We start from the raw sequence: 56,559 nt of genomic DNA, 5'->3' as shown, positions 1-56,559 counted from the left end.
CGGCTGCGCGCCCACCTCGCAGAGGTCGTCAGCCGAAGGACCGTGTAGGTCCGCGGCCGGTCGCCGTCCCCGGGAGAGGGGAGCGCCTCGTTGCCGGGGCAACAAAATCCCGACAAACAGGGCCAATGTGGATGTATTGGGTCGGAACCTGAAGATCACCTGTGAGGAGCGGAACATCTTAGACGGGCTAGGGCTCCATCCGGTTCCTGTGATCTAAGTCACATTCGACTGACTACACTACGTGTCGGGACACTAACGGAACTTTTGTTCCGCAAGGACCATGCCCCTCATACCCTGCAAAAACGTAACGCCTCGGTCACCATACGCGAAGATCTCTGACTGATAACAGCACGGTAACGGCGGTAGGGGGGCCTTCCGGATCTTCCGAACCGGGTTTCACCTGCGGAGATCACCACGCTATGTTCCTTGCTATCCCTTTACTGACGCATGGGACGCAAGTTGCGACCCACGACAGAGCAAGGAGCAGTTCCCTTGAAGCGCATTCTCATCCCCGCCGGTGGTGCCGTCCTCGCCACCGGTCTTCTCGCCGCCGGCCTCGCCGGTACGGCTCAGGCCGACAGCACGATCTCCAAGGACAACCTGGCGGCCAGCGCGGCCAACGCGAACGCCATCGCGAGCTTCTGGGCGGAGAACAACGGTGCCGCCCTCAAGGCCGCCAAGGAGTCCAACGTCTGGGCCAAGTCCGACGTGACCAAGCTGAAGAGCAAGGGTGGCTACAGCTCGGACACCAAGCCGGGTTCGACCGCCCCGATCGGCGAGGAGAAGAAGTCCTCCTCGAAGACGCAGAACGTCAACATGCCGAAGACCATCGGCAAGGTGTTCTTCGTCAACAGCAAGGGCGAGAAGAAGTGGTGCTCCGCCACCTCGATCCAGTCGAAGTACCGCAACCTGGTCGCCACGGCCGGTCACTGCGTGTACGACACTGCGAAGAACGAAGCCACCATGGACAAGTGGGTCTTCGTTCCGGGGTACTACCAGGGCAAGGCTCCCTGGGGCATCTACGTCGGTAAGACGGCCTTCACCCACTACGACTTCGACGTGTACGAGGACTACGACCGCGACTACGCCTTCGTCACCGTGTACAACGGTGTGAAGCTGGACGCGACCAAGTCCAAGAACGTGTCCAAGGAAGAGTGGGACAAGTACGAGGGCCTGAAGGACGCCAAGGACGTCGAGGTCAGCAGGGAAGAGTTCCGCAAGGGCAAGCTCGACCCGAAGACCGCCGACTACTACTGGCGTCAGAAGGGCAGCGAGGCTGAGCTGGCCGGCCCCGACTACCCGGGCGCCGAGGTGGCCAAGCTCGAGGTTTCCGAGAGCCGCTACAAGGCCGCCCGCGTCGGCAAGGGCAACGGTCGCAAGTTCGGCGAGCCCATCGTCGAGAACGTGACCTACAACCAGGCCGCGACCTACCTGAAGAACCAGAAGACGAACCCGAGCAAGTACCCGGGCACCGTCAAGCTGGACAGGCGGGGCAACTCCACGATCACGCACTACTACGTGCAGGCGTGGTACAAGCCCGGCAAGGCCGCGAAGTACTTCAAGACCGTCTTCTACATCATCGACCACAAGTCCCTGGACGCGGGTCGACTCGGTGACAACGTCGGCGGTCAGGGCTTCGCCTGGAACCAGCCCACCGGCAAGGCTGTCCGCGTGTTCGGCTACCCGGCCGCTCCGCACCCCGACGGCAACAAGAACTACACCGGCATTACTCCGAAGTGGTGCTACGGCAAGACCACGAAGAAGCTGGTCGGTTCGGCTGCCAAGAAGATCGAGGAGCACGTCGCCCTCAAGTGCGCCATGACCGAGGGCGCCGACGGTGGCCCGTGGCTGTACAAGTACAGCAACGCCAAGCGTCTCGGCTACGTGAACGGTGTCGTGAGCACCTTCAACGACCAGGACGGCAACGGCCGCGTCGACTACATCTCGTCGCCGTACTTCGACGGCGAGACCAACACCGTCTACAAGGCCGCTGCGGCCTCGTGGTCCGGGAAGGTCGTCTAAGTAACACATAGCGACCGGCCTCGAACCGTTCGTTAGGCGTTACAAGCGAGGGGCTCGGCAGCTGCCGAGCCCCTCTGCTTTTCCGGCTCGGAAGTGAAGGCGTTTGGACGCACGGGACCGCCAGTTGGTGCCATGCACCCGTTGTGATGTGTGTCACATCGTCCCGTCGACCCCGTTCGGCGTGACCCCGGTGTCCCGTCGAGCACCCTGAGAACGCACTCATGTTGATCAGGGCAAACAACAACAAAGCGAGCTTCGCTCAACTCCTGGGGCTCAGCCAGCTAAACATCACGAAACGATCACGCCCGACTTGTCGCACCTTTTCCTAGCAAAGCGGCTACCGGTTCCCAAGATCGACACTGTATGTTCCTGGCTATCCCTTTACTGACGCATGGGACGCAAGAGGCGTTCCACGACAGCGCAAGGAGTCACAGTGAAGCGCATCCTCATCCCGGCTGGTGGCGTGGTTCTGGCCACCGGCATGCTGGCTGCTGGTCTGGCCGGCACCGCTCAGGCCACCGACAAGACCGTCGCCAGCGACGCCCTGGCGGCGAACGCCAAGAAGGCGGCGGAGACGCTCGAGTTCTGGACCAAGTCCAACAACGCTGCCCTCAAGGGCGCCGTGGCTTACAGCCCGGACTCCCTCGAGGTCAAGAAGATCTCGAGCAGCGGCGGCTACACCGCGGACACCAAGCCCGGTTCCACCGCGCCGATCGGCGAGGAGAAGAAGTCCTCCTCCAAGACCCAGAACGTCAACTTCCCGAAGTCCATCGGTAAGGTGTTCTTCGAGGGTCGCGACGGCAAGCTGTACTGGTGCTCGGGCACCTCGATCCAGTCGAAGTACCGCAACCTGGTCGCCACGGCCGGTCACTGCGTGTACGACATCAAGGCCAACCAGGAGACCGTGTCTCGCTGGGTCTTCGTCCCCGGTTACTACCAGGGCAAGGCTCCTTGGGGCGTCTACGTGGGTAAGCAGGCCTTCACCCACTACGACTTCGACGTGTACGAGGACTTCGACCGCGACTACGCGTTCGTCACCGTCTACGACGGCATCGGCGGTTCGCTGAACAAGCCGAAGCAGGTCACCAAGGCCGAGTTCGACGCCTACAAGGGCGAGAAGGAGGCCAAGGACGTCGAGGTCAGCAGGGACGAGTACCGCAAGGGCGTTCTCGACCCCAAGACCGCCGACTACTACTCGGTGCAGCGGGGCAGCAAGGCCGAGCTTGCCGGCCCTGACTTCCCGGGCGCCGAGGTGGCCAAGGTCGAAGTTTCCGAGGGCCGGTACAAGGCCGCGGGCGTCGGCAAGGGCAACGGCAAGAAGTTCGGCGAGCCCATCGTCGAGAACGTGACCTACAACGACGCCTGGAAGTACCTCCAGAACCAGCGCCGGGACCGGGACAAGTTCCCCGGCACCGTCAAGCTGGACAGGCGCGGCAACTCCACGATCACGCACTACTACGTGCAGGCGTGGTACAAGCCGGGTTCGGAGCGGAAGTACCTCCGCACCGACTTCTTCATCATCGTTCACGAGGTGAAGAGCGTCGGCAAGCTGGGCGACAACGTTGGTGGCCAGGGCTTCGCGTGGAACCAGCCGACCGGCAAGGCTGTCCGGACGTTCGGTTACCCGCAGGGCGCGCACCCCGACGGCAACAAGGCCTACACGGGCGTTACGCCGAAGTGGTGCTACGGCAAGACCAGCAAGAACACCTACAAGATCCCCGAGTACAGGGTCGAGGAGCAGGTGGCGCTGAAGTGCGCCGTCACCGGTGGCTACGCCGGTGGCCCGTGGCTGTACAAGTACAGCAACGCGAAGCGTCTCGGCTACGTGAACGGTGTCACCAGCCTGATCGTCGACAGCGACGACAACAAGCGCTACGACACCATCACCTCGGCGTACTTCGACGGTGAGGCCAACACGGTCTACAAGGCCGCTGCGGCCGCGTGGTCCGGCAAGCTCATCCCGTAGTTTCCGCTACGGACCTGAACGAGGACTCGTCTTCGTTCACCAGCTCAACCCGAAGGGCTCGGCATCCAGCCGGGCCCTTTGGCCGTTAATAGCGTGAAATCTGTGAACCCCCTTACAAGAGTGACTCAAGGGTCGATAGGGTTCTTACGCCCGTTTTGACAACTGTGGAGCCTCCCGTGAAGCGCCTGCTCATCCCCCTAGCCGCCGCCGGCCTGAGCGCCGTTACCCTTGCAGCACCCGCCACCGCCAAACCGAACTGGGCGTCCGACCCCCTCCAGCCCAAGCCCGCCGACGCCTACGGCGCCGCCTTCTTCTGGCTCGACTCCAACGGAGCCGCGCTGAAGAAGGCCACCCAGTACACCCTGGACACCAAGGCCGTGCCGAAGATGGTGACGTCCGGCGGCAACGGCAGCACGGACAACGGCAAGCCCGGGAGCACCGCCCCGACCGGCACGACGAAGAGCTCCGCCAAGGTCTCGAACGTCAACCTGCCCAAGACCGTCGGCAAGGTCTTCTTCCTCGACAAGGCCGGTCGCTACCGCTGGTGCACGGCCACGTCCATCCAGTCCAGGAACCGCAACCTGGTCGCCACCGCCGGACACTGCGTGTTCGAGAACGGCAAGGACGACGTCTACGACAAGTGGATCTTCGTCCCCGGTTACTACCAGGGCAAGGCCCCCTGGGGCGTCTACGTCGGCGCGTACGCCTACACCGCGTACGACCTGGACACCTACGACGACTACGACGGCGACTACGCCTTCGTCGCCGTGCACAACGGCTTCTCCCTGGGCCCGGAGAAGGCCGTCTCCTTCAAGCAGTTCAAGGCCTGGGCCGGCGACAAGTGGGTGAAGCCGCGCGAGATCAGCCGCGAGGAGTACCTCAAGTGCGTGCTGAACCTCGGCGAGTGCTACTCCGAGGGCAAGAGCACGCCCGCCGACCTGGTCGGCCCCGACCACCCCGACGCCGTCCTCGAGAAGGTCGAGGTCAGTGCGGCCAAGTACAAGGCCGCCAGGGTCGGCAAGGGTCAGGGCTTCAAGTTCGGTGAGCCCGTCGTCGAGCACGTCACCAAGCGCAAGTGGGCCGCCTACCGGGGCCCCGGCGACAAGGGCAGGGGCCCCGACGCCCTCGGCAACTACAAGATCACCCACTACTACGTGCAGAAGTGGGTCAAGCCCGGCACGTCCCGTAAGTACTACGAGGCGCAGTTCATCATCGGCATCGCCAAGGACATGGGCCGGCTCGGCGACACCGTCGGCGGTCAGGGCTTCTCCTGGAACCAGCCGCTGAACCAGAAGGTCATGGCCTTCGGCTACCCGTCGGCCCCGCACCCCGACGGCGACAAGCCCTACACCGGTGTGACGCCGAAGCACTGCTACGGCAAGACCGGTACCAAGACGACGCAGGTCAACATGTTCAGGGTCGACACGCACCAGACGCTCAAGTGCTCGATGACCCCCGGCGCCGACGGCGGCCCGTGGCTCATGAAGTACAGCAACGCCAAGCGCGTGGGCTACGTCAACGGCGTGACGAGCATGTTCCACGACACCGACAAGAACGGCCGGATCGACACCATCAGCTCGGCCATCTTCGACAGCGAGACGGCCGACGTGTACAACAAGGCCAACTACGCGACCACCAAGAAGATCGTCGGCCCGCACGGCGAGCTTCTCAAGTAAAAGGCACGGTGTGACGGCCCGGATCACCCGCAGGGGTGGTCCGGGCCGTTCCGTGGGGAGAACGCCGCTTCAGACGGCGATGGACAACTGCCGTTCGCGCAGCGCCCGCACGGGCCGCTCGTTGCGGTAGGGCTTCAGGCGCCGCCGCAGGTCGTCGGCGTAGGAGCGGGACCGGGACGACTGCAGCTCGCCCGAGAGCTCCAGCGCGCCGGCGGCGACCTTGCAGGCCTCCTCCAGCTCACCCGACTGCAGCAGACCCGCGGCCAGCAGCGACAGGTTGAACATGCGCCCGCGCACGTAGCGGCCGTCCATGTCGAGCGAGCGGTGCGCGTGGCGGACGACCTGCTCGCCCGCCCCGAGATCACGAAAGCAGTGGGCGAACTTGGCCGACAGGTAGGCCTCGTCGAAGTAGCTCAGCCACGGCGGCTCGTCGGCGGGCCTGCGGGCGTCGAAGGCGCGCTCGGCCTCGTGGATCGAGGCGGAGCAGGAGCGGGTGTCGCCCATGGCGGCGTGGGCGTGGGCCTCCAGGACCTTCGAGGAGGCCAGCAGGGTCTTGACGCCGGCCCCGCGGGCCGCCATCTGGGAGGCCCTGGCCAGGTCGAGGGCGTGCGCCGGCTGACCCATGTAGATGGCCTGGTGGGCCATGCCGGCCAGGATCTCGCCCCCCAGGGTCTGGTCGTCGGCGCCCCTCGCCAGGCGCAGGGCCTGGATGAGATAGCGCTGGGCGAGGCCGTGCTGCTCCATGTCGTAGGCCATCCAGCCGGCCAGCCGGGTCAGCTCGGCGGCCGCGGACGCCAGTTGCTTGCCAGTGGCGTCGTCGTAGGAGCCGTCCTTGAGCAGCGGGGAGACGGCGTTGTCGAGATATCTCACCACGGACGAGCGGACCCGGCCGCTGCCGAAGCGGTTGTCGAGCTCACCGAACGATCGGGTGACCTCACGGATGGCGGCGATGTCCGCGCGGCCCACCCGCCGCGCGCCCATCCCGCTCGGACGTCCCTCGGTGGGGAACGTCAGCCAGCGTATGGCTCCTACGGAGCCGGCTCCGATCGCGAATGTCGAGTCGATCAGAAACCTTCGTCGCTCTACATCGGCACGCCATAGCGCCGTCACGGTCGCGACCCCCTCCTGCCAGGTGTGCGTGAACTCCTGTCCGAGATCGAGGGGGGTGACGGCCGGCATGCCCAGGTCTTCCGAGGTGACCCGTCTGCCCAGCCGTAGCGCGAAGATCTCGGTGAGCAGACTTGGCACGGGATCACGCGGTTTCTGCCCGCCGATCCAGCGCAGCACGGAACTGTGGTCGTACTTGAGGCCTGGTGTCCCGCGTGCGGCTCCCAGATCGTTGAGGCGTCTGGCCAGTCCCTTATGGGAGAACCCCGCCTCCGCGATGAGTTGCTGCAGCAGACGGTTAGGCTCGCGTTCCATCGCTCTCCTCGTCGCAGGAGCCGGCGCCCACAATCTTTACAGAGAGCTACAGTTATAGCACTTAGCGTAAAGAAAATGTGGCAGTTCGCTGACCTCAACCAGACTCCATCCCACGCGAGACCCGTCTGCGCCCCCTCTCCTGCGAAGGGCCGCACCTACCCGCCGTTTCGCGGGATAACCGCGGCAAGAGAAAAGCGAGGGCCTGACAGGCCCCCGCTCGGGAGAGACGGCGCAGGTCAGGCGCGGGCGACGCCGTCGGCGCGGGCCTGGGCGGCCACAGCGGCGGTCACGGCGGGCGCGACCCGGTCGTCGAAGGGGCTCGGGATGACGTACGTCGCCGACAGGTCGTCGCCCACGACGCCGGCCAGCGCGGTGGCCGCGGCCACCTTCATGTTCTCCGTGATGGTGGTGGCCCGCACGTCGAGGGCGCCGCGGAAGACGCCGGGGAAGGCGAGCACGTTGTTGATCTGGTTGGGGTGGTCGGAACGCCCGGTGGCGACGACGGCGACGTGCTTGGCGGCCACGTCGGGCTCGACCTCGGGCGTCGGGTTGGACAGGGCGAAGACGAAGGCATCGGGAGCCATGGACGCGACGGCCCGCTCGGACACCGTCGAACCCGACAGCCCGATGAACACGTCGGCGCCCGCGAGGGCCTCCTCGGTCGACCCGGTGTGCCCGGCCTTGTTCGTCTGGCGGGCGAGCGCCTCCTTGACCGGGTTGAGGCCCTCCCGGCCCTGGTAGATCATGCCCTTGGAGTCGGCGACGGCGATGTCGCCGATGCCGGCCTCCAGGAGGATCCTGGTGACGGCGACGCCGGAGGCGCCCGCGCCGGCCACCACGGCGCGCAGGTCGCCGAGTGCGCGGCCGGTCAGGCGGGCGGCGTTCTTGAGCGCGGCGAGCACCACGATGGCGGTGCCGTGCTGGTCGTCGTGGAAGACGGGGATGTCGAGCAGGTCGCGCAGCCGGTCCTCGACCTCGAAGCAGCGCGGGGCGCTGATGTCCTCGAGGTTGATGCCGCCGAACGAGGGCGCGAGCCGCGTGACGGTCTCGACGAGCGCGTCGACGTCGGTGCAGTCGAGGCAGATCGGCACGGCGTCGACGCCGGCGAACTCCTTGAACAGCAGGGCCTTGCCCTCCATGACCGGCATGGCGGCGGAGGGACCGATGTCGCCCAGGCCGAGCACGGCGGTGCCGTCGGAGACGACGGCGACCACGTTGGGAACCCAGGTGTACTCGCCGGCCAGGGCGGGGTTGTCGGCGATCGCGGTGCAGACCCGGGCGACGCCGGGCGTGTAGGCCAGCGACAGGTCGTCGGCGTCGCGGACGGGGACGGTCGAACGGACCTCGAGCTTGCCCCCGCGGTGCAGCGCGAAGGCAGGATCGACGTCGAGTGTGTCAAGAGAAGAAGATGCGGGCGTGGCAGCCACAACGACCCCTGTGCATATCGGTGGTGGAAGAGACCTCCGGCGACGAGCGCGAGCGGGCTGGCCTCGGTAGCTGCCAGGATCCCCTCGTCGGTCATCTCGGAGGGGGGTTACGGGGGTCACCCGTGGGCCCATCTTGCCACATGGTGAGATGGTGTCGGCGCCGACGCCGTTCCGTTGACGCATCGTTAAAACACAGATGACGTACCTGGACAAAACCCCATTTAAACTGCACAAAACGCAAGTTTCGTGGCTTTTCACTTCGAGGAGGCCGTACATGGCCCTCAGCCCCAAGGGCCGCCGTGGCTATGCCGCCGGCGCGCTCGCCCTGACCGCCGCTCTCGCGCTTGCCGCGTGCGGCAGCGAATCCGGCTCGAGCTCCGGCACCACGAGCGCCAGCGCCTCCGCCGCCGGTGGCGCCCAGCTCGTGCAGCCGGGCAAGCTCACCGTCTGCACCAACATCCCGTACGAGCCCTTCCAGTTCAAGGACGACAGCGGCAAGATCGTCGGGTTCGACGTGGACATCGTCGACCTCGCCGCGAAGAAGCTCGGCGTGGAGCAGAACATCGTCGACATCGACTTCGCGGTGATCAAGAGCGGCGCCGCCATGGCCGCCAAGAAGTGCGACGTGGCGGCCGCCGGCATGACCATCACCCCGGAGCGCCAGCAGAACATCACCTTCTCCGACCCGTACTTCGACGCCACGCAGGCGCTGCTCGCCAAGAAGGGCACGGGCGCCAAGTCGCTGGAGGACGTCAAGGCCAAGGGGCTCAAGCTGGGCGCGCAGGCCAGCACCACCGGCCTCGACTACGTCAAGAAGAACGGCCACAACCCGACCGAGTACGCCGACTCGTCCAAGGAACTGCTCGCCCTGCAGGCCGGCCAGGCCGACGTGATCGTCCAGGACCTGCCCGTCGTGCTCACCTGGCTGAAGAAGCCGGAGGTCGCGGCCAAGTTCGAGATGATCGCCAGCCTCGACACCGGCGAGCAGTACGGCATCGGCCTGAAGAAGGACGCCGACCCGGTGCTCCTCAAGACGATCAACGAAGAGCTCGCCAAGGCCAAGGAAGACGGCACGTACGAGAAGATCTTCGTGAAGTGGTTCGGCAAGAAGCCGGGCGAGCTGAGCTGATCCATGGCCCACCAGCCGACGACGGCTGAGCCTGTCCGCGCCAGGCTCAGCCCCCGGAAAAAACAGCAGATCAGCCGCGGCGTCCAATACGCCATCCTGGTCCTGGCGCTCGTCGCCGTGGCGCTGTACGCCGACTGGGGCAGCCTCGCCGAGAACTTCGCCAAGGTGCAGGTGGCCGAGCAGGCGCTGCCCGACCTGTTCACCATCGCGCTGCGCAACACGATCATCTACGCGGCCGGAGGCTTCCTCTTCGCGTTCGTGCTGGGCCTGGTGCTCGCGCTCATGCGGCTCTCCCAGGTCAAGCCCTACCGCTGGATCGCGCTGCTCTACATCGAGGTCTTCCGCGGCCTGCCCGCTCTGCTGATCTTCCTGATGATCACCTTCCTGCCGCTGGCGCTGCCGGGGTTCGAGGTGCCGTTCGGCACCTACGGCCAGGGCATCCTCGGTCTCGGCCTGGTCGGCGCCGCCTACCAGGCGGAGGTCTTCCGCGCCGGGCTGCAGGCCGTGCCCAAGGGACAGACCGAGGCCGCCAGGTCGCTGGGCATGTCGGCGACCAGGGCGCAGATCACGGTGGTGATCCCGCAGGCCGTGCGCATGGTCATCCCGCCGACCACCAACCAGTTCGTCTCCTTGCTGAAGGACTCGTCGCTGGTGCTGTTCCTGGGCGTCTCGGGCGAATACGTCGAGCTCGCCAAGTTCGGCAACGACCTGGCCTCCCAGTACGCCAACGCCACGCCCATCATGGTGGCGGGCGTGACGTACCTGATCGTCACGATCCCGCTGGGATACCTCGCGTCCCGGCTGGAGGGACGTAAGGGGAGGAACCGATGACGCACGCCATCGAGCTCAAGAACCTGCACAAATACTTCGGCAAGAACGAAGTGCTCAAAGGCATCGACATGACGGTCGAGTCCGGGCAGGTGGTCTGCGTGATCGGCCCGTCGGGATCGGGCAAGTCCACCCTGCTGCGCTGCGTCAACCTCCTGGAGGAGCCCACCAAGGGCAAGGTGTTCGTGGAGGGCATCGAGGTCACCGACCCCGACGTCGACATCGACGCCGTACGCCGCCGCATCGGCATGGTCTTCCAGCAGTTCAACCTCTTCCCCCACATGACCGCGCTGCAGAACGTGATGATCGCCCAGCAGCGGGTGCTGAAGCGCGGCAGGAGTGCGGCCGAGGTCACCGCCCGGGAGAACCTGAACAAGGTCGGCGTGGGCGACAAGTGCGACTCGCTGCCCGGCCAGCTGTCGGGCGGCCAGCAGCAGCGGGTGGCCATCGCGCGGGCGCTGGCCATGGACCCCGACCTGATGTTGTTCGACGAGCCGACCTCGGCGCTCGACCCCGAGCTGGTCGGCGACGTGCTGACCGTCATGCGCAAGCTGGCCGAGGAGGGGATGACCATGCTCGTGGTCACCCACGAGATGGGCTTCGCCCGCGAGGTGGCCGACCGGGTGGTGTTCATGGACGGCGGCGTGGTCGTCGAGGACGGCCCTCCGTCGCAGGTGATCGGCGACCCGCGGCAGGAGCGCACCAAGGCGTTCCTGCACCGGGTGCTGCACCCCGAGGGATAGCGCGAGCGGCGGGCCGGCCCCACGGACCGGCCCGCCGTACCGGCCGTCGTGATGTAATGGACCAGGATGGACCTGACCTCTTACGCCTCGTGGGCGGTCCGGCTGGCCGACGATCCCGCCCCGCCGCCCGATCTCGCCCGCCTGCGCGAGGAGCTGGCCGCGGTGTTCGACGCGGCCGGCGACGACCGGCGGGTGGTCGAGCTGCTCAACGCCCTGCTCGTGCGCTATCCCGTACGCCCTCAGCTCTCCGACCACGACGGCGGGCCCTGGCACCTCCACCTGGCCGACGACTACGCCGCCTGCGCCGTGATGGGCCTGGCCGCGGTCGTGGCCGAGCTGGGCGTCGACCGGCTCGGCCGGTGCCTCGACCCACGCTGCGGCAAGGCGTTCCTCGACACCTCGTCCAACCGTTCGCGCCGCTACTGCTCGGCCCGCTGCGCCAGCCGCGCCAACGTGGCCGCCTTCCGCGCCCGCCGCAGGACCGCCTCCTGACTCAGGACGTCTGCCGCCGGCGGCGCGGCCGGGGCGCGGCGCCCGCCCGGCGCACCAGCGGCCAGTAGCGCAGCACCACGCGGCCGACGATGTCGTGGACGGGGCCGAAGTCCCAGCTGTCACGCCGGCCGCCGGCCCGCTGGTTGTCGCTCTCCAGCCACCAGCCGTCAGCGCCGTGCCACTGCGCCCTCTTCACGATGAGGCGTCGCGGGTCGCCGGGGAGCCTGGCCACCACCAGGTCACCGGGGCGCACGGCGGCGCCGCGGCGTACGAGGAGCCAGTCTCCCGGCACCAGCGCGGGACGCATCGAGTCGCCTTCGACACGCACTCTCATGGGCTGCGACCCCCTACTCCACGGGCACCGGGACCCGAGTAAGGTCGGTTGTGGACCAAGCTGATTCAGCATCAAGGAAGGACTTTCCGATGCTCGCACGACTGCTACGACCCAAGCATGTCGCATCCGCACACTGCGACCTGCCCTGCGGGGTCTACGACCCCGCCCAGGCCCGCATCGAGGCCGAGTCGGTCAAGGCGATCATGGAGAAGTACGCGGCGAACGAGGACCCTGTCTTCCGCGCCCGCGCGGTGACCATCAAGGAGGAGCGCGCCGAGCTGGTCAAGCACCACCTGTGGGTGCTCTGGACCGACTACTTCAAGCCGCCGCACCTCGAGCAGTACCCTCAGCTCCACCAGCTGTTCTGGGACGCGACAAAGCTCGCGGGCGCCGCCGGCGCCAAGGGCACGGTGGACGTCGGCAAGGCCGAGGACCTTCTGGGCAAGATCGACGAGATCTCGAAGATCTTCTGGGAGACCAAGGCCGCCTAAAACGGCACCTAAGGCTCTGCGCGGTCGGCGACCGCGCAGAGCCTTTTCCATTGATGGCGAGTCTGAAGCGTCCAAGCACCGCTCAGGGGCGGTAAGTTGCAGTTGGCGTCGGATACGGTGGGTCGCGCTCAGCGGCCCGCCACGTGGCGGTTCCCACGTACGCGAGGAGGAACGTGACCGAGGAAACCGAGACCCGCGCGGAAGGCGTGGCAGGCATCCGCGACGTGGTGAGCATCAGGCTCCCCGCCGCCAGTGCCTACCTGTCCGTGCTGCGCACGGCGACCGCCGGGCTGGCGGCGCGGCTCGACTTCACGCTGGACGAGATCGAGGATCTGCGGATCGCGGTCGACGAGGCGTGCGCCATGCTGCTGAGCGAGGCGGTGCCCGGCACCGACCTGACCGCCGAGTTCGAGCTGACCGGCCAGGAGATGCAGGTCAGGGTCGAGGTCGCGACCGTCGGCAGCTCCGCTCCCAAGCGTGACGACTTCGCCTGGATGGTGCTGACCGCCCTGGCCGACGACGTGGACGCCGTGGCACCTTCCCAGGGCCTTCCCGATCGCATGGCGATCGTCCTGCGTAAGCGCCGAGGCGCGGCCCAGAGAACGGCGGGGCCGGCGTGACGGAAAGGACTGGAGCCATGGCCACCAGCGAACACGCCGTGCCCGACAGGGTCCGTGCCCGCAGGCTCTTCGCCGAGCTGGCCGAGCTGGGTCCCGAGGAGCCGCGTCGCCAGCGGATCAGGGACGAGCTGGTCGAGCTCCACCTTCCGCTGGTGGAATACCTGGCGCGCCGCTTCCGCAACAGGGGCGAGTGGCTCGACGACCTCACCCAGGTCGCCACCATCGGCCTGATCAAGTCGATCGACCGGTTCGACCTCAACCGGGGGGTCGAGTTCTCCACCTACGCGACGCCCACGATCGTCGGCGAGATCAAACGGCACTTCCGCGACAAGGGCTGGGCGGTCCGCGTGCCGCGCCGCCTGCAGGAGCTGAAGCTCTCGCTCACCAAGGCCATCAGCGATCTGTCGCAGCGCGAGGGCCGGGCGCCGACGGTCTCCGAGCTGGCCTCCTACCTCAAGATGACCGAGGAGGAGGTGCTCGAGGGCCTCGAGTCGGCCAACGCCTACTCGACGGTCTCGCTCGACGCCCCCGACTCCGGCGACGACGACGCTCCCGCGGTGTCCGACTCCCTCGGCATCGTGGACGAGTCGCTCGAGGGGGTCGAATATCGCGAGTCGCTCAAGCCGCTGCTGGAGCGGCTGCCCCCGCGCGAGAAACGCATTCTGCTGCTGCGCTTCTTCGGCAACATGACGCAGTCGCAGATCGCCACCGAGCTCGGCATCTCCCAGATGCACGTCTCACGCCTGCTGGCCCGCACGCTGGCCCAGCTGCGCGAGGGCCTGACCGCCGACGACTAACCGTCTCCATAGAGCGCGTGGGTGGTGGGGGGCGCCAGCAGGGTGACGAGCCCTGCCAGGGCGACCACGATCAGCGGGATGCCGAGCCGCGGCTGGTCCGACTGGATGAGCGTGACGGCGACGGGCAGCAGGAAGATCTGCGCCACCACGGCCGGTGACCTCCCCCACCGCTCCATCTTGAGCAGGCCGCCCCAGGCCACCCAGAGCAGCCCGGCCGCCACCAGCAGCGCGAAGCCCGACTCCGCCAGGGCCGTCGTCACGTTGTCGGGCGTCCCGGTCAGCGTCTGCACCGCGACGAGCACGCCGAGCCCGAGCGCGACGAGCCCTTCCAGGGCGACGACGGCGGCGGCGACGAGAAGGGTAAGCGGGCGACCTTTCACGCCCGTACCCTACCGCCCGGGACGTTCGCTCCGAGAAACAGGACGTAAGGCCCATAAAACGGACGAGCCAGACCGGATACGCTGGCGATATGCGCGCCATGCTGCTGGTCAACCCCAAGGCCACCACCACCAACGCCCGTACGCGTGACGTGCTGATCCGCGCGCTCGGCGCGGCCGTCGACCTCGCCGTCGAGGAGACCCGCTACCGCGGCCACGCGGCCTCGCTGGCGTCCACGGCGCTGGCCAAGGGATATGACCTGGTGGCGGTGCTCGGCGGCGACGGCACGATCAACGAGACCGTCAACGGCCTGCTGAACCCGGTGGACGGCGAGCCCGCGCGCGACGACCCCAGCGCCGGCCGCCCCGGTCTGATCGTCATCCCCGGCGGCAGCGCCAACGTCTTCGCCCGCGCCCTGGGCCTGCCGAACGATCCGGTCGAGTCGACGGGCGCGGTGCTGGAGGCGCTCAGGGAAGGGCGGCGCAGGACCGTGGGGCTGGGGCAGGCCCTCTGGGAGGGGCAGAGCCGCTACTTCACCTTCTGCTCGGGCATGGGATATGACGCCGAGGTTGTACGGGCCGTGGAGGGCCTGAGAGGCGCCGGGAGGAAAGCTACCCCCACACGGTATGTGAACACGGCTCTGCGGCACTATCTGGCCACGGACAAGCGGCATCCAGCGATGACGCTGACCGGCCCGGGCATCCCCACCGCCGAGGGGGTGTACATGGCGATCATCTCCAACACCTCTCCATGGACGTACGTCGGCGCGCGGCCCGTGAGGCCCACCCCGTGGGCCTCGTTCGAGACCGGGCTCGATCTGCTCGGGTTGCGGCGCATGGGCCCGCTCGCGCTCGCGCCGGTGATCCGGCACATCCTCACGGAGAGTGACGTCCTTCCGTCCGGCCGGCACCTCGTACAGCTCCACGACGAGCCCGAGTTCACGCTCACCGCGAGCCGCCCGGTGGCCTTCGAGCTGGACGGCGACTACCTGGGCGAACGCGAGACCGTGACGTTCCGGTCCACGCCGAACGCATTACAAGTTCTGGTCTAGTCGATTACAGTCGGTCATTATGTGACGCATCCGACATCCATATCAGCCAAAACTTCGCGTCAACCCTCTTGCGTGCACTCAAAGTGACTGAAAGGCTCAACACTGACGTCGGAACGTAGGACCTTTAAAACCCCGAGGTCCTCAAGGCGTCGAGCGAGCGACCCCGGTCCTCACAGGATCCCGGGTGATTGTTCGCGCGAGTTAGTGAAACTCTTCACAAAGTAGTAGCCGCACGGAGCCGACCTAGAGGCTCCATCTACTAAGGAGTGGACGCATGGACTGGCGCCACCGAGCTGCCTGCCGTGACGTGGACCCCGAGCTGTTCTTCCCGATCGGCAACACCGGCCCCGCCCTCCTCCAGATCGAGGAGGCCAAGCAGGTCTGCCGGTCCTGCTCGGCCGTCGAGGCCTGCCTGAAGTGGGCGCTGGAGTCCGGACAGGACGCCGGCGTCTGGGGCGGACTGAGCGAGGACGAGCGCCGCGCACTCAAGCGCCGTTCCGCCCGCGCCCGCGCCCGGCTCTCCGCCTGACCGACCGCACCCCCTGCTCCGGCGCGTCCACGGGATGTGCCCGCCGGCGGCTCGAACGCGGATTCGTCCGGGTCAGGCCGGCGGGAGCGGGATCGACATCACCACCTCCGTGCCGCCTTCCAGCCGCGGTTGGATCGACAGCCGGCCCGACAGCTCCCCCACCACCAGCGTACGCACGATCTGCAGCCCCAGGCTGGTGGAGCTGTCGAGGTCGAACCCGCTGGGCAATCCGCCCCCGTCGTCCCAGACCGTGAGGTTCAGCCGGTCGTGCCCCGGCTCGACCACGACCTCCAGCCGCTTGGGCCTCCCATGCTGCAACGCGTTCTGCAACAACTCGGTCAGCGCCATGGCCAGCGGTGTGGCGATGAGCGACGGCAGCACGCCGAAGCCTCCCACCCGCCGCGGGGTCACGGCCACCTCCGCCGAGGACACCTCACCCGCCATCGCGATCACCCGGTCGGCGATCTCGTCGAAGTCGACGAACTCCTCCGGCGCATGAGAGAGCGTCTCGTGCACGATCGCGATCGACCCGACCCGGCGTACCGCCTCCTCCAGCGCCTCCCTGCCCTCCGGCACCTGCAGCCGCCTGGCCTGCAGCCGGAGCAGGGCGGCGACGGTCTGCAGGTTGTTCTTGACCCGGTGGTGGATCTCGCGGATCGTGGCGTCCTTGGTCATCAGCTCGCGCTCGCGCCTGCGCAGCTCCGTGACGTCCCTGATCAGCACCAGCGCGCCGATGCGGCCGCCGCCGACGATCAGCGGGATCGCTCTGAGCTGCACGATCGTGCCGCCGGACTCGACCTCGGTCTCCTTCGCCGCCCGCCCGCTGGCCACGATCATGAGGTCTTCGTTGATGGGCTCGTCGGCATAGCACAGCTGCGCGGTGACCCGCCCCAGCTCCGCCCCGACCAGGTCGGCGTGCAGCCCGAGCCTCCGGTAGGCGGACAGGGCGTTGGGCGAGGCGTAGGTGACCCGCCCCGCCCGGTCGAGCCTGAGCAGGCCGTCGCCCACGCGCGGCGAGCGGACCAGGATCGGCTCGTCCCCGGAGAACGGGAACCGGCCCTCCGCCACCATCTGCGCCAGGTCGGAGGCGCTCTGCAGGTAGGTCAGCTCCAGCCGGGAGGGAGTGCGGGCCGAGGAGAGGTTGGTGGAGCGCTGGATCACCGCGAGGAAGCGGGCCTCGCCGCCCTCCACGGCACGGCGTACGGGGATCGTCTCCTCCCGGACGGGCACGCCGGTGGACCAGTCGGGATCGCCCTCGCGGCAGATGCGGCGTTCGTTCCAGGCGGTGTCGATGAGGTGGCGCTCGCCCTTGGCCGCCACGCTGCCGACGATGTCGTCGTGGTAGACCGTCGGGCCGGTCGTCGGCCGCATCTGGGCGATCGCGATCCAGCCGTTCTCCCCCAGCAGCGGGGCCCACAGGATGAGGTCGGCGAAGGACAGGTCGGCCAGCAACTGCCAGTCGGAGACCAGCGAGTGCAGCCAGTCGAGATCCGCCTCGTCCAGCGCTGTGTGGCGGGCTACGAGGTCGCTCAGTGTCGGCACGAGTGCATCATGCGTGCTTTCCCCCGCAACAGCCAAACCGGCCGCCCGGCGCCGGGCCCGCTGAGGTGGGCGTTTGGCCGCCCAGCCGGTATACGGGTCCACCTTCCGGGCCTGTGCCCACGCTCTGGCATATTGACGACAGGTGCGGCATCGTGCCCAGTAATGACCCTTTCGTGAAATCTCATATTGTGAGAACCCTCACACAGCCGACACCGCTCAGCTCCAGGAAAAGGGCTGGGCGCGACCAGCCGGAGGTGATCCGTACGAGCGGGTCGTCTCCCCGCGACACGGCTCGCGGACCGGCCTCGGTTGCGATCGCGCACGTCGCTGTGGATATCCTTCACCATCAACCTGAGCAGCCCGGATCCGTGCGTGCCAGCTGTCGTACGCGCTCGGCGCCGGTCGGCGGCTCCGGCCCGCGGTTGACCGCTCGGGCCGAAGTGAGTTCCGATGATCTCGCGGTGACCAGACACGCCCTCACCGCCGTGGCAGAAGTGAAGGTGAGAGCGTGACTGACGACAGCCCCCGCGTTCCGAAGTACTACGACGTGAAACGGAGCCTGCTCGAGCTCACCAAGAGCCTCGCGCCCGGCACCGCGCTGCCGCCCGAGCGCACGCTCGCCGTACGCTTCGAGACCTCCCGCACCACGGTCCGGCAGGCGCTGACGGAGCTCGTCGTCGAGGGGCGGCTGCTGCGCATCCAGGGCAAGGGCACGTTCGTCGCCCAGCCGAAGGTCGCCCAGGTGCTCCAGCTCACCTCCTACATCGGCGACCTGCGCACGGCCGGCCTGGAGCCCGACACCAAGATCCTGGAGATCGGCTACATCACCGCCGACGAGGCGCTGGCCAGGCGTCTGGCCATCAACCCGGGCGGGCGCGTGCTGCGCATCCACCGCCTCAGGCTGGCCAACGGCGAGCCGGTCTCCATCGACACGACCCACCTGTCCGCCCGCCGCTTCCCCCGGCTGCGGCGCGAGCTTGAGGTGCACGCGTCGTTGTACGAGACCCTGCACAACGCCTACAACGTGCGGCTCACCGACGCCGAGGAGATCATCGAGACCGTGCTGGCCACCCCCTACGACGCCAAGGCCCTGGGCGTCGACGTCGGCCTGCCGATGTTGCTGCTCACCCGCCACGCCTTCGACGCCGACGGCAACCCCGTCGAGTGGGCCCAGTCGCTCTACCGCGGCGACCGGTACAAGTTCGTCACGCGCCTGCGCCGGCCGTGACAGACCCTCGTCGCTCCACCGCCGCGACCGGTACAAGTTCGTCACGCGCCAGCGCCGGCCGTGACAGACCCTCGTCGCTCCACCGCCGCGACCGGTACAAGTTCGTCACGCGCCAGCGCCGGCCGTGACAGACCCTCGTCGCTCCACCGCCGCGACCGGTACAAGCCTGCGCCGGCCGTGACAGGCCCTCATCCGTTACGGCAGGCCACCTTGCCCGGACCCGCCGACCCCGGCTCGCCTCCGTCGAGCGCCGGTCGTGAAGGCTCACGGGGCGCTCGCCGTGACGAGCGCGCCGTGGGCCCTGTTCTTCGCTGACTCCTAGGCTGACGTCCATGAGCGTTCTCGTCGTCACCGGCACCGGCTCCGGGGTGGGCAAGACCGTGGTGACGGCCGCCGTGGCCGTGCTGTCGCTGGAGCGGGGGGCGGCGACCGCCGTGGTCAAGCCGGCCCAGATCGGGGTGGCGCCCGGCGAACCCGGCGACGTCGACCAGGTGATCAGGTTGTCGGGGGTGACCACGACCTTCGAGCTGCGCCGCTTCGCCGGCCCGCTCTCCCCCGCCGCCGCGGCCAGGGCCTCGGGCCTGCCGCCCGTGTCGCTGGCCGGCGCCGCCACGCTGGTGCGGGAGCTGAGCGAGAGCAACCGGCTGGTCGTCGTGGAGGGCACAGGAGGGCTGCTGGAGCGCTTCGACCAGGACGGCGCCACCGTTGCCGACCTCGCGCGCGCCCTGAACGCGCAGGTGCTCGTCGTGGCCGGTCCCGGTGGCCCCGCCGTCAACCACGCGGCCCTCACCCTGGAGGCGCTGGCCCACCGCGGGCTCGACCTGGCCGGGCTGGTGATCGGCCGGTGGCCGCGGCGTCCTGGCACGTCCGCGCGCAGCGGCGTGGCCGACTTCGAGATGCTGGCCGCGCGGCCACTGGCCGGGGCGCTGCCCGACGGGGCGGGAGAGCTGGACCGGCAGGCGTTCGCCGACGTGGCGCGCAAGGGGCTCGGCCCCACGCTGGGCGGCACGTTCGACCCCGCGGCCTTCCGGCGGCAGGTCCTCTGAGCAGGCTGGCACCGATGGTGGGGTTAGCCCCACCATCGACCAGCACACCAGGCCCATTCACCGCTTCCCCCTCGGGTCAATACCGTTGGGGCTTGGCATCCTCCCGGCCCGAAGGACCGGGATTCCAGCCGTCGCCGGCTGGCCTTCCTGCTTCACCGCCGGTCGCCCGCCCGAGAAAGGAACTCTCGTTGAGGTCTTACACCAGCTCCACAGGCGTTTCACCTCTCCGCAAGCCCTGCGTCGAGGATGCTTCTGATTGTTCGTCCGGTGGCTTGGTCATCGCCACCGTCGAACACACTACCGAACCGTGCGTTGTCATGCGGCGTTCTGACGCCGGTTCGCCTGACGGCGAACCGGCTACCCCTGTCCTGTTCCGCAGGAGTCCAATTCCTTCCCCGGCCGAAGGCGGGGGTCTCCTCGGAGGCTTTTGATGACAGTCCCCCGTCCGTGGTCGGCACGGGCCTGGCTCGACACGGCTCACGTCATGACCGGCCTGCCGGTCGCCGTGCTGCTCGGCGGCCTGACGGTCGTGCTGGCCGTGGTCCCTCGCCTGCTGTGGCGGGCCCTGCCGTGGTTCACCCGGGTGCAGCGCTCCCGGTTCGCGGCGTTCCTGGAGGTGCGCATCCCGCCCACACCGGCGCCGGCGGGATGGCGGAGCCCGGCGGCGTGGCGGCAGATCGCCTACCACCTGCTGTCGCCGTTCGTGGGCACCGCCGCGGCGATCCTCGTGGCCACGGTGTGGGGCGGGTCGTTCGTGGGCCTGCTGTCGTTCGTGGCGCCGCAGCTGGATCCCCCGCCGATGGAGTTCAGGTACAACCTGCGCGACGACCGGGTGCTGGCGCTCTTCATGGTCGTGGGACTCGTGCTGCTGATCCTCGCCCCCTTCCTGGCGCGCGCCATGGCGGTGCTCGACCTGCTCGTGGCCCGTACGCTGCTCGGGCCCAGCCGCTCGGAGCTCGGCCAGCGGATCGAGACGCTGACCGAGAGCCGGGCCGGCGTGATCGACGCGGCGGACGCCGAGCGCCGTAGGATCGAGCGTGACCTGCACGACGGGGCGCAGCAGCGGCTCGTCTCGCTCGCCATGAACCTCGGCCTGGCCAGGGCCACCCTGACCGACCTGCCCGAGCCGGCGCGCGTGGCGATCGAGCAGGCCCACGAGGAGGCCAAGCAGGCGCTCAAGGAGCTGCGCGACTTCGTCAGGGGCCTGCACCCCGCCGTGCTCAACGACCAGGGGCTGGACGCGGCGTTGTCCGGAGTGGCCGCCCGCTCGCCGGTGCCGGTCAGGCTCCGGGTCGACATCGAGCGGCGTACGAGTCCGACGATCGAGGCGGTGGCGTTCTTCATCGTGTCCGAAGCACTGACCAACATAGCCAAGCACGCCTCGGCCACCAAGGCCGAGGTGAGCGTGCGGCGTGAGCACGACCGCCTGCACATGTCGGTGTACGACGACGGCTGCGGCGGAGCCACGCTGGACGGCGGCACCGGGCTGCGCGGTCTGGCCCAGCGCATTCAGGCGGTCGACGGATCGCTCCGGCTGTCCAGCCCTCTGGGCGGCCCGACGACGATCGAGGTGGAGCTGCCGTGCGAGTAGTGCTGGCCGAGGACTCCGTCCTGCTGCGCGAGGGCCTGATCAGGCTCCTGGACGCCTCCGGCATGGAGGTGGTGGCGGCCGTGGACGAGGCGGAAGGGCTGCTGCGGGCCGCCGAGGAACACCACCCCGAACTCGTCATCACCGACGTCAGAATGCCGCCCACCCACACCGACGAGGGGCTGCGCGCCGCACTCCTGCTGCGCCGCCAGCAACCCCGCCTCGCGGTGCTCGTGCTCTCCCAGTACGTCGAGGAGCGCTACGCCGCCCAGTTGCTGGCCTCGGCCGCGACCGGCGGCGTCGGCTACCTGCTCAAGGACCGGGTGGCCGACGTGGCCGAGTTCATCGACGCGCTGCGCAGGGTGGCCTCCGGCGGCACCGCCCTCGACCCCGAGGTGGTCTCCCAGTTGCTGCTGCGCGGCAACAGCGACCCGCTCGAACGCCTCACGCCCCGCGAGCACGAGGTGCTCCAGCTGATGGCGGAGGGCCGCTCGAACGCGGGCATCGGCCAGGCGCTCGTGCTGAGCGAAGGGGCGGTGGGCAAGCACATCGGCAACATCTTCACCAAGCTCGACCTGTCACCCGCGGAGGGCGACCACCGGCGCGTGCTCGCCGTGCTGCGCTTCCTCAGGATCAGGAGCCTGCCATGAGAGCGGTCTGGTTGAGTCTGGGCGCGCTGACGACCATCGTGGCGCTGCTGGGGTCCACGGCGGCGCTCTGGGAAGGGTTCGCCTCGACCAGGATGCCCGAGGACACCAGGCAACGGTCCATCCCGTTCTCGGAACGCAAGATCAAGATCACCTCCTCCCGCGGTGACGTGCACGTGTCGATCGTGCCCGGTCAGGCCGGCGAGGTGTTCATCCGCAGGTCCGTACGGTGGACGCGGGAGCGCCCCACCGTCACGGAGGACTGGGACGCGCGTACGAGCACCCTGCGGCTCGACGTGGCCTGCCCGGAGAGCGGCCGGCCGGAGGGCCCCCGGTGCATGGCCGACTACCTCCTGTCGGTGCCGCCCGAGACCGACATCGACGCCGGCACGGACCGTGGCACTCTCAGCGTCAGCCACGTGTTCGGCGACGTACGCCTGACGTCCGTCTCCGGCAGGGTGCGCGTCAACGACCTCGCGGGTTCCCTCTGGGCCAGGGTGGGGACGGGCGACATCGACGCCGAAGGGCTGAACGCCGACAGCACCGACGCGGAGGTCGGGGCGGGCGACGTGAACCTGAGCTTCGTCAGCCCGCCGAGCGACGTGCGAGCCATGGTGAGAACGTCCGGTGACGTGAGCGTGTACGTGAACGGCGGCTCGTACGACCTGGCGGTGGCCGCCCGCAACTCCACCCTCGACATCGACAAGGACCCCCGCTCACCACGGAAGATCACCGCGGAGGCGCCGGACGGCCATGTCACCCTGTGCTGCCACTGAAGATCATCTGTGCACAGGCCTTAAGGTCTGTTTACTCCTGTGACTGGTTGGTAAGTTCCCGGCATGGAGTCTGCGAAGCACGCCGGTGACGCCGCCGTCGCCGTGTCCAAGGCCTATGGCGTCGAGACCATGTTCACCCTGTCGGGAGGACACGTCTTTCCGCTCTACGACGGCGCCGTGCACGAGGAGATGCGCATCCTCGACGTACGCCACGAGCAGAGCGCCGTCTTCGCCGCCGAGGCGACGGCGCGGCTGACCAGGAAGCCGGGCCTGGCCGTGCTCACCGCCGGACCCGGCATCACCAACGGCGTCAGCGGCGTCGCGACCGCCCACTTCAACGGCTCCCCCGTGGTCGTCATGGGCGGCCGCGCGCCCCAGTCGCGCTGGGGCAGCGGCGCGCTGCAGGAGATGGACCACCCGCCGCTGCTCGACCCGATCACCAAGCTGTCGTTCACCGCGAGCGGCGCCGAGTCGGTCGGCCACGAGGTGGAGATGGCCTTCCGCACGGCGGTCGCCTCCCATCGCGGCCCGGTCTTCCTCGACTTCTACATGGACCACCTGTTCTCGCCGTCGCCCGTGCACGACGTGCAGACGCAGACGCCCTCGCCGCTGGAGCCCGACCCCGGCGACCTGGCCGGCATCGCGCGGCTGCTGGCCGAGGCCGAGCGGCCCGTGCTGGTCTACGGGTCGGACGTGTGGATGGAGCGCGCCGAGGAGGCCGCCCGCGACTTCGCCGAGACGTGGCGGCTGCCCGTCATCCCCAACGGCCAGGGCCGCGGCATCCTGCCCTCCGGGCACGAGCTGCTCGTCACCCGGGCGCGGGGGCTCGCCTTCGGGCAGGCCGACCTGGTGATCGTGGTGGGCACCCCGCTCGACTTCCGCCTGGGCTACGGCTGGTTCGGCGGCAAGGACGGCGCGCCGCTGGCCCGCGTCGTCCACATCGCCGACGCGCCGTCGCAGCTCGCCACGCACATGCAGCCGGCCGCGTCCGCCGCCGGCGACCTGTCGGTGGTGTTCTGGAGCCTCGGCGCCGCCTGTGGCGAGGCGGGCGTCAAACCCGACAACTACGCCCCCTGGGTGACGAAGCTGTCCGACACGGCCGCCGCCGCCATCGCCGGCGACGCCGAGCTGCTGGCCTCCGACTCCGACCCGATCCACCCCATGCGCATCTACGGCGAGCTGGGTAAGATCCTGGCCGACGACGCCGTGGTGATCGGCGACGGCGGCGACTTCGTCTCCTACGCCGGCAAATACGTCGAACCCCGCCAGCCCGGCAACTGGCTCGACCCGGGCCCCTACGGCTGCCTCGGCACCGGCCTCGGCTACTCCATCGCCGCCCGTCTGGCCAGGCCGTCCTCGCAGGTGGTGCTGCTGCTCGGCGACGGCGCCGCCGGGTTCTCGCTGATGGACGTCGACACCCTCGTACGCCACCGGCTGCCCGTCGTCATGATCTGCGGCAACAACGGCATCTGGGGCCTGGAGAAACACCCCATGCAGCTGTTGTACGGCTACGACGTGGCCGCCGAGCTGCAGCCCCAGTGCCGCTACGACCAAGTCGTGACCGCGCTCGGCGGCGGCGGCGAGCTCGTCACCAAGCCGTCGGAGATCGGGCCCGCGCTGCGCAGGGCGTTCGACTCCGGCATCCCCTACATGGTCAACATCGCCACCGACCCGCAGATCGCCTACCCCCGCAACACGACGGGGGTGTGACGACTTCGCCGGCGCCGCCCTGGCCTGCGTTTTCAGGTCAGGGATCGCCTCACCGTTTCGGCGTGGCCGACGGAGTGGGGCTCGGGCTGCCGGTCGTGCAGGGGCTGTCGACGACGACCAGCGTGACCTCGGCGCCCTCCTCGGCCTCGGTGCCGCCCTTGGGCGTCGTGGCCTTGACCGTGCCGCAGCGCAGGCCGGCGGTGGTGGTCGTCTGGTCGTCGAGGTCCACCTCGAAGCCCATCGACAGGACGATCTCCTGGGCGTCGAGGAACCTCATCCCGACCACCTTCGGCACCCGCTTCTTCACGGCCGTGGGCGTGGGAGAGCCCGACGGTGTGCCGCTGGGGGTCTTGCTCGGCGTGGGCGTGGGGGTGGGCGTCCTGGTCGGCTCTCTCGTCGGCCTCGTCTCGGACGGCCGCGGCCTCGTGGTACTGGGCTTGGGCTCCTGCGTCGTCGGCTCCGGATCGGGCAACTCGGCGGTTTTCGTCTTGGGAGGCGGGTCGATGGGCTTGGTGTTGTTCTTCGGCTCGGCGGTCTCGGTGATCTGCGGCTCGCCGGGGGTCATGCCGGTCAGCGCGACCGCGCCCGCGCCCGCGCCGAGCACCACCGCGACCGCGATGCCCGTGATCAGGCCGGTCCTGCGCGGCGCCTTCGCCGCCCGCCGGCTGCCCCCACGGCGCTCGGACACGTTCGTGTCCTGGGCCGCCGCCTGCTGGTGCGCACCCGTCTGGTACGCCTCCATCGGCGGAGCCGCCTGCCCCGCCGGAGGCGCCTGAACCGGCTCGGGCACCGGCGAGGCCTGACCGCTGGCGGCCGCGCGGGCCGCCTCGCTCATGGCCTTGGCCGACGGGTAGCGCCTGCCCGGGTCCTTCGACAGCGCGACCTCGACCAGCGTGCGCACCGCCGGGGGGATCTCGGCGGGAAGCGGTGGCGGGGCCTCACGGATGTGCTTGAGCGCGATCGTGACCGCGCTGTCGCCGTCGAACGGCCGCTGCCCCATCAGGCACTCGTACGCGACCACGCCGAGCGCGTAGACGTCGACCGCGGGCGTGACGGGCGCGCCCTCGGCCTGCTCGGGCGCGCAGTAGGCGGCCGTGCCGAGCACCATGCCGGCGTCGGTGAGCCGGTTGGCCAGATCGGACCTGGCGATGCCGAAGTCGGTCAGCACCAGCGTGCCGTCGCGCTGCACGAGCAGGTTGCCCGGCTTGACGTCGCGGTGCACGATGCCCTGGTCGTGCACGGCCTGCAACGCCGAGGCGGCCTGCGCGATCAGCTCCATGGCCTGCTGGGGCGCGATCCGGCCCAGCCTGGACAGTAAACGGTCGAGCGGCTCGCCGTCGACGAACTTCATCACCAGGTAGACGGTGTCGCCGCTGACGCCGTAGTCGTAGACGTCGACCACGCCGGAGTGGTTGATCGTGGCCATCGCCCGCGCCTCCCCCTGGAAGCGAGCGACGAACCCGGGGTCTTCCATGCGGCCTGGCAGCAGCACTTTGACGGCGACGGTGCGGGCCAGGACGATGTCCTCGCCCCGCCACACTTCGCCCATGCCGCCGGCGCCGATGCGGGTATCCAGTCGATACCGCCCCGCCAGCGTCGTCCCTTGTGCCACCATGACGCCCCCGTTACCCCCCTACTCCGGCAACCTCTCCCACCCCGCGAGTCTCCAACAAAGCGAACTTTTATCGCGGTGAGGTAACACAGTGGTCACGGAACTCAGAGAGTGTACGACTCACCTGTCCCACATGCCACTCAAATGCCTCAAGCCGTACAAACTCTATCCTGCGGCCTCACCGCGAGCCTTGTCCGCGTTTCGCGGAACCTGACGGCCGGATCGCTAGGCTGATCCCATGACGCTCGCTCCTGGTCTTCACGCCCAGTCGCTCATCATGGTCGAGATGGAGGACACCGCCAAGAGCCTGGGCAGCGGAGACGTGCCCGTGCTGGCCACGCCCCGGCTGCTCGCCCTGGCCGAGGCGGTGACCGTGCGCGCGATCGAGCGGCACCTCGAGCCCGGCCAGACGTCCGTCGGCACCCGGGTCGAGCTGGAGCACCTGGCTGCCAGCCCGCTCGGCACCCACGTACAGCTCGGCGTCGAGCTGACCGAGGTCGACGGCCGGCGCCTGGTCTTCGCATTCGAGGCCCACGACAGACACTCCGTCGTGGGCAAGGGCACGATCGAGCGCGTCCTCGTCGACCGCGCCAGGTTCCTGGCCGCGAGCCAACGGCGCACGACGTGAGCGGCCGCTAGTCGTCGATGACGGCGATCAGATCACCTTCCTGGATCACGTCGCCCTCGGCCACCTTGAGCTGGGCCACCGTGCCGTCGTCCTCGGCGAGCACCGGGATCTCCATCTTCATCGACTCGAGGATGACCAGCGTGTCGCCCTCGGAGACGGTGTCTCCCTCGCGGACGACGACCTTCCACACGTTGGCCACCATCTCGGCGCGTACCTCAGCCACCGCGACTCCCCTCTCTCACTGATCCGATAATGTCCGCGGCCTAGGCACGCATGCGCGCGACCAGGCCGGTGTCGTAGTCGCCGGCGACGAACTCCGCGTTCTCCAGCAGCTCCGCACAGAATGGCAGATTGTTCTTGGGTCCCTCTACGGTGAACGCCGCGACCGCCTTGCGGCCCTTCTCCAGCGCGTCGGCGCGACTGTCTCCGCGTACGCAGAGCTTGGCCATCAACGGATCGTAGAACGGGGTGACGGTGTTGCCCGCCTCGTAGCCGGAGTCCACGCGCACGCCGTCGGCGACCGGCTCCTCCCACGTCGTGATCGTGCCGGGGCCGGGGAAGAACCGCTTCGGGTCCTCCGCGTAGACGCGGAACTCGATCGCGTGCCCGGCCGGCTCGATGGGCGGCTCGGGGCTCTCGCCCGCCGCGACACGCAGCTGCAGCTCGACCAGGTCGACGCCGGTGACCAGCTCGGTGACCGGGTGCTCGACCTGCAGCCTGGTGTTCATCTCCAGGAACACGAAATCCTGCCGGTCGGCGTCGACCAGGCACTCGACCGTGCCCGCGCCGACATAGCCGACGGCCTCGCCGACCCGCACGGCGGCGGCCAGCATGCGCTCGCGCAGCTCCGGCGTGATGCCGGGGGACGGCGACTCCTCGACGACCTTCTGGTGGCGGCGCTGCACCGAGCAGTCGCGCTCGCCCAGCGCCACGACCCGGCCGTCGGGCAGGCCGAGGATCTGCACCTCGACGTGGCGGGCCCGCTCGATGTAACGCTCGAGCAGCACGGCCGGCCCGTCGAGCGCGTCGCCCGCGCTCCCGGCGAACCTCGCCGCCGCCCTGGCCGCCTGGTCGTACGCCTTGCCCAGGCCCTCGTCGTCGTGGGCCACGCTCATGCCGATGCCACCGCCGCCGCCCGCGGTCTTGACCATGACCGGGTAGCCGATGGACTCGGCGGCCCGCAGCGCCAGCGACAGGTCGGTGACCGGCTCGCGGGTGCCCGCGGCGACCGGGACGCCCGCGGCCTCCATGAGGTTCCTGGCGTTGATCTTGTCGCCCATCCTGTCGATCGCCTCGGGCGCCGGCCCGATCCACACCATGCCCGCCTCGATCACGGCCCTGGCGAACCCGGCGTTCTCGGCGAGGAACCCGTAGCCCGGATGCACGGACCGCGCACCCGTCGCGCGGGCCGCCTCCAGCACCTTCGTGGCGTCGAGGTAGCTCTGCGCGGGGTTGGCGGGACCGATCAGCACCGCCTCGTCGGCCTCGCGGACGAAGGGCAGGTCGGCGTCGGCCTCCGAGTGCACGGCGACGGCACGCAGGCCCATCCGTTGGACCGTGCGGATGATCCGCCGCGCGATCTCACCTCGGTTGGCGACCAGAACGGGTCCGAGCGTCTCAGTAAGCACGCCGACCACCCTATGGCCGCCGCCTGCTTGACCCCTTTCCCCCGAAACCACCGAAGCGGCCAGCACGATCTGTAGGAACCCCACAATCAGGAGCGCTGCGCGGGCCGGTAACTGCGCCGGGCCGACAACAGCTTAGACGCGGCCACGCTCGATCACGCGCTCGAGCGCCTCGATCGCGTGAGGGTCGTAGGAGCCGCCGGGCGACTGCCGGACGCGTTCGAGCGCCGCCCCGGCACGGTCGCGGTCGGTCGAAGGCCCCACCAGGTCGTCGTAGGCGTTGGCGACCTTGATGATGCGGCTCGACAGCGGCGGGTCCTCGGTGATCGGGTCGCACTGCCGCCTGACCACCTCCGCCACGCGGTCGAGCACGCCCGTCTGCCTGATCACCTCGGCGCCCAGCTCGGCGATGCGGCGGGCCTGATCAGGCTCGGTGAGCACGGTCGCGCCGCCGGGGATCGGATCGCGCAACGACAGCTGGCCGATGTCGTGCATCAGCGCCGCGTATTCCAGCTCAAGCAGCTCGGGCTCGGCCATGCCCAGCTCCCTGCCAATGGCCACGGCCAGCCGGCTCACCCGGCGCGAGTGGCCGGGCTCGACGTAGCCGCCGACCTCCGTCACCCGGGACAGGGCGCGTACGGTCTGCAGATAGGTCGCGCGGATGCCGGCGTATTTCCTGAAGGCCACCTGGGTGACCAGCAGCGGCGCGGCGAACACCAGCAGCGCCACCAGGTCCATGCTGTGCGTGGCCAGCGCGAGCAACACCCCCGACGAGCCCACGGCGGCGCCGAGCGGGAACGCCATGTTGATCTCGTCGCGCACCGCCACCCGGAACGCCGTGCGCACCTGCTCCGCCCTCAGCAGCGCCGCGATCAGCACGTCGATGAGCAAGGTGATGGCGATGAGCGTGGCCATCGCCGCGAGCGCGGGCCACCACGTGCTGGTCGGCGGCTTGGTGAGCTCGTAGAGCGGGTCGGCCAGCGGCCGGAACACGAACGCCGGCAACGCGCCGATGAGCAGCCGCCTGGCCATCGCGTCGAGCCGCGGCGGACGGCCGACGGCCAGGTGCGGCAGCGCTCCCGCGATCATGCCGACCGCGATCACGGCGACCACCTGCAGCGCGGGGTGGCGCAGCGGATGCTGGCTGAGGTCGAGCAGCAGCGTGTAGCCGAGCGCCGCGGCGGCCCCGATGGGCGCGACCTCCCTGTTGCCCGGCATGGTGAGCCTGGCCAGCTCGCCGACCGCGATGAGCGCGCCGAACGCGACCGCGATCTCCGGGCGGTCGAGCCCGGCGGCGGCGGTGTAGCCGACCCCCGCCACCGCGACCAGCCCGGCCGCGCAGATGAGCAGGAGCTGCCCCGAGTCGAGCCGGCGCAGGACCATGCCCACGGACCGCTCGGCCCGCCGCCGTGGACGCGCTGTGGTGATCATTGACCCGTCACGACCTCGATGGGCATGGTCGGGTCGTCGTGGTCCTTGATCGGGGACTCGGCGGCCTCGGGAGGCGGCGGGCCGATGCGCGGCGGCGACTGCCACGGCTCGCGCTCGAGCGCCCGGATGAAGGCCGCCACCATGACCGGGTCGAAATGGGTGCCGGCGCACTTGCGCAGCTCTTCCACGGCCACCGGCACCGGCCGCGCGCCGCGGTAGGAGCGATCGGAGGTCATCGAGTCGAACGCGTCGGCCACCGCGATGACCTTGGCGAACTCGGGGATCTCGTCACCGGCCAGGCCCATCGGGTAGCCGGTGCCGTCGTGGCGCTCGTGGTGGTGCATGATGCCGGCGTAGGCCTCGTCGAGGAACCCGATGCCGCGTACGATCTCCAGCCCCCGCATCGGGTGCAGCTGGATCGCGGCGAACTCCTCCTCGGTGAGCGGCCCGTCCTTCTGCAGCACCTTGGTGGGCACGCCGAGCTTGCCCACGTCGTGCAGCATGCCGGCGTAGCGGATCGCCCGCACGCGCTCGACCCCCATGCCGATCTCCTGCGCGATCATGGAGGAGGCGTGCGAGACCCGGGTGCAGTGGCCGCGCGTGTAGTAGTCCTTCGTCTCCACGGCCTGGCAGAGCGCGGCGATGGTGGCGTCGTAGGAGCGCTGCTGGGCGTGATATTGGCCGAACGCCCACCGCGCCACGAAGAGCGGCACCAGCACCAGCACCGCCGAGATCGACGCCACGGTGGCCCAAAGCCCCGCCACCAGCAGCCCGAACGTGCCGTAGCCCAGATAGGACAGCAGGAACTGCACCATGCCCCGCATCGGCACCTCGGTGGCGCGCGATCCCGTGGCCAGCGCGATGACGGTGAGGGTGAGGACGATGTTGAGCGGCACGAAGACCGCCGTGGCCGCGACGTAGGGGCCGATCAGGTCGTCGAACGCGTTGACCTGGGGCACGCCGACCTGCCCGTCGAGCGCGACGTAGACCCACCCGGCCGCGAAGCCGCAGATGGCGAACTGGGCGCCGTTGAACAGCCGTTTGATCCACGGCAGGCCGGGGCGCACGCTGACGACCGCGGTCAGCCCCACCAGCGCCGCCCCCTCCGGGCCGAGCAGCACCACGGCGGCCAGAGAGGCCGAGAAGCTCACCGAGACGGCGAACTGCTCCACGTTGAGCAGCGTGGGCATCGACTCGCACACCAGGAACAGCAGCGCGAGCACGAGCAGGATGTCGAGGTTCTCCGGAGCGACGGGAGCGCCGGAGACCACGACGCCGCGAACGATGAGAGCGGCCGCCACCCCGATCACAGCGACCAGATAGGCCCTTGCGGGCCACGGCAGATCACGCATTGCGGCCCCCCACGGCGGTCAGGTCCAGGAGACCCCTGGCGGAACCGACCCCCCGATCACCATGACCATCGGAGCGGCCAGCACGGCGGCCATGAACAGCCGGGCGACCATAGCCTTCAACATACGCATGCCTCCACGGTCGACTTGTGGAGTTTCACGCTACAGAAGAGGACGTGGTCGCACCGCCCGAGTGTGAAATAGCAAGCAAAGCGTAATCAAGCAACTACGAGACGCGATGCGCGGCGGCCCACTCCACGGTCTTCTTCACGCCGGTCGACAGGTCGGTGCGCGGCTGCCAGCGAAGCCCGTCGTAGGCCGGCACGGGGTCGACCGCCATCGCCGGCAGGTCTCCCACGCGCGGCTGCGCGAACCCCGGCTTGTCCTGGGCGCCCGCCGCGTCGGCGATGAGCGAGTGCAGCCGGCGGTCGCTGGTCTGGATGCCGGTGCCGAGGTTGAACCTGCGGCCGTTGCCCTCGGCGCCGCACGCCCTGACGAAGCCGTCGACCACGTCGTCGACGTAGACGTAGTCGCGGGTCTGGGTGCCGTCACCGTAGAGGACCGTGGGCGTGCCCGACAGCAGCGCCTCGGTGAAGATGGCGACCACGCCGGCCTCGCCCTCGGGCGACTGGCGCGGGCCGTAGACGTTGGAGAGCACCAGCGTGGTGCATTCGAGACCGTAGAGGGCCCGGAACGTGGCGAGGTAGGTCTCGCCGCTCAGCTTGGAGGCCGCGTAAGGGGAGCGCGGGTCGGTGGGCGCGTCACCGGGCACCGGGATCGTCGCCGGCCTGCCGTAGACCGCCACCGACGAGGCGAAGACGACCTTGCGGGTGCGCCCCTCGTGCGCCGCGGCCAGCACGGACGCCGTGCCCGCGACGTTGACGGAGGCATCGTGCACCGGGTCGGCGACGCTCTTGCGTACGCTGATCTGCGCGGCGAGGTGGCAGATGACCTCGGGTTGCAGGTCGGCGACCACCCCGATGAGCGCGGGGTCGCGCACGTCGAGCTCGTGCAGCCGGAACCGCTCGCTCTGCGCCGCCTGCGCCAGGTTGCCCCGGCGCCCCGAGGACAGATCGTCGACCACGTCGACCTCGTGCCCGTCGGCCAGCAGGCGATCGACGAGATTCGAACCGATGAACCCGGCACCCCCGGTGACCAACACGCGCATGCGGTCGATCCTAGTCGGCCAGCTCCGACCTCACTTGCGCGATGCGGGCCAGGACCTTGGAACGCAGGTCGGCCGGGACGGGATCACAGCCGCAGTGTTTGTGCACGAGCGCTTTGACTGCTTTGTCCAGATCGTATTCCTGGAGACACGGGCTGCACTCGTCGAGGTGCACGCGGATGTCGGCGACGTCGCTCTCGGTCAGCTCGCCGTCGAGATAGGCGTAGACCTTGTCGAGCACCTCGCGGCAGTCGGTGTCGTGCGGGTTGCCACAGCTCATTTCGATCCCTCCGCCGGGACCAGGCCACGCTCGCGGGCATAGTCCTCAAGGAGGCCCCGCAACTGCCTGCGTCCCCTGTGCAGCCTCGACATCACGGTGCCGATCGGAGTGCCCATGATGTCGGCGATCTCCTTGTAGGGGAAGCCCTCGACATCGGCCAGGTAGACGGCGATCCTGAACTCCTCCGGCAGGGCCGCCAGAGCCTCCTTGATGTCACCGTCGGGCAGGTGCTCGAGTGCCTCCACCTCGGCCGACTTCAGCCCGCTCGAGGTGTGGGACTCGGCCCGCGCGAGCTGCCAGTCCTCGATCTCCTCCGCGCCCGACTGCTTCGGCTCCCGCTGCTTCTTGCGGTAGCTGTTGATGAAGGTGTTGGTGAGGATCCGGTAGAGCCACGCCTTGAGGTTGGTGCCCTGCTGGAACTGGTGGAAGGACGCGAACGCCTTGGCGAAGGTCTCCTGCAGCAGGTCCTCCGCGTCCGCGGGATTTCGAGTCATCCGGAGCGCGGCGGAGTAGAGCTGTTCGAGATACGGCATGACGTCGCGCTCGAATCGCTCGCTTCGCTGCTCCAGCGTCTCCGCGCCTGTCGCGGGCACCGGACCCACCCCCCTAAGATCACCGGTGGCCGACTGTGGCGGAACACCGTACTCAGGGGAGGATACCCGCTGGCCCGTGACCTCCCGGTCAGCGGGTTGGGGGCTGAGCAATGTGAGCATGCTCGTCGCAACACACCCGCGTCCTTGTCTGTTCCCGCAAGATAGAAGGTACGAAGGACCCGGTGCGGGGAACGTCATAACGTACCGGCTGGTAGCCCTTTTTCCGTAACCCAGGAGTCGCGTGTGCTGCCCATTCCGGCCGAGGAACTGAACGGCTCAGGGACGCTCGGGCCGTACTGGACCTTCTATCGCGCCGTCGCCGCCGAGCAACTGACCCGATGGCTTCCCAGCCAGCCCTCCGTGATCCTCGACCTGTCCGGCGGCCGCGGCCGGTGGTCCGGCCAGGCGGGCAGGGCCGGGCACCGGGTGATCGAGGTGCTCGACTTCCGCCGCACGGTCGACGCGCAGTCCCGGCTGCGCGACGCCGACCGCGTCCGTCACGTACGCGCGGACGACCTGTCGTTCCTGCCCGACGAGAGCGTGGACGCCGTGCTGGCGGAGGAGCGCGCGATGTCGGTCGAGCTGATGGCCGAGTCGGCGATGAGCGACGTGGCCAGGGTGCTGCGTCCCGGCGGGCGGGCGCTGGTGTGCGTCGACTCGCTCGTGCTGGGCATGGCGATCCTGGCCGAGCAGGGCCAGTGGCAACATCTTCGCCAGACCGGTGAGGTCATGCTCGTGCCGTGGCCCGACGGCAGCATCACCCGCTGCTTCAGCAGCGGGCAGTTGCGCGAGCTGCTGGCGGGCACCGGTCTGGAGGTGGAGTGGATGCGCCCCCGTACGGTGTTGTCGCCGTCCACGGTGGACCACGTGCTCTCGTCCGACGCGCGCGCCCTGTCCTATCTCGTACGCACCGAGCTCGAGGCCCATCCCGACGACGACGACACCGTCGGCATCCACCTGGTGGCCAGCGCACGCAAGCGCTGAGCGTCCCCGCCGGGCGTGAGGGCCGCCGTTCTTCGTGGCCGGCGGCTCCTGACCCGGCATGGGCACGTTCAGCGGCGGCGCTCCCGCTTCGCCTGGCACTGCACGCACCGCGCGGCGTCGGGGCGGGCCTCCAGCCGGCCCTCGGGCACGGGCTTGCCGCAGTCGACGCACCTGCCGTACACGCCTTCGTCGATGCGCTCGATCGCCTCCACGACCGCGCGCCGCTGCGCCGTGGCCACGGTCAGCATGGCCTGCGCGCTGTCGGTGTCGGTCAGGTCGGAGCCCGCGTCGGCCGCCGAGTATTCGCGCACCGCGACGGGGTCGCCCTTGAGGACCCCGATCGAGCGGTCCAGTTCGGCGAGCATGTCTTTCAGCCGCTCACGAGCGGTCGTGACGTCCACGAACGCACCTCCGGGTGAATGAGGGCAGCCCGCGGCCGGGACTCCCCGGATGTCCCCGCCCGGTGCAATCAATGGGGATCTATGTGGCGGTGACACCGAGTGAACGGTTGCATCGCTTTCCTCACCGAATGCCCAATTACTGCGCCTCTTACACCTTCAGAACAGTGCCGGCTCCTCCGCCTCGGGCAGCCGTTCGATGAGGTGAGGGCCGTTGTTCCGGACGTTGTTCACGTCCGTGGAGACCGCGTACGCCGTCAGCCGCCCCGACTCGGCGGGCACCAGCAGCTCCGAGGCACGCCCCGTGTCGGTGAGCCCGGGGTCGAGCCATTCGGCCCAGCGGTCGCGCTCGATCATCATGGGCATCCTGTCGTGGATGCGGCCCAGGTGGTCCTCGGCGTCGGTCGTGATGACGGTGCAGCTGACCAGCCACTTGAGCGGGTCGTCGTCGTCGCGCGACGGGTCCTTCCAGAACTCGTACAGGCCGGCCATGGCCAGCACCCCGCCGTCCGCCGGATGGATGAAGTACGGCTGCTTCTTCTTCTCGCCCTCGACCGGCATCCACTCGAAATAGCCGTCGGCCGGCAGCAGGCATCTGCGCTTGGCGAAGGCCCGGCGGTAGGACGGCTTCTCCGCCAGCGTCTCGGCCCTGGCGTTGATCAGCCGCGAGCCGATCGACGGGTCCTTCGCCCAGGTGGGGACCAGGCCCCACTTGAGGATCCTGAGCTGGCGGACCGCCCGCTGCGCCTGGTCGGGGACGCGGCTCAGGACGGCGTAGACGTTCTTGGTCGGCGCCACGTTGTAGTCGGCGCCCAGCTCCTTGTCGGGGTCGCCGTCCTGCTCGACCTGGAACTCCTCGAGCAGTTCGTGCTTCTTGCGCGCCGAGGCGTATCTACCGCACATGACACCACACTGCCATGTCCTTCCCGCGCCCGTGTGGCCGCCCGGCGTTGGCGCGCGCTTCGACCGGGTCCCGCCACTCCCAGTACTCTTTGACCATGCCCGCTCCGCTCTGGCCCGCACCGACGGCGACCACTCCCGTCAGCGCCACCGTCTCGCTGCCCGGCTCCAAGTCGGTGACCAACCGCGCGCTGCTGCTCGCCGCGCTCGCCGACGGGCCCGGCGTGGTGCGCGGTGCACTGCGCAGCCGCGACGCCGACCTGATGGTGGCCGCGCTGCGGGCGCTCGGCACGACGCTGGTGGCGGGCGGCGAGAGCGCCGCGGGGGTCGACTGGCACGTGACGCCCGGCCCGGTCCGCGGCGGCGTGCGCATCGACGCCGGCCTGGCGGGCACGGTCATGCGCTTCGTCCCGCCGATGGCCGCCCTGGCCGACGGCCCGGTCCACTTCGACGGCGACCCCCACGCCCGCAAGCGCCCGATGGGGCCCATCCTCGACGCGCTGCGCGCGCTGGAGGCCCGGATCGACAACGACGCGCTGCCGTTCACGATCGAAGGGCCCGTCACGGGCGGCGAGGTGACGCTCGACGCGTCGGGTTCGTCGCAGTTCGTCTCGGGCCTGCTGCTGGCCGCCGCGCGCTTCGACAAGGGCCTCACCATCCGCCACGAGGGCCCGCCGGTGCCCTCGCAGCCGCACATCGAGATGACGGTGCAGCTGCTCAGGGCGGCCGGCGTCTCGGTGGACGACGGCGAGCGCGACGTGTGGCGCGTCGAACCGGGCCCGATCGCCGCGCGAGACGTCACGGTGGAGCCCGACCTGTCCAACGCGGCGCCGTTCCTGGCCGCCGCGCTCGTCACGGGCGGCACGGTCACCGTCCCTTCGTGGCCGGCCGAGACCACCCAGCCCGGCGACGCCCTGCGGGGCCTGCTCACCTCGATGGGCGCCACCGTCACGCGCACGGCCGACCTGGTCGTCACGGGCACGGGCCGGATCACGGGCATCGACGCCGACCTGCACGAGGTGGGCGAGCTGACCCCGACGATCGCCGCGCTGGCCGCGCTCGCGAGCACCCCGAGCCGCATCCGGGGCGTGAGCCACCTGCGCGGCCACGAGACCGACCGCCTGGCCGCGCTGGCCGCCGAGATCAACCGCCTCGGCGGCGACGCCGAGGAGACCGACGACGGCCTGGTCATCCGCCCGCGCCCGCTGCGCGGCGGCACCTTCCACAGCTACGACGACCACCGCATGGCCACCGCGGGAGCGGTGATCGGGCTCGCGGTCCCCGGCGTGCGGGTGGAGAACATCGCGACGACCGCCAAGACGCTGCCGGACTTCGTCCAGATGTGGACGGCGATGCTGGATCCGCGGTGAGAGCGGCGATCCGGCCGCTGCCCGCCGCTGGTTTCGCGGGGGGCGCCCCGGGCACGTCGGAAATGGGCGGCACGTGACCGCGCGCTGCCCGCACCACCCAGCCGCACCCGGCCCGCGTCACCGAGCACCCTGTCACCGACCACAGAGGGGAAGCGAGCGTATGGGAGCGGACCGCTGAGAAAGCGGGAGTACGACGAGGACGACGTACGGGTCAGGCCGGGCAGAGGGTCACGGCCGCGCACCCGGATCCGTCCTGCGCACGAGGACGCCGTCGGAGGTTTCGTGGTCGCCGTCGACCGGGGCCGCTACACCGTGCTGGTCGAGCCGGAGCGTCCGAAGGGTTCGGCCGCCAAACGCCGGCAGCAGGCCCAGCGCCGCCTGGTGGTCGCCATGAAGGCCCGTGAGCTCGGCCGCAAGGGCATCGTCGTGGGCGACCGGGTCGCCCTGGTCGGCGACGTCTCCGGCCGTCCCGACACCCTGGCGAGGGTCGTACGCGTGGAGCCGCGCAGCTCGATGTTGCGCCGCTCGGCCGACGACACCGACGACACCGACGGCATCGAGCGCCCGGTCGTCGCCAACGCCGAGCAGCTCGTCATCGTGACCGCCCTGGCCGACCCGCCGCCCCGGCCCCGCATGATCGACCGCATGCTGGTGGCCGCGTTCGACGCCGAGATCGACGCGCTGCTCTGCCTCACCAAGTCCGACCTGGCCCCGCCCGACCCCCTCGTCGCCCTGTACGAACCGCTGGGCGTCGAGCACGTGGTCGTGCGCAAGGGCGGCTCGCTCGACGAGCTGCGCGACCACCTGGCCGGGCGCATCAGCGTCCTGGTCGGCCATTCGGGGGTCGGCAAGTCCACCCTGGTCAACGCTCTGGTCCCCGACGCCAACCGCGCCGTCTCCCAGGTCAACGCGGTCACCGGCCGCGGCCGCCACACCTCCACCTCGGCCGTCGCCCTGGAGCTGCCCGAGGGCGGCTGGATCATCGACACCCCGGGGGTGCGCAGCTTCGGGCTGGCCCACGTGTCGGTGGAGACGGTGCTGGCCGCGTTCCCCGACCTGGTGGAGGGCACGGTCGAGTGCCCGAAGGGCTGCACCCACCTGGGCGACGGCTGCGCGCTCGACGCCTGGGTGGCCGCCGGCAACGCCGACCCCGCACGCCTGGAGTCGCTCCGCCGCCTGCTGTCCAGCCGCGAGGGCGCTCCCGACGACCTCTGAGCCTTTTCTCGCCGCCAAAGGGTGGGCAAATGGTACGGATCGGCCGAGGAAGATCAGCGACATCTCTCGACATGACGTACTTACTGCTGACAAGGAAAAGGGATACCGGTTACCAGAAAAGAGACGTTGGTGACTGATGTTCGGTATACGACTCACGGTAGCGTGGGCGACCGTGCAGGGTTACAACGATGATCTTCGCCTCGCGCATGTCATGGCGGACGCCGCCGATGACCTGACCATGCGGCGGTTCAAGGCGGTCGACCTGAAGGTCGACACCAAGCCCGATCTGACTCCGGTCAGCGACGCCGACCGCGCGGTGGAGGAGGCCATCAGGGGCACCCTGCGCCGTGCCAGGCCCCGCGACGCCGTCGTGGGAGAGGAGTTCGGCAAGACCGGGTGGGGCGCCCGGTCGTGGATCATCGACCCCATCGACGGCACGAAGAACTACGTGCGCGGCGTGCCCGTGTGGGCGACCCTGATCGCGCTCATGGAATACGGCGAGGTCGTCGTCGGCCTCGTGTCGGCCCCCGCGCTCGGCAGACGCTGGTGGGCGGCCACCGAGGGCGGCGCGTGGACCGGCAAGAGCCTGACCAAGGCCTCCAGGATGACCGTGTCGTCGGTCTCGACCCTGGAGGACGCGTCGTTCTCCTACTCCAGCTTCGGCGGCTGGGAGAAGACGGGCCGGCTCGACAACTTCCTCGACCTAGGCCGCGCCTGCTGGCGCACAAGGGCGTACGGCGACTTCTGGTCGCACATGATGGTCGCGGAGGGCTCGGTGGAAGTGTCGGCGGAGCCCGAGCTGTCACCGTGGGACATGGCGGCGCTCACCGTGATCGTCGAGGAGGCCGGCGGGGTGTGGACCGACGTGGCCGGCGTGAAGAGCCTGGAGGGCGGCAGCATGGTCTGCACCAACGGCACCCTCCACGACGAGGTCGTCCGCCGGCTCAACGCCTAGGACCGGCCGCGGAACGGATGCCGGCGGTTGCCGCGTTCAGCTCCCGTTCATCCTTGTACGTCACATTTCCCTCATATGTGACCCCGCTGGGCGGATTGTCGTGTCCGAGCGGATCCTGGTCCCAGAAGTTCCCCCGGTACACCACGTTCTCGAGCGGCGGCCCCACGTGGAGCACGGCCGTGTTGTCGGCCCGCAGGACGACGTTGCCCTCCACCGTCACCCACGCGGCCCCGTAGTCGGTGTAGAGCCCGAAGTTGTACGGCGTGCGCGTGTCCTCGATGACATTCCCCTGGACGAACGCCTGGTTGTCCGGGGAGTCGCCCTGCGGCCCCGACAGGTAGACGCCGCCCCCGTCCGCCAGCACCTCCATGGTGCCGGCCGTGTAATTGCGCAGGATCCGGGCGCCCTGCCCTGATCCGACGACGATCCCGCAGTGCGGCACGTGGGTGATCTCGTTGTGGGCGACGACGCAGTCCCGCGTGCCCGCCACGGAGATGCCCGGCACGCCGCTGAACTCGAGCCCGATGTGGTGCACCCGGTTGTCCTCGATCGAGGCCGCCCGGCTGCCCGAGACCTCGATCCCGGCGCCCGACAGCGTGTCGAACGTACAGCCGCGCACCGCCGGAGCGGTGCCCCCGGTGACGCCCAGCCCGGAGGCGCCGAGCCGGGTGAAGCGGCACCCCTCGGCCCGCACGTTCTCGGTGGCGTCGAGGGTGACGCAGGCGGGGACCGTGACGGAAGCGGCAGGATACGTCACGGACGCTCCTTCGCCGATGACGGCCGTCTCGGTGCCGCCGCCCTCGTAGAAGCCGGTGCCGTGGTAGTGGAGGAACCCTTCCGCGGCACTCGGGCGCAACCAGGTGGCCTCGGCGAACACCAGGCCCTTGAACGCCACGTCACGCGCCCCCGCGACGCTCACGAGGCGTTCGAGGACGGGCGCGACGACCCGCGTACGGGATGGGTGCTCCCCGGCCAGCGGCAGGTACATCAGCACGTGCCGCCCCGGACGCGACCGGTCGAGCACGAAGGTCCCCGGCTCGGTCAGGAAGGCGGCGTCGTTCTCGACGCGGGTCGGCAGGCCGGGCCCGCTCGACGACTGCCCCTCCCACGTGGAGTTGTACAGCTCCTGGGCCCACCCGAAGGCGGGCTGCGCCATGGTGATCACCGTGGCGTCCCCGTCGCGGGAGACGTCCGAGACCCCGCAGCGGGCCTCCGTCCAGGGGTAGACGCCCCGGAAGACGAACTCGACGTCCCCGGGGCTGCGCCACCCGAGCGGCACGTCGGTCACGTAGCCGGTGGCGGTCGCCCGGGCCTCGCCGGGCAGCCCCGGGAGTGCGGCCCGCTCTGCGCGGCGCCCGTCGACGTAGAGCTGGCGGGTGTCCAGGTCGCCGACCTCGGCCGCCCAGACCCCGTCGTGCTCCCGCCACCCGGTGATCGCCCGGCCGCCGCTGATCACCGGCTCCTCCTGCGCGGGGGTGCCGTAGCCGTACGCCTGGTAGACGGTCCCGGCGTCGGCCTCGGTGAGCTCGAAGGACCGCGCGAGCGTGTGCACGCCGCCCCTAAGGTGGACGACGGCGCCGCCGTCGCTTCCTCGGGCCGCGGCCCTGGCGCGGTCGAGGGTGGCGAAGGGGCGTTCGGCCGATCCCGGCCAGGAGTCGTCGCCGGACGGCGCCACGTGGAACTGGAACATTCGGACCACCTTTGCTGTTTATGTCGTACACATAGTAGTACACCATAAACAAGGAGGGCGCACATGGCGAGGGGCAGGGCGGACGACCCCGACCACGCGGTCGAGCTGCTGTGGCGGGCCGGCGACCCGGAGCCGCGGCAGGGCCTGAGCCTGCCCAGGATCGTGCGCGCCGCCGTGGAGCTCGCCGACGCCGAAGGACTGGAGGGCCTGTCGATGCGCAAGGTCGCCGACCGGCTCGGCTTCACGACCATGTCGCTCTACCGCCACGTGCCCGGCCGCGACCAGCTCGTCGACCTGATGCGCGACGACGTGCTCGGCGAGCACCCGCGAGCACCCGCGACAGGAGGCTGGCGGGCCCGCCTGGAGGCCGCGGCCAGGCACGCGTGGGAGATCCGCAAGCGGCACCCGTGGCTGGCCGAGGTGCGCGGCAGCCGCCACCTTCCCGGCCCCAACGGCGTCGCCCATTACGACTATCTGCTGAGCACGCTGACCGGCACGGCGCTGCGCCCGCCGGAGGTCATCGCCGTCGTGGGCATGGTCGGCCGGTTCGTCGACGCAGAGGCACTCGTCCTCGTGGAGACCCAGCGGGAGGAGCGGCGCAGCGGAGTGTCGGAGCAGGAGTGGTGGGGCTCGCGCGAGGCGCTCTACGAACGCCTCGACCACTATCCGGCGATCTCCGGCCTGTGGACCGCGGGCGGCTGGGACCACCCGGAGGACTCCTTCGACTTCGGCCTGCGCCGGCTGCTCGACGGTGTCGAGGTCCTCATCCGCCGGCGTGAGGAAATGCGTGACGAAATGTGCGGGGAGTGCGGCGGGCCGCTGGAGCCGGCTCCGTCCGGCCGGCCCCGCGTCTACTGCTCACGCGCCTGCCAGCAGCGCGCCTACCGCCGGCGCAGGAACGGCTAGGGGGCCGGCCTTCCGCACCACGCCGCTGGAGGGGCGACCTTCCGCACCACACCGCTGAGCACCCTCCGCGCCACGCCGCTAGAGGGCCAGCACCCTCCGCACCGCGGCCATCAGGGCCTCCCGGTAGCCGCCCCCGAACGACACCACGTGCACGAGCAGCGGATGCAGCTGGTGCAGCGGCACCCGCTCCCGCCACCCCTCCGCGAGCGGCCACTCCTCCCGGTAGGCGCCCAGCACCCGATCCAGGTACGGCAGCCCGAACAGGGCGAGCATCGCCAGATCGGTCTCCCTGTGCCCGCCGTGGGCGGCCGGGTCGATCAGCACACCCGACCCGCCCGACCACAGCACGTTGCCGCTCCACAGGTCACCGTGGACGCGCGCGGGCGGCTCGGCCGGACCCGCCACCTCGGCGAACCGGTCTGCCGCCCGCTCGACCAGCGCCGCCTCCCGCGCCGGAAGCCCGGCCCGCTCCAGGAACGGAAGCACGCGCCGCGAGGCGTAGAAGGACGGCCAGTCGGCGGCGGGCGCGTTGTCCATCGGCAACTCGGCGATGAACCCCGGCCAGGGCGCACCGAAACCGTCCGCCCCCTCGCGGTGCAGCCGGGCCAGCGCGCGACCGAACCGCTCGGCCGCCGCCGCGCCGGGCGGCTCCTGGCGTACCCATGACAACACGAGCCGGTCGGGCGCGGCCTCGATCACCTCGGGCACCGCGATCGCCTCGCCCAGCCAGCGCAGCCCGGCGGCCTCGGAGGCGAACAGCTCGGCGTGTCCGCGGCCGCTCTTCACGAACACCTCGCGCCCGTCGTCCAGTACGCCCCGGTGGAGCCGCCAGCCGTGTGACGAGCCGAGGTCGTCAATCAGTCTCATCGGCCGATCTCATCGGCTATGTGCTTGGCCACGCCCTCGGATGCGGCCTTGACCAGCGCCAGCACGTCCTCGAACCCCTCCGGCCCCCCGTAGTACGGATCGGGCACCTCTGCCCCCTCCGGCGCGGAAGGGTCGAACGATCGGAACAGCCGCACCTCCACCTCGTACGGAGCCATCCGCCGCAGATTGGACAGGTTGTCCCGATCCATAGCCAAAACCAGGTCATAACGGGCAAACCAGTCGCCCGCGAACTGCCGGGCCCGGTGTGACGAGCCGTCGTAACCGTGCCGGGCCAGGATGTCGAGCGCCCGCTCGTCCATGAGATCACCCACGTGCCACCGCCCGGTCCCGGCGCTCTCGACGGTGACCCGGTCGCCCAGCCCGCGCTCGGCGAGCGTCCGGCGCAGCACCACCTCCGCCATCGGCGAACGGCAGATGTTGCCCATGCACACAAGGCATACGCGATACGTCATAGCTCCCATCATGAGGGTGACCTGGTGCGTTCACCGAACGTTCACCCTTGTTAGGGGTCTGAGTCACCTTCGCTGCATAGCTTCATGGCGACTGAGGATCAAGTGGGAGGAACCCAACCGTGAAGTATGCAGGCCGGCTCGCCGCCGTCGCCTTCGTCGGCGCGCTCTCGCTCGCTGCGTGCGGCACAGACAACAACACCGGGGCCACCGGCGCCACCGCCGCCACCGAGGCCGCGGCAGACAGCGGTCTGAGCGGCACGATCAACGCCGCGGGCTCCTCTGCCCAGGCCAACGCGATCGACCAGTGGAAGAAGGACTTCCAGGCCAACAACTCCGGGGTGAGCATCAACTACCAGCCCAGCGGCTCGGGTGCGGGCATCCAGGCGTTCATCCAGGGCACGGTCGCGCTGGCGGGTTCCGACTCGGCCCTGAAGGACGACGAGCCCGCCAAGGCCGACGCCCGGTGCAAGACCGGCAAGGCCATCAACATCCCCATGGTGACCGGCCCCGTCGCGGTCGTGTACAACCTGCCCGGCGTCGAAGGGCTGCAACTGTCCCCCAAGACGCTCGGCGGCATCTTCAACAGCACGATCACCAAGTGGGACGACCCGGCCATCAAGGCCGACAACCCCGGCGCCACGCTGCCGTCCACGCCGATCCAGGCCTTCCACCGGGCCGACGAGTCGGGCACCAGCGACAACTTCACCAAGTTCCTCGAGGCCACCGCCGACTGGCCGTACGAGGCCGCCAAGGCCTGGCCCGCCGAGGCGAAGGGCCAGGGCGCCAAGGGCTCCGACGGCATCGCCTCCTCGGTCAAGGACACCGAGGGCGCGATCAGCTACGTCGAGATGTCGTACGCCGACAACTCCCAGCTCCAGAAGGCCAAGGTCGCCAACGGCTCCGGCGAGTTCGTCGAACTGACCCCCGAGAGCGCGGCCAAGACCGTCGAGACCGCCGAGGTCAAGGGCACCGGCAACGACCTCGCCCTGTCGATCGACTACGCCACCAAGACGCCGGGCGCCTACCCGATCGTCCTGGTGACGTACGAGATCACCTGCGAGAAGGGCCTGCCGGCCGAGGAGTCGAAGCTGGTCAAGGAGTTCCTCACCTACACCGCCAGCGACGAGGGCCAGGCGTCGCTGAAGGAACTGGGCTACGCCCCGCTGTCCGGTGAGCTGCTCACCAAGGTCCGCTCCGCTGTCGAGGCGATCTCCTAAGAGCCGATGACCATCAAAACGGAAATCCGTGAAGGCGGACCGGCCACGAGCCGGTCCGCCTCTCGGCGCAGCCATGGTGAAGGGCCCTTCCGCTTCCTGTCCACCGGGGCCGGCATCGTCATGCTGGGGATCATGGCGGCCATCGCCGTCTTCCTCATCAGCGAGGCCATCCCGGCGCTCCAGGCCAACAAGGGCAACTTCCTCACCGAGCTGACGTGGGACCCGAACAGCAGCCAGGTGTTCGGCATCGGCGCGCTGGCGTTCGGCACCGTGCTCAGCTCGGCACTCGCCCTCGTCATCGCCACGCCCATCGCGGTGGGCGTGGCGCTGTTCATCTCCCACTACGCGCCGCGCCGGCTGGCCGGGCCTCTCGGCTACCTCATCGACCTGCTCGCCGCGGTGCCCAGCGTGATCTACGGCCTGTGGGGCGTGGCCTTCCTGGTGCCGCTGCTCAGGGAGCCGTCGCAGTGGCTCAACGACACGTTCGGCTGGTTCCCCCTGTTCGCCGGCGAGGGCGCCATCGGCGGCAAGACCATGCTCGCCGGCGGCATCGTACTCGCGATCATGATCCTGCCGATCATCGCGGCCATCTCCCGCGAGGTGTTCCTGCAGGTCCCCAAGATGAACGAGGAGGCCGCGCTGGCCCTCGGCGCGACCCGCTGGGAGATGATCCGCATGGCGGTGCTGCCGTTCGGCCGGCCCGGCGTGATCAGTGCCGCGATGCTCGGCCTCGGCCGGGCGATGGGCGAGACGATCGCGGTCGCGCTGATCTTCCCGGCGACGTTCGGCATCAGCGTGCAGATCCTCACCCCGCAGGGCAACAGCATCGCCGCCAACATCGCCAACGGGTTCGGCGAGGCCGGCGACATCGGCCGCGGCGCGCTCATCGCCTCGGGCCTGGTGCTGTTCATCATCACCCTGCTCGTCAACATGGCCGCCCGCATGATCATCAACCGGCGCAAAGAGTTCATGAAGGCCGACACATGACCACCATCCAGCACATCTCAACCGGCCGCCGGATCAAGGACCGTATCGTCCAGGGGCTGGTCTATCTGGCGTTCGCGCTGGCCGTGGTGCCGCTCGTGTCCGTGCTCTGGCTGGTGATCAGCAACGGCCTGGCGCGCTTCGACCTGACGTTCCTCACCCACTCGATGCGCGGGATCGGCGCGCGCGACGCGGGCGGCGGCGCCTACCACGCCATCATCGGCACCCTCGAACAGGTGCTGCTCTCCTCGCTCATCTCCGTCCCCATCGGGCTGCTCACCGCGATCTACCTCGTCGAATACGGCAACGGCGGCCGCCTGAGCCGGGCCATCAGCTTCTTCGTCGACGTCATGACCGGCATCCCCTCAGTGGTCGCCGGCCTGTTCGTGCTGGCGTTCTGGATCCTGTTCCTCGGCATGCCCTACTCCGGCTTCGCCGGCGCGATGGCGCTGTCGATCCTCATGATGCCGACCGTGGTCAGATCGGCCGAGGAAATGCTCCGGCTGGTGCCCGACGACCTCCGGGAGGCGTCGTACGCGCTGGGCGTGGCCAAGTGGCGCACGATCCTCAAGGTCGTGCTGCCGACCGCGTTCACCGGCATCGTCACGGGCGTCATGCTGGCCGTGGCCAGGGTCGCGGGCGAGACGGCGCCGCTGCTCCTGACGGTGTTCTTCACCGACTCCATCAACAACGACCCGTTCACCGGGCCGCAGATGGGTCTGCCCCTCTACGTCTTCGACCAGGCGGCGCGTCCCAACGACACCGCCATCGACCGGGCGTGGACCGGCGCGCTCACACTCATCCTGATCGTCATGCTGCTCAACCTGGTGGCGCGTCTGATCGCCTGGTGGCGTTCACCCGCCAGGCGCCGATAGGGGGTAACCGCAGATATGTCCAAGCAGATCCAGGTCTCGGGCCTCGACGCGTACTACGGGTCGCACAAAGCGATCGAGGACGTGTCGATGACCATCGAACCGCGCTCCATCACCGCGTTCATCGGCCCGTCCGGGTGCGGCAAGTCGACGTTCCTGCGCACCCTCAACCGTATGCACGAGGTGATCCCCGGCGCGCGCGTCGAGGGCAAGGTCCTGCTCGACGGCGACGACCTCTACAGCAGCAACGTCGAGCCCGTCTCCGTACGCCGGATGATCGGCATGGTCTTCCAGCGCCCCAACCCGTTCCCCACGATGTCGATCTACGACAACGTCGCCGCCGGCCTCCGGCTCAACGGCCGCGTCGGCAAGGCGCAGCTCGACGACACCGTGGAGGAGTCGCTGAAGGGCGCCAACCTCTGGAACGAGGTCAAGGACCGCCTCAGCAAACCCGGCGCCGGCCTGTCCGGCGGGCAGCAGCAGCGGCTCTGCATCGCGCGGGCGATCGCCGTCAAACCGCAGGTGCTGCTCATGGACGAGCCCTGCTCGGCGCTCGACCCCATCTCGACGCTGGCCATCGAAGACCTGATGGCCAAGCTGAAGGACGAATACACCATCGTCATCGTCACCCACAACATGCAGCAGGCCGCCCGGGTCAGCGACAGGACCGCCTTCTTCAACCTGGCCGAGCAGGGCAAACCCGGCAAGGTCATCGAGATGGACGAGACGTCCCGCATGTTCACCAACCCGTCCCAGAAGGCCACCGAGGACTACATCACGGGACGCTTCGGTTGATGACCCGACAGCAGACGGCATCCACGATGAACGGGGACACGAGGACTCAACCCGTACTGCTTATCGCCGACCCTGACGGCTCCGTCGTGGACGCCCTGGCCGCCGCCCTCGAACGTGAGGGCGTGGCCGTCACGGGCGCGCCCGACGGCGCTCAGGGGCTGCTGCAGGCAGGTGCCCTGCAGCCCGACGTGGTGCTCGTCGCGGCCACGCTGCCGGTCATCGACGCCGTGGACTTCGTCCGCGCCGTACGCCTCGCGCGGGCCGTACCCGTGCTGCTCGGCGTCGGGGATGGCCACGCCGAGCAGGCCGTACGCGCTCTCGCGGCAGGCGCGGCCGCCTGCGTGGCCAGGCCCTACCGGGTGCCCGAACTGCTGCCGTTCATCCAGGCGGCCTCCCCCGAGTCGCGCAAGGTGCTGGCGGTGGGCGGGGTCGAGCTGGACGTACAGGCCTACCAGGTGCGCGTGGGCGGACGTACCGTGCACCTGCCGCTGCGGGAGTTCGAGCTGCTGCAGTATCTGATGCGCAACGCCGACCGTACGGTCACCCGCGAGCAGATCATGCGTCACGTGTGGAACGCCACGGCGACCACGTCGACGAACACGATCGCGGTGCACGTCAAACGGCTGCGCGCGCGGCTGGGCGACGAGGACGACCAGCTCATCCAGACCGTACGCGGTGTGGGCTACCGGCTCGTCACCCCGGGCATCTCCGGAAATCCCGCATGATGCGCTCGGTGACGCCTTCGACGGTCTCGATGCCCTGCCCCACCTCCGAGCTGCCCTCGGTGAGCACGGCGACGGCGTAGTCGCGGCCGTCACCCCTGATCAGCCCCACGCTGATCGTGGCCCAGCGCTTGTTCGACACGCGCCTGAGCCAGCCGTTCTTCAGCGCCGCGCGCTCATCCCGGCACGTCGCGGCGCTGATCCCCCAGTCCTGCCCGTCGACGACCCGGCTCATGAGGTCGAGCACCTTCTTACGGTCCCCGGCCCTCAGCGGACTCTTGCCGGACACCAGCGCCTGCATGAGGCGGATCTGGTCCTCCACGGACGTTCTGGTGATTCCCCAGCAATACAGGTCGACGCAGTCGCCCGGTACGCCCTGCGTATGCCTCAGGCCCAGTTTCTTCCCCGCCCTGGTGAACCCGGCCGCCCCGCCGATGCGCAACCACAGGCGGTCCGCGGCGCGGTTGTCGCTGTAGCGGATCATCAGGTCGGCGTCGCGCCTGACGGCCGCGGGCAGCTTCTTCCACGGAGTGGCGAGCAGCAGCGCCATGAGGATCTGGACCTTGGCCGTACTCGCCGTGATCAGCCGCTCGCCGGGGTGATAACGGTAGACCCGCCCGGTCTGCAGCTCCTTGACCATGGCCGTGACCGGCCCAGGACGTCCCCGCAGGTAACGGTCGAGCCTCTTGGTGATCTTGCGGGCGGGGATGGAGGGCAGGCTCCCCTCGCGCGGGCGCTGTTCCAACCGCCCCCGCTGCGCCCGGCGCACCTCGTACGACGCCGTCACGTCCAGCACGGCGGGCACCGCAGCGCGGATCGTCGTGTGCACCACGGGACGGGGCATCGACACCAGCGGCAGGAGCAGGGCGAGGACGATGGCCAGTCGTGACATCGCCCTCGCCCCAAGCGCGATCATCCGAGCATTATCACGACATTTCACAACCCGCCGCTAGACCTGCTACGAGCGGTTCACCCGCAGGACGGCACCTGAGCCCGGCCGCCGGAGGAGACGCACGTCCGGTGCCGGAGATCCGTGGTCAGCGCGAGGTGGGCAGGGGGACGTCCGGGGTGAAGTGCCGGTCGTCGATGTGGGCGACGGCGTAGTCGATGGCGCCCGTGACCACGCACTCGTCCCCCAGCGTCGAGGCGCGCAGCTCCGGCGGGCGGATGCAGGCGCGCTCCAGGCGTTCGCGCAGCCGGGGCAGCAGGACGTCGGCCGAGCGGGAGAAGCCGCCGCCGAGGACGACGACCTGCGGGTCGAGCAGCAGGACCATCGCGCTGGTGCCCACGGCCAGGTCGTCCACGTACCGTTCGACCGCTGCGAGCGCCACCGGGTCGCCGGCGCGGGCGGCGGCCAGGGTGTAGCCGGCGGCGTCCGCCGGAGAGGTGTCCTCGGGGATGACCGGGCAGTTCTGCAGGTGCTCCGAGGCGTCGAACAGTTGCGCCTGCGGCAGCATCGCGATCTCTCCGGCCGCGGCGCCGAAGCCGCGGTGGACCTTGCCGCCGATGATGACCGCCGCCCCCATCCTCCGGCCGACGTGCAGGAACACCACGTCGCTCGCGTCCCGTACGGCGCCACGCACGGCCTCGGACTTGGCGGCCAGGCGGCTGTCGTTCTCGACGAGGACCTCGCAGGGGAACATCCCGCGCAGGTGCCCGGCCAGGTCGAGCCCGGTCCAGGCGGGGATCGCGGCGCAGTAGCGGATGCGTCCCTCCGGGGTGACCACGCCGATGGTGCCGGCCGCGACGATCCACACGTCGTCGATCGTCTTGCCGGCCAGCGCCAGGCAGCTCGCGACCGTCCGCTCGATGGCGGCCAGCCGCTCGTCCAAGGGGGTGTCCGGCTGTACGGGCTGGCGGGTCTCGGCGAGGATCTCGCCGTTCAGGTCGGACAGGGCGGCGCGGATGTTGTGACCGCCTATGTCGAGCCCCACGAGGTGACCGCTCGTCGCGCGGAAGCGGTAGCGGCGGGCGGGCCGGCCGATCGTACCCTGGGCGGGTGGGGTCTCCTCGACCCAGCCGAGCCGCATGAGCTCGTCCACGACCTCCTTCGTGGAGGGGCGCGACAGGCCGGTGCGCTCGGCCAGGGCCGACAGCGTCAGAGGGCCGGCGCTGCGCAGCGTCCCGACCGCGGCCAGGGCGTTGAGCTGCCTGAGCCGTGACAGGTCGCCGCCGCGAAGTGGGGCTGCCATCGTCCGTCCTAACGCAGGTTTCCTGTGGAAGTCGCTTCATTATGCCAGCAGCCGAGTGCGCAAAGACGACCGGGAGTGCAAGATTCGCGCAGCAATGCGCATTGACCCGTGATCTGGGCTGGTGCTAGTAATGAAGCGCTCCTTCGTAAGTCTGAGAAAGGTGGAGCCGATGCCGTTCGTGCACGTGGGGAAGGCCGGAAGCGCCCGCGTCCCGGCGCCGGTCCGTTCCGAGGGGACCGGTCGATGATCGTCCCCAAGCCCTCGCGGTACGAGCCGCGTCCCGGCCGTTTCGTCATCGGCAGGGAGACCGCGCTCACCGCCGACCCGGTGCTCGGCCCGGTCGCGGCTTGGCTGCGCGGTGAGCTCGCCCCGGTGACCGGAGGCGAACTGCTGCCGCCGGGCGGCCCGGGACCGGCGATCAGGCTCGCTCTCGGCGACGACCTGCCGCCGGAAGGCTACCGGCTCACCGTCGCCCCTGACGGGGTCACGCTCGACGCCGGATCGGCGGCAGGGGCCTTCTACGGGGCACAGACCCTGCGCCAGCTCCTGCCGCCCCACGCCTTCCGAAGGTCGGGGACGGGCGAGGCGCTGGAGCTGCCCGCCGTGCACGTGGCCGACGAGCCCCGCTTCGCCTGGCGCGGCGCCATCCTCGACGTGGCCCGACATTTCATGACCAAGGCGGACGTGCTGCGCTTCATCGACCTGATGGCCCTGCACAAGCTGAACGTCCTGCACCTGCACCTGACCGACGACCAGGGCTGGCGCATCGAGATCAAGCGCTACCCGCGCCTGACCGAGATCGGCTCCTGGCGCGAGGAGAGCCAGGTCGGCTGGATGGGCGAGATGGACGGCCGGCCGCACGGCGGCTACTACACGCAGGACGACCTCAGGGAGATCGTCGCCTACGCCGCGCGCCGCCACATCTCGGTCGTGCCCGAGATCGACCTGCCCGGCCACACCCAGTCGGCCATCGCCGCCTACCCGGAGCTGGGCAACCTGGACACCCCGCTGGGCGTGGGCACCACGTGGGGGGTCGGCTCCAACGTGCTGAACGTCGAGGACGCCACGATCACGTTCTTCCAGAACGTCTTCGACGAGGTGCTGGAGCTGTTCCCCAGCCCGTACGTGTGCGTCGGCGGGGACGAGTGCCCGAAGGACCAGTGGCGGGCCAGCCCGTCGGCCCAGCGCCGGATCGCCGAGCTGGGGCTGCGCGACGAGGACGAGCTGCAGAGCTGGTTCATCCACCAGTTCGACGCCTACCTGACCGAGCGCGGCCGGCGCCTGGTCGGCTGGGACGAGATCCTGGAGGGCGGGCTCGCGCCGGGCGCGGTGGTGGCCGCCTGGCGCACCGACGTGGGCGCGGTGGCCGCCGCCCGCGCCGGTCACGACGTCATCAACTGCTCCAACACCGCCGTCTACCTCGACTACCGGCAGAGCCCACTGGAGGACGAGCCGCTGCCGTTCAGGACCGTGCTCACGCTCGAGGACGTCTACGCCTTCGAGCCCGTCCCCGCCGAGCTGCGCGGAGACCCGGCCGCGGAACGAGTCCTGGGCGCCCAGTGCGGGATCTGGACCGAGCTGATCGACTCCACCCGTCACGTCGACTACATGGCCTTCCCCCGGTTGGCGGCCTTCGCGGAGACCGTCTGGTCGGGGCCTGAGCGGGACCTGGCCGACTTCCGCCGCCGCATGGAGGCGCACCTGCCGCGCCTGGACGCGATCGGGGTCGAGTACCGGCGCGAGTCCGGCCCGCTGCCCTGGCAGCGTCGGCCGGGAGTGCCCGGCAGGCCGGAGGAGCCCGCGGAGTGGCAGGCGACGCTGGACTCCTGGACCGCCAATCTCAGAAATCCCCGATGAGCACCCGGACGGCGACCCCCCGCGCGGACTCCGGACTGGCGGGCCGGGCCGCGGACCTGTGGCGGCGCACCGTGCCATGGCGCTGGCTGACGCCGAGCACGGTGCTCATCGCAGGTGTGATCGGATTCCCCGCCCTCTACATGGTCTGGATGTCCTTCCTCGACATCAGCAGAATCGGGCTGGTCACGGGGATGGCGGGGCTGGACAACTACGCCCGCCTGCTCAGCGAGGACGCCCTCGGCCTCGTCGTCGGCAACACGCTGCTGTGGCTGGTGTTCGTCGTTGGACTGACCATGCTGCTCTCGCTCGCGCTGGCGCAGTTCCTGGCCAAGGACTTCTTCGGCCGCAAGCTCGTCCGGCTCGCGCTGGTGGTGCCGTGGGCGACGTCGCTGGTGATGACGGCGACCGTGTGGCGCTTCATCTACGAGGGCGGCAACGGCCTGCTCAACCGGCTGCTGATGGACCTGTCGATCATCTCCGCGCCCGTCGACTGGTACAAGGATCCGGCCACGGCGCTGTACTCGGTGATGGCCGTGGGCATCATCACCTCGATGCCGTTCACCACGTACGTGCTGCTGTCCGGGTTGCAGACGGTGCCGCACGACGTGCTGGAGGCCGCGCGGATCGACGGCGCGAGCGCGTGGGCGACCTGGCGGCGGGTGACGCTGCCGATCCTGCGGCCGTCGGTCATGATCGCCCTCGTCCTCAATATGCTGCACGTCTTCAACGCGTTCACCGTCATCTGGGTGATCATGGGCAAGACGGCGGGCAACCACGCCGACACGACCGTGACGTGGCTGTACAAGATCGCGTTCACCGCACAGCTCGACGCCGGTGAGGCGGCGGCGCTCGGCGTGCTCAACGTCGCCTTCCTGCTGCTGCTCATCCTGGCCTTCGTACTGGTGCTGCGGCCCCACCGCGATCCCTCGGCGGGCAGCACGCCCTCCGCTCCGTCACCCACCACTACTCCGTCACCCACCACTCCGTCACCCGCCGCTCTGCCGCCCGCCGTTCCAGAGCGTGCGCCGGTCGCGAGCCAGGCGGGTCCGACCGCCCGGCCCTCCAGGAGCCCGGCGCCGGGGCGGCGCCGCGGACGGCCGGCCGCGCTCGCGCGGGCGGGGCGCGGGTGGCGGCGGATCCGTCCCGTCGTGCTCCCGGTGGTCGGGTTCGCGGTGGCGCTGTTCTTCATCGCGCCCTACGCCGCGATGTTGTTCGGCTCGCTCAAGACGGACGCCGAACTGTTCGCCGTGCCGGCCGACTACCTGCCCGAGACCTGGGCGTGGTCCAACTACGCGGACGTGTGGCGGCGCATCCCGCTGGCGGACCTCTTCCGCGTCAGCCTGACGATCGCGCTGGCGTCCACCGTACTGGTGCTGGTCCTGGCCGCACCGGCGGCGTACGTGCTGGCCCGCATGAGGTTCAGGGGACGCACCGCGTTCCTCAGCGTGATCCTGGTGACGCAGATGTTCCCCGCCGTCGCCCTGCTCATCGGGCTGTACCGGCAGGCGGTGTTCATCGACGGGATCAACAGCTACGGCGTGATCATCGCCATCAACTCGGCCTTCAACCTCGCCTTCGCCGTGTGGATCCTGCACGCCCACTTCAGCGCGATCCCGGTCGAGATCGACGAGGCCGCCATGATGGACGGTCTCGGCAAGTTCCGGATCATGCTCCGCATGATCCTCCCGCTGGCCGCGCCCGGCCTCGTCACCGTGATGATCTTCACCTTCATCCAGGTGTGGAACGAGTTCGTCATCGCCCTGACGCTCTTCAACGACCCGGCCGGCGGGCGCGTGCCTCTCACGGTCGGCGTCCAGCAGTTCATCGGCCTGTACGAGACCAACTACCAGTATCTCTTCGCCGCGGCGCTGATGGCCATCGTGCCGGCGGTGATCTTGTTCGCGTTCATCGAGAAGCATCTGGTGAGCGGCCTGACCGCCGGGAGCACCAAGTGACAACGAGAAAGATCGGTGTGAGATGACCTCCAGAACCAGACCACGGCTCGGCGCTCTGGTCGCGCTCGCAGGTCTCGTGCTCGCGCTGGCCGCGTGCGGCGGCGGGTCGGGCGGCGCGGACGGCGGCCAGAACTCCATCAAGCTGGTCGTCGCCCAGTACACCGAGGGCACCCGCCCTTACTGGGACAAGCTGATCGCCTCCTTCGAGGCGGAGCACCCGGGCAAGAACGTCGACCTGCAAGTGATCGACTGGGGAAACCTGCAGAGCCAGGTGAACACCATGGTGCAGACCAAGCAGTTCCCCGACGTCCTGAACATCAACGTGTTCGCCGACTACGCGGAGGCCGGGCTGCTCTACCGCGCCGAGGAGGTGGTCTCCAAGGAGGTTCTGTCGGACTTCCTGCCGTCCTTCGCCGAGAACGCCTCCTTCGACGGCGTCCAGTACGGCCTGCCGTTCGTCGCGACCGTCAACGGCCTGTACTACAACAAGAAGATCCTCAAGGAAGCCGGTCTCGACGAGCCCCCGGCCACATGGGAGGAGTTCCGCGCGGCGGTCAAGGCGATCAAGGCGCTGCCCGGCGGCTACGTGCCGTACGCGCTGGCGCTCGGCGCCGAGGCCGGCGACTACGAGTTCGGCACCTGGATGCGGTCCAACGGCGGCGACTGGCGTACCGGTGACAAGTGGACCGTCAACGACGAGCGCGCCGTCGAGACCCTGCAGTTCCTCAAGTCGCTGACCCAGGACGGCTACACCCAGCCGAACCCCGGCCAGACCAACCGTCCCGACGGCACCTGGCCGCTGTTCGCCCAGGGCAAGGCGGCCATGGTGTACGCCTCCTTCGGCACCCGCGCCTTCCTCGACCAGGTGGAGAAGTCGGACGTCGACTACGGCACCGCGACGCACCCCACCAACCACGGCGCCGAGCCGGCCACCCACGGCATCCAGGACTATTTGATGGCCTTCAAGAAGGACGGCAACCAGCAGCTCGTCCGCGAGTTCCTCGACTACTTCTACCAGGCCGACAACTACGCCGAATACCTGAAGGTCGAGGGCCTGCTGCCGACCACGTCGTCCGCCTCGGCGATCATGCGCGAGGACCCCAAGATCAGCCCCATCGTCGACATGGTGGCCAAGGCGCGCTTCGACCCGACCTCGCAGCCGGTGTGGGCCGAGCTGCGCGGCACGGTGGCCGCCGAACTGGGCACCGCCGTCGGCCCCAACGGCGACCCTCGTGCGGTGCTCGACAAGTTCCAGCAGATCGTCGAGCCCTCATGAGCCGTTTCGCCCGCCGGCTCCCCGTCCGATCGGAGGCAGGGGCCACGGACACCGGCCGATCATGATGCCACGACACACGCACCAGCGTCGGTTCCAGCACCACCGTCGACGTCGCCTCACCGGCAACAGGGCGACGTCAACCCTCGAAGCCTGACCGCCACCCCAGCCCGTTGATCATGCCGTCACAGCGCTAGACGGAAGCGGCGGTGACCAGTTTCGCGATGGAATCGTCGTCACAGGTGGCCCAGAAGTCGCCGACGACATCTTCCAGGTGCTGGACCGACTCGGCCCGGAACAACACGTCCTGATATTTCGTGATGTCGTAATGCGTGGTGCCCATGGCGGACAGGTCCAGTGGCCGGATGTCCATGCCGCGGAACTCCTCGATCTCCCCGTACGACGACAGGATTCCCGCCCCGTACGCCTTGAGCTCGCCGGTCTCCTGCATGACCCCGAACTCCATCGTGAACCAGAACACCTTCGACACGAACTCCAGCGCCTCCTCCCCCTCGACGCGCCGTGCGGCCTGGCCCGCCAGGCGGTAGAGGGCGGCGTACCGGGAGTTGGCGAGCGCGTTGGCGTGCCCGATCACCTCGTGGATGACGTCGGGCTCCGGCGTGTAGAACGGCACGGAATGATGCCGGATGTACTGCGTCGAGTGAAAGAACCCATCCGCGAGCACGCCGTAGAAATCACGCAGCGGCACCAGACCGGCCGCCGGCAGATAGCGGAAGCCGGTCAGCGGCTCCAGCAGCTGCGAGACCTCCTCCAGCTGCGGGATCCTGTCCTGAGGCAGGCCCAATCTGGCGGCGCCGTCGAGATACTCCGCCGTGGCGTACTTCGCGTGCTTGATCCCCAGCTCCCTGGTGACCGTCGCCCATACCTCGTGCTCCTGCTCGGTGTACTCCGCGACCGGAATGGGCGTCCCCGGCCGGTAGTTGACCGCCAACCCGGCGATGGCGTTGCGCCGTGCCCGATACACCGGATCCGCGAACCCCGGGTGCGAAGCGGACAGCTCGACGACCACGGAGCCATCTGCTTGTGCCTCGACTGGGGCGAAATACTGAGCTTCCTCAAACATGTCCCATATGACAACAAGTCCCGCTTTCGCTGGCAAGAGCGACCAGCTTGGCTGAGCGATACGCTAGCTCCCGCATGCCATATCACCCGATTCCTGGTCGAATCGCACAGTCGCGGAGGACTCCCTTGTGGACGATCTAGACGCCCGCCTGCTCGTGACCATGCGAGCCCATCCCCGCATCGGCCTGACCGAACTCGCCCGCCTGCTCGGGGTGGCGAGGGGCACGGTCCAGGCCCGGGTGGAGAAACTGACCGCCAGGGGCGTCATCGAGGACTTCGGCCCCACCGTCTCGCCGAGCGAGGCCGGCTATCCGATCCTGGCGTTCGTCTGGCTGCAGATCGCGCAGGGGCGCCTGGAGGAAGCGGTGGATGCGCTACGCGCCGTGCCACACATCCTGGAAGTGCACGGGACGAGCGGACAACACGACCTGCTGTGCCGGGTCGTCGCCAGGACCACGGAACACCTTCAGGAGATCATCGCCCACATTCTGACGTCCCCCGCCGTGCAACGCACGGACTCCACCATCGCCCTGTCCACCCAGATCCCCCACCGGATCGAACCGCTTCTGGCAGATGCCGTCACCTGACGCCGGAAACAGAAAAAGGGGGGTTCCACGCCCTAGGCGTGGAACCCCCCACAAAGATTGTCCGGCGGTGACCTACTCTCCCACACCCTCCCGAGTGCAGTACCATCGGCGCAGAGAAGCTTAACTTCCGGGTTCGGAA

The 56,559-nt window shown here is 69.5% G+C and carries 55 protein-coding genes and 1 rRNA gene (1 of these 56 only partly in view); 34 read left to right on the top strand and 22 right to left on the bottom strand.

Annotation, left to right across the window (positions count from 1 at the left end; genetic code table 11):
• The 4 genes from E1295_RS11990 to E1295_RS11975 form a co-directional block, all read left to right on the top strand.
• Positions 1-48 carry the 3' end of a transposase gene (locus E1295_RS11990; protein ID WP_132630330.1) on the top strand. Its footprint begins 390 nt before the window's first position, so 48 of the gene's 438 nt are visible here — the last part of the coding sequence; its start codon lies beyond the left edge, outside the window; the stop codon is at positions 46-48.
• Between the two features lie 444 nt (positions 49-492).
• Positions 493-2,022, top strand: coding sequence for a trypsin-like serine peptidase (locus tag E1295_RS11985; protein WP_132630329.1), 1,530 nt, complete (start codon positions 493-495; stop codon positions 2,020-2,022).
• 433 nt (positions 2,023-2,455) lie between these two features.
• The gene (locus E1295_RS11980; protein WP_132630328.1) at positions 2,456-3,988 is read left to right on the top strand and encodes a trypsin-like serine peptidase; all 1,533 of its coding nucleotides are present in this window, start codon (positions 2,456-2,458) and stop codon (positions 3,986-3,988) included.
• Between the two features lie 176 nt (positions 3,989-4,164).
• Positions 4,165-5,664, top strand: a complete 1,500-nt coding sequence (locus tag E1295_RS11975) for a trypsin-like serine peptidase (RefSeq protein ID WP_132630327.1) — start codon at positions 4,165-4,167, stop codon at positions 5,662-5,664.
• A gap of 69 nt (positions 5,665-5,733) precedes the next feature.
• Here the strand turns inward: E1295_RS11975 and E1295_RS51805 are convergent, their stop codons facing one another.
• Together E1295_RS51805 and E1295_RS11965 are read right to left on the bottom strand one after the other, a co-directional pair.
• A complete protein-coding gene (locus E1295_RS51805; protein ID WP_132630326.1) occupies positions 5,734-7,086 on the bottom strand; it encodes an NsdA family TPR-like regulatory protein in 1,353 nt (450 codons plus the stop codon).
• A gap of 236 nt (positions 7,087-7,322) precedes the next feature.
• Positions 7,323-8,513 (bottom strand): NAD(P)-dependent malic enzyme, encoded by a 1,191-nt coding sequence (locus E1295_RS11965; RefSeq protein ID WP_246079986.1) that lies wholly within the window; start codon positions 8,511-8,513, stop codon positions 7,323-7,325.
• A 274-nt stretch (positions 8,514-8,787) separates the two neighbouring features.
• Between E1295_RS11965 and E1295_RS11960 the strand changes: the two genes are divergently transcribed.
• The 4 genes from E1295_RS11960 to E1295_RS11945 all read left to right on the top strand — a co-directional run bounded on the left by E1295_RS11960 (position 8,788) and on the right by E1295_RS11945 (position 11,705).
• Positions 8,788-9,642, top strand: a complete 855-nt coding sequence (locus E1295_RS11960) for an ABC transporter substrate-binding protein (RefSeq protein ID WP_132630324.1) — start codon at positions 8,788-8,790, stop codon at positions 9,640-9,642.
• A gap of 3 nt (positions 9,643-9,645) precedes the next feature.
• Positions 9,646-10,473 (top strand): amino acid ABC transporter permease, encoded by an 828-nt coding sequence (locus E1295_RS11955; RefSeq protein ID WP_132630323.1) that lies wholly within the window; start codon positions 9,646-9,648, stop codon positions 10,471-10,473.
• Positions 10,470-11,213 carry an amino acid ABC transporter ATP-binding protein gene (locus tag E1295_RS11950; protein WP_132630322.1) on the top strand — a complete coding sequence of 248 codons (744 nt, stop codon included), beginning with the start codon at positions 10,470-10,472 and terminating at the stop codon, positions 11,211-11,213. Before E1295_RS11955 ends, E1295_RS11950 begins: the two co-directional genes overlap by 4 nt.
• A gap of 66 nt (positions 11,214-11,279) precedes the next feature.
• Entirely contained in the window at positions 11,280-11,705 is a 426-nt protein-coding gene (locus E1295_RS11945; protein WP_132630321.1) for a CGNR zinc finger domain-containing protein, read from the top strand.
• Between the two features lies 1 nt (position 11,706).
• On the opposite strand, the gene E1295_RS11940 is transcribed toward E1295_RS11945, so the two are convergent.
• Positions 11,707-12,111, bottom strand: coding sequence for a S24 family peptidase (locus tag E1295_RS11940; protein WP_281284734.1), 405 nt, complete (start codon positions 12,109-12,111; stop codon positions 11,707-11,709).
• Between the two features lie 17 nt (positions 12,112-12,128).
• Here E1295_RS11940 and sodN point away from each other — a divergent pair, with 17 nt between their 5' ends.
• The 3 genes from sodN to E1295_RS11925 all read left to right on the top strand — a co-directional run bounded on the left by sodN (position 12,129) and on the right by E1295_RS11925 (position 13,947).
• Positions 12,129-12,530 (top strand): superoxide dismutase, Ni, encoded by a 402-nt coding sequence (gene sodN, locus E1295_RS11935; protein WP_132331356.1) that lies wholly within the window; start codon positions 12,129-12,131, stop codon positions 12,528-12,530.
• A 173-nt stretch (positions 12,531-12,703) separates the two neighbouring features.
• Positions 12,704-13,150 (top strand): ATP-binding protein, encoded by a 447-nt coding sequence (locus tag E1295_RS11930; RefSeq protein WP_132630319.1) that lies wholly within the window; start codon positions 12,704-12,706, stop codon positions 13,148-13,150.
• A gap of 17 nt (positions 13,151-13,167) precedes the next feature.
• Positions 13,168-13,947, top strand: a complete 780-nt coding sequence (locus E1295_RS11925) for an RNA polymerase sigma factor SigF (RefSeq protein ID WP_171055307.1) — start codon at positions 13,168-13,170, stop codon at positions 13,945-13,947.
• On the opposite strand, the gene E1295_RS11920 is transcribed toward E1295_RS11925, so the two are convergent.
• Complete coding sequence (locus E1295_RS11920; protein WP_132630318.1) at positions 13,944-14,327, bottom strand: hypothetical protein; 384 nt, start codon at positions 14,325-14,327, stop codon at positions 13,944-13,946. The two genes, E1295_RS11925 and E1295_RS11920, sit on opposite strands and share 4 nt — an antisense overlap.
• 89 nt (positions 14,328-14,416) lie before the next feature.
• Here E1295_RS11920 and E1295_RS11915 point away from each other — a divergent pair, with 89 nt between their 5' ends.
• Complete coding sequence (locus tag E1295_RS11915; RefSeq protein WP_132630317.1) at positions 14,417-15,376, top strand: diacylglycerol/lipid kinase family protein; 960 nt, start codon at positions 14,417-14,419, stop codon at positions 15,374-15,376.
• A gap of 274 nt (positions 15,377-15,650) precedes the next feature.
• Positions 15,651-15,905, top strand: coding sequence for a WhiB family transcriptional regulator (locus tag E1295_RS11910; RefSeq protein WP_132331363.1), 255 nt, complete (start codon positions 15,651-15,653; stop codon positions 15,903-15,905).
• A gap of 72 nt (positions 15,906-15,977) precedes the next feature.
• Here the strand turns inward: E1295_RS11910 and E1295_RS11905 are convergent, their stop codons facing one another.
• On the bottom strand, positions 15,978-17,447 hold the full coding sequence (locus tag E1295_RS11905; RefSeq protein WP_132630316.1) for a PAS domain-containing sensor histidine kinase: 1,470 nt from the start codon (positions 17,445-17,447) through the stop codon (positions 15,978-15,980).
• Between the two features lie 508 nt (positions 17,448-17,955).
• Here E1295_RS11905 and E1295_RS11900 point away from each other — a divergent pair.
• The 6 genes from E1295_RS11900 to E1295_RS11875 all read left to right on the top strand — a co-directional run bounded on the left by E1295_RS11900 (position 17,956) and on the right by E1295_RS11875 (position 24,442).
• Positions 17,956-18,675 carry a GntR family transcriptional regulator gene (locus E1295_RS11900; RefSeq protein WP_132331367.1) on the top strand — a complete coding sequence of 240 codons (720 nt, stop codon included), beginning with the start codon at positions 17,956-17,958 and terminating at the stop codon, positions 18,673-18,675.
• 332 nt (positions 18,676-19,007) lie between these two features.
• Positions 19,008-19,721 carry a dethiobiotin synthase gene (bioD, locus tag E1295_RS11895; RefSeq protein ID WP_132630315.1) on the top strand — a complete coding sequence of 238 codons (714 nt, stop codon included), beginning with the start codon at positions 19,008-19,010 and terminating at the stop codon, positions 19,719-19,721.
• 430 nt (positions 19,722-20,151) lie between these two features.
• Positions 20,152-21,312 carry a sensor histidine kinase gene (locus E1295_RS11890; protein WP_132630314.1) on the top strand — a complete coding sequence of 387 codons (1,161 nt, stop codon included), beginning with the start codon at positions 20,152-20,154 and terminating at the stop codon, positions 21,310-21,312.
• On the top strand, positions 21,303-21,959 hold the full coding sequence (locus E1295_RS11885) for a response regulator transcription factor (RefSeq protein WP_132630313.1): 657 nt from the start codon (positions 21,303-21,305) through the stop codon (positions 21,957-21,959). The genes E1295_RS11890 and E1295_RS11885 overlap by 10 nt, the downstream gene beginning before the upstream one ends.
• The gene (locus E1295_RS11880) at positions 21,956-22,732 is read left to right on the top strand and encodes a DUF4097 family beta strand repeat-containing protein (RefSeq protein WP_132630312.1); all 777 of its coding nucleotides are present in this window, start codon (positions 21,956-21,958) and stop codon (positions 22,730-22,732) included. The genes E1295_RS11885 and E1295_RS11880 overlap by 4 nt, the downstream gene beginning before the upstream one ends.
• Positions 22,733-22,795: 63 nt before the next feature.
• Positions 22,796-24,442 carry an acetolactate synthase gene (locus E1295_RS11875; RefSeq protein ID WP_132630311.1) on the top strand — a complete coding sequence of 549 codons (1,647 nt, stop codon included), beginning with the start codon at positions 22,796-22,798 and terminating at the stop codon, positions 24,440-24,442.
• A 49-nt stretch (positions 24,443-24,491) separates the two neighbouring features.
• Here the strand turns inward: E1295_RS11875 and E1295_RS11870 are convergent, their stop codons facing one another.
• Positions 24,492-26,057, bottom strand: coding sequence for a serine/threonine protein kinase (locus E1295_RS11870; RefSeq protein ID WP_132630310.1), 1,566 nt, complete (start codon positions 26,055-26,057; stop codon positions 24,492-24,494).
• A gap of 235 nt (positions 26,058-26,292) precedes the next feature.
• On the opposite strand from E1295_RS11870, the gene E1295_RS11865 reads away from it, so the two are divergent.
• Positions 26,293-26,682 carry a thioesterase family protein gene (locus E1295_RS11865; RefSeq protein ID WP_132630309.1) on the top strand — a complete coding sequence of 130 codons (390 nt, stop codon included), beginning with the start codon at positions 26,293-26,295 and terminating at the stop codon, positions 26,680-26,682.
• A 7-nt stretch (positions 26,683-26,689) separates the two neighbouring features.
• Here E1295_RS11865 and E1295_RS11860 read toward each other — a convergent pair whose 3' ends face one another.
• From E1295_RS11860 to E1295_RS11830, 7 genes are all read right to left on the bottom strand, one after another.
• Positions 26,690-26,905 carry a biotin/lipoyl-binding carrier protein gene (locus tag E1295_RS11860; protein ID WP_132336371.1) on the bottom strand — a complete coding sequence of 72 codons (216 nt, stop codon included), beginning with the start codon at positions 26,903-26,905 and terminating at the stop codon, positions 26,690-26,692.
• Positions 26,906-26,945: 40 nt separating this feature from the next.
• Positions 26,946-28,310 (bottom strand): acetyl-CoA carboxylase biotin carboxylase subunit, encoded by a 1,365-nt coding sequence (locus E1295_RS11855; protein ID WP_246079985.1) that lies wholly within the window; start codon positions 28,308-28,310, stop codon positions 26,946-26,948.
• A 132-nt stretch (positions 28,311-28,442) separates the two neighbouring features.
• Positions 28,443-29,738: an HD domain-containing protein gene (locus E1295_RS11850; RefSeq protein WP_246079984.1), complete on the bottom strand. Its 1,296-nt coding sequence runs from the start codon at positions 29,736-29,738 to the stop codon at positions 28,443-28,445.
• A complete protein-coding gene (locus E1295_RS11845) occupies positions 29,735-31,090 on the bottom strand; it encodes an HD-GYP domain-containing protein (RefSeq protein WP_132630307.1) in 1,356 nt (451 codons plus the stop codon). Before E1295_RS11845 ends, E1295_RS11850 begins: the two co-directional genes overlap by 4 nt.
• Before the next feature lie 223 nt (positions 31,091-31,313).
• Entirely contained in the window at positions 31,314-32,255 is a 942-nt protein-coding gene (locus E1295_RS11840) for an NAD-dependent epimerase/dehydratase family protein (protein WP_132630306.1), read from the bottom strand.
• 10 nt (positions 32,256-32,265) lie between these two features.
• A complete protein-coding gene (gene rsrA / locus E1295_RS11835; protein ID WP_132594015.1) occupies positions 32,266-32,532 on the bottom strand; it encodes a mycothiol system anti-sigma-R factor in 267 nt (88 codons plus the stop codon).
• A complete protein-coding gene (locus tag E1295_RS11830; RefSeq protein ID WP_132630305.1) occupies positions 32,529-33,134 on the bottom strand; it encodes a sigma-70 family RNA polymerase sigma factor in 606 nt (201 codons plus the stop codon). The genes rsrA and E1295_RS11830 overlap by 4 nt, the downstream gene beginning before the upstream one ends.
• Before the next feature lie 234 nt (positions 33,135-33,368).
• Between E1295_RS11830 and E1295_RS11825 the strand changes: the two genes are divergently transcribed.
• Complete coding sequence (locus E1295_RS11825) at positions 33,369-34,109, top strand: class I SAM-dependent methyltransferase (protein WP_132630304.1); 741 nt, start codon at positions 33,369-33,371, stop codon at positions 34,107-34,109.
• Between the two features lie 68 nt (positions 34,110-34,177).
• Here E1295_RS11825 and E1295_RS11820 read toward each other — a convergent pair whose 3' ends face one another.
• Positions 34,178-34,510: a TraR/DksA family transcriptional regulator gene (locus tag E1295_RS11820; protein ID WP_132630303.1), complete on the bottom strand. Its 333-nt coding sequence runs from the start codon at positions 34,508-34,510 to the stop codon at positions 34,178-34,180.
• Between the two features lie 156 nt (positions 34,511-34,666).
• Complete coding sequence (locus tag E1295_RS11815) at positions 34,667-35,410, bottom strand: SOS response-associated peptidase (protein ID WP_132630302.1); 744 nt, start codon at positions 35,408-35,410, stop codon at positions 34,667-34,669.
• Positions 35,411-35,505: 95 nt separating this feature from the next.
• Between E1295_RS11815 and aroA the strand changes: the two genes are divergently transcribed.
• The 3 genes from aroA to hisN all read left to right on the top strand — a co-directional run bounded on the left by aroA (position 35,506) and on the right by hisN (position 38,947).
• Complete coding sequence (aroA, locus tag E1295_RS11810) at positions 35,506-36,777, top strand: 3-phosphoshikimate 1-carboxyvinyltransferase (RefSeq protein WP_132630301.1); 1,272 nt, start codon at positions 35,506-35,508, stop codon at positions 36,775-36,777.
• A gap of 174 nt (positions 36,778-36,951) precedes the next feature.
• Positions 36,952-37,992, top strand: a complete 1,041-nt coding sequence (gene rsgA, locus E1295_RS11805) for a ribosome small subunit-dependent GTPase A (RefSeq protein ID WP_132630300.1) — start codon at positions 36,952-36,954, stop codon at positions 37,990-37,992.
• A 172-nt stretch (positions 37,993-38,164) separates the two neighbouring features.
• Positions 38,165-38,947: a histidinol-phosphatase gene (hisN, locus tag E1295_RS11800; protein WP_132630299.1), complete on the top strand. Its 783-nt coding sequence runs from the start codon at positions 38,165-38,167 to the stop codon at positions 38,945-38,947.
• Here hisN and E1295_RS11795 read toward each other — a convergent pair.
• The gene (locus E1295_RS11795) at positions 38,937-40,637 is read right to left on the bottom strand and encodes a right-handed parallel beta-helix repeat-containing protein (protein WP_132630298.1); all 1,701 of its coding nucleotides are present in this window, start codon (positions 40,635-40,637) and stop codon (positions 38,937-38,939) included. The genes hisN and E1295_RS11795 overlap by 11 nt on opposite strands.
• 63 nt (positions 40,638-40,700) lie before the next feature.
• On the opposite strand from E1295_RS11795, the gene E1295_RS11790 reads away from it, so the two are divergent.
• The gene (locus tag E1295_RS11790) at positions 40,701-41,543 is read left to right on the top strand and encodes a TetR/AcrR family transcriptional regulator (protein WP_132630297.1); all 843 of its coding nucleotides are present in this window, start codon (positions 40,701-40,703) and stop codon (positions 41,541-41,543) included.
• A 78-nt stretch (positions 41,544-41,621) separates the two neighbouring features.
• Here E1295_RS11790 and E1295_RS11785 read toward each other — a convergent pair whose 3' ends face one another.
• Together E1295_RS11785 and E1295_RS11780 are read right to left on the bottom strand one after the other, a co-directional pair.
• Complete coding sequence (locus tag E1295_RS11785) at positions 41,622-42,410, bottom strand: fructosamine kinase family protein (RefSeq protein WP_132630296.1); 789 nt, start codon at positions 42,408-42,410, stop codon at positions 41,622-41,624.
• Positions 42,407-42,883: a low molecular weight protein-tyrosine-phosphatase gene (locus E1295_RS11780; protein WP_132630295.1), complete on the bottom strand. Its 477-nt coding sequence runs from the start codon at positions 42,881-42,883 to the stop codon at positions 42,407-42,409. Before E1295_RS11780 ends, E1295_RS11785 begins: the two co-directional genes overlap by 4 nt.
• Before the next feature lie 119 nt (positions 42,884-43,002).
• On the opposite strand from E1295_RS11780, the gene pstS reads away from it, so the two are divergent.
• From pstS to E1295_RS11755, 5 genes are read left to right on the top strand one after another with little or no spacing between them, the layout of a single operon-like run.
• Complete coding sequence (gene pstS, locus E1295_RS11775; protein WP_132630294.1) at positions 43,003-44,100, top strand: phosphate ABC transporter substrate-binding protein PstS; 1,098 nt, start codon at positions 43,003-43,005, stop codon at positions 44,098-44,100.
• Between the two features lie 6 nt (positions 44,101-44,106).
• On the top strand, positions 44,107-45,087 hold the full coding sequence (gene pstC, locus E1295_RS11770; RefSeq protein ID WP_132630293.1) for a phosphate ABC transporter permease subunit PstC: 981 nt from the start codon (positions 44,107-44,109) through the stop codon (positions 45,085-45,087).
• Entirely contained in the window at positions 45,084-45,959 is an 876-nt protein-coding gene (gene pstA, locus E1295_RS11765) for a phosphate ABC transporter permease PstA (RefSeq protein ID WP_132630292.1), read from the top strand. Before pstC ends, pstA begins: the two co-directional genes overlap by 4 nt.
• Positions 45,960-45,974: 15 nt before the next feature.
• Positions 45,975-46,751 carry a phosphate ABC transporter ATP-binding protein PstB gene (gene pstB / locus E1295_RS11760; RefSeq protein WP_132630291.1) on the top strand — a complete coding sequence of 259 codons (777 nt, stop codon included), beginning with the start codon at positions 45,975-45,977 and terminating at the stop codon, positions 46,749-46,751.
• Positions 46,751-47,476, top strand: a complete 726-nt coding sequence (locus E1295_RS11755; RefSeq protein ID WP_132630290.1) for a response regulator transcription factor — start codon at positions 46,751-46,753, stop codon at positions 47,474-47,476. Before pstB ends, E1295_RS11755 begins: the two co-directional genes overlap by 1 nt.
• Here E1295_RS11755 and E1295_RS11750 read toward each other — a convergent pair.
• Entirely contained in the window at positions 47,445-48,389 is a 945-nt protein-coding gene (locus E1295_RS11750) for a serine hydrolase (RefSeq protein ID WP_246079983.1), read from the bottom strand. The two genes, E1295_RS11755 and E1295_RS11750, sit on opposite strands and share 32 nt — an antisense overlap.
• Positions 48,390-48,510: 121 nt before the next feature.
• A complete protein-coding gene (locus E1295_RS11745) occupies positions 48,511-49,665 on the bottom strand; it encodes an ROK family transcriptional regulator (RefSeq protein ID WP_132630289.1) in 1,155 nt (384 codons plus the stop codon).
• A gap of 243 nt (positions 49,666-49,908) precedes the next feature.
• On the opposite strand from E1295_RS11745, the gene E1295_RS11740 reads away from it, so the two are divergent.
• Genes E1295_RS11740 through E1295_RS11730 form a run of 3 tightly spaced genes read left to right on the top strand, consistent with a single transcriptional unit; the run spans position 49,909 to position 54,753 of the window.
• Positions 49,909-51,522 carry a beta-N-acetylhexosaminidase gene (locus E1295_RS11740; protein ID WP_132630288.1) on the top strand — a complete coding sequence of 538 codons (1,614 nt, stop codon included), beginning with the start codon at positions 49,909-49,911 and terminating at the stop codon, positions 51,520-51,522.
• Complete coding sequence (locus E1295_RS11735) at positions 51,519-53,477, top strand: ABC transporter permease (RefSeq protein WP_132630287.1); 1,959 nt, start codon at positions 51,519-51,521, stop codon at positions 53,475-53,477. The genes E1295_RS11740 and E1295_RS11735 overlap by 4 nt, the downstream gene beginning before the upstream one ends.
• A gap of 22 nt (positions 53,478-53,499) precedes the next feature.
• Positions 53,500-54,753, top strand: a complete 1,254-nt coding sequence (locus tag E1295_RS11730) for an extracellular solute-binding protein (protein ID WP_132630286.1) — start codon at positions 53,500-53,502, stop codon at positions 54,751-54,753.
• 190 nt (positions 54,754-54,943) lie between these two features.
• Here the strand turns inward: E1295_RS11730 and E1295_RS11725 are convergent, their stop codons facing one another.
• Positions 54,944-55,834, bottom strand: a complete 891-nt coding sequence (locus E1295_RS11725) for a phenylalanine 4-monooxygenase (RefSeq protein WP_132630285.1) — start codon at positions 55,832-55,834, stop codon at positions 54,944-54,946.
• Between the two features lie 127 nt (positions 55,835-55,961).
• Between E1295_RS11725 and E1295_RS11720 the strand changes: the two genes are divergently transcribed.
• Entirely contained in the window at positions 55,962-56,420 is a 459-nt protein-coding gene (locus tag E1295_RS11720) for an Lrp/AsnC family transcriptional regulator (protein WP_132630284.1), read from the top strand.
• Between the two features lie 59 nt (positions 56,421-56,479).
• Here E1295_RS11720 and rrf read toward each other — a convergent pair.
• Positions 56,480-56,559, bottom strand: a 5S ribosomal RNA gene (rrf, locus tag E1295_RS11715); the annotation flags it as partial.

Origin of the sequence: Nonomuraea mesophila (assembly GCF_004352805.1) — a bacterium.
GTDB lineage: Bacteria > Actinomycetota > Actinomycetes > Streptosporangiales > Streptosporangiaceae > Nonomuraea > Nonomuraea longispora.
Note: the sequence above shows the minus strand (reverse complement) of the source record. Positions and strands in the feature narration are given on the sequence as shown.

Bases quoted from the DNA above. Each gene is read 5' to 3' on its own strand.
- E1295_RS51805 (WP_132630326.1), bottom strand. From the start codon at position 7,086: ATGGAACGCGAGCCTAACCGTCTGCTGCAGCAACTCATCGCGGAGGCG.
- E1295_RS11960 (WP_132630324.1), top strand. From the start codon at position 8,788: ATGGCCCTCAGCCCCAAGGGCCGCCGTGGCTATGCCGCCGGCGCGCTC.
- E1295_RS11955 (WP_132630323.1), top strand. From the start codon at position 9,646: ATGGCCCACCAGCCGACGACGGCTGAGCCTGTCCGCGCCAGGCTCAGC.
- E1295_RS11950 (WP_132630322.1), top strand. From the start codon at position 10,470: ATGACGCACGCCATCGAGCTCAAGAACCTGCACAAATACTTCGGCAAG.
- E1295_RS11945 (WP_132630321.1), top strand. From the start codon at position 11,280: ATGGACCTGACCTCTTACGCCTCGTGGGCGGTCCGGCTGGCCGACGAT.
- E1295_RS11940 (WP_281284734.1), bottom strand. From the start codon at position 12,111: ATGCTGAATCAGCTTGGTCCACAACCGACCTTACTCGGGTCCCGGTGC.
- sodN (WP_132331356.1), top strand. From the start codon at position 12,129: ATGCTCGCACGACTGCTACGACCCAAGCATGTCGCATCCGCACACTGC.
- E1295_RS11925 (WP_171055307.1), top strand. From the start codon at position 13,168: ATGGCCACCAGCGAACACGCCGTGCCCGACAGGGTCCGTGCCCGCAGG.
- E1295_RS11915 (WP_132630317.1), top strand. From the start codon at position 14,417: ATGCGCGCCATGCTGCTGGTCAACCCCAAGGCCACCACCACCAACGCC.
- E1295_RS11910 (WP_132331363.1), top strand. From the start codon at position 15,651: ATGGACTGGCGCCACCGAGCTGCCTGCCGTGACGTGGACCCCGAGCTG.
- bioD (WP_132630315.1), top strand. From the start codon at position 19,008: ATGAGCGTTCTCGTCGTCACCGGCACCGGCTCCGGGGTGGGCAAGACC.
- E1295_RS11890 (WP_132630314.1), top strand. From the start codon at position 20,152: ATGACAGTCCCCCGTCCGTGGTCGGCACGGGCCTGGCTCGACACGGCT.
- E1295_RS11880 (WP_132630312.1), top strand. From the start codon at position 21,956: ATGAGAGCGGTCTGGTTGAGTCTGGGCGCGCTGACGACCATCGTGGCG.
- E1295_RS11875 (WP_132630311.1), top strand. From the start codon at position 22,796: ATGGAGTCTGCGAAGCACGCCGGTGACGCCGCCGTCGCCGTGTCCAAG.
- E1295_RS11870 (WP_132630310.1), bottom strand. From the start codon at position 26,057: ATGGTGGCACAAGGGACGACGCTGGCGGGGCGGTATCGACTGGATACC.
- E1295_RS11865 (WP_132630309.1), top strand. From the start codon at position 26,293: ATGACGCTCGCTCCTGGTCTTCACGCCCAGTCGCTCATCATGGTCGAG.
- E1295_RS11850 (WP_246079984.1), bottom strand. From the start codon at position 29,738: ATGATCACCACAGCGCGTCCACGGCGGCGGGCCGAGCGGTCCGTGGGC.
- E1295_RS11845 (WP_132630307.1), bottom strand. From the start codon at position 31,090: ATGCGTGATCTGCCGTGGCCCGCAAGGGCCTATCTGGTCGCTGTGATC.
- E1295_RS11840 (WP_132630306.1), bottom strand. From the start codon at position 32,255: ATGCGCGTGTTGGTCACCGGGGGTGCCGGGTTCATCGGTTCGAATCTC.
- rsrA (WP_132594015.1), bottom strand. From the start codon at position 32,532: ATGAGCTGTGGCAACCCGCACGACACCGACTGCCGCGAGGTGCTCGAC.
- E1295_RS11815 (WP_132630302.1), bottom strand. From the start codon at position 35,410: ATGTGCGGTAGATACGCCTCGGCGCGCAAGAAGCACGAACTGCTCGAG.
- aroA (WP_132630301.1), top strand. From the start codon at position 35,506: ATGCCCGCTCCGCTCTGGCCCGCACCGACGGCGACCACTCCCGTCAGC.
- E1295_RS11795 (WP_132630298.1), bottom strand. From the start codon at position 40,637: ATGTTCCAGTTCCACGTGGCGCCGTCCGGCGACGACTCCTGGCCGGGA.
- E1295_RS11790 (WP_132630297.1), top strand. From the start codon at position 40,701: ATGGCGAGGGGCAGGGCGGACGACCCCGACCACGCGGTCGAGCTGCTG.
- E1295_RS11785 (WP_132630296.1), bottom strand. From the start codon at position 42,410: ATGAGACTGATTGACGACCTCGGCTCGTCACACGGCTGGCGGCTCCAC.
- E1295_RS11780 (WP_132630295.1), bottom strand. From the start codon at position 42,883: ATGACGTATCGCGTATGCCTTGTGTGCATGGGCAACATCTGCCGTTCG.
- pstC (WP_132630293.1), top strand. From the start codon at position 44,107: ATGACCATCAAAACGGAAATCCGTGAAGGCGGACCGGCCACGAGCCGG.
- pstA (WP_132630292.1), top strand. From the start codon at position 45,084: ATGACCACCATCCAGCACATCTCAACCGGCCGCCGGATCAAGGACCGT.
- pstB (WP_132630291.1), top strand. From the start codon at position 45,975: ATGTCCAAGCAGATCCAGGTCTCGGGCCTCGACGCGTACTACGGGTCG.
- E1295_RS11755 (WP_132630290.1), top strand. From the start codon at position 46,751: ATGACCCGACAGCAGACGGCATCCACGATGAACGGGGACACGAGGACT.
- E1295_RS11750 (WP_246079983.1), bottom strand. From the start codon at position 48,389: ATGATCGCGCTTGGGGCGAGGGCGATGTCACGACTGGCCATCGTCCTC.
- E1295_RS11745 (WP_132630289.1), bottom strand. From the start codon at position 49,665: ATGGCAGCCCCACTTCGCGGCGGCGACCTGTCACGGCTCAGGCAGCTC.
- E1295_RS11740 (WP_132630288.1), top strand. From the start codon at position 49,909: ATGATCGTCCCCAAGCCCTCGCGGTACGAGCCGCGTCCCGGCCGTTTC.
- E1295_RS11735 (WP_132630287.1), top strand. From the start codon at position 51,519: ATGAGCACCCGGACGGCGACCCCCCGCGCGGACTCCGGACTGGCGGGC.
- E1295_RS11730 (WP_132630286.1), top strand. From the start codon at position 53,500: ATGACCTCCAGAACCAGACCACGGCTCGGCGCTCTGGTCGCGCTCGCA.
- E1295_RS11725 (WP_132630285.1), bottom strand. From the start codon at position 55,834: ATGTTTGAGGAAGCTCAGTATTTCGCCCCAGTCGAGGCACAAGCAGAT.